General features: G+C 63.7%; 52 protein-coding genes, 1 tRNA gene, 1 pseudogene and 1 riboswitch. Of the genes and pseudogenes, 27 read left to right on the top strand and 27 right to left on the bottom strand.

The features are described from left to right. Positions 1 to 13: 13 nt before the first annotated feature. Positions 14 to 388: pseudogene (locus tag BFL28_RS09555) on the top strand (OmpA family protein); the annotation flags it as partial. Between the two features lie 300 nt (positions 389 to 688). Here the strand turns inward: BFL28_RS09555 and BFL28_RS09550 are convergent. After that, entirely contained in the window at positions 689 to 1,696 is a 1,008-nt protein-coding gene (locus BFL28_RS09550; RefSeq protein ID WP_069320335.1) for a fumarylacetoacetate hydrolase family protein, read from the bottom strand. Between the two features lie 102 nt (positions 1,697 to 1,798). On the opposite strand from BFL28_RS09550, the gene BFL28_RS09545 reads away from it, so the two are divergent. Continuing rightward, positions 1,799 to 5,176, top strand: coding sequence for a PAS domain-containing protein (locus BFL28_RS09545; protein ID WP_241527284.1), 3,378 nt, complete (start codon positions 1,799 to 1,801; stop codon positions 5,174 to 5,176). A 4-nt stretch (positions 5,177 to 5,180) separates the two neighbouring features. Here the strand turns inward: BFL28_RS09545 and BFL28_RS09540 are convergent, their stop codons facing one another. From BFL28_RS09540 to BFL28_RS09530, 3 genes are read right to left on the bottom strand one after another with little or no spacing between them, the layout of a single operon-like run. Beyond that, positions 5,181 to 7,229 carry an NAD(+) synthase gene (locus tag BFL28_RS09540; protein WP_069320324.1) on the bottom strand — a complete coding sequence of 683 codons (2,049 nt, stop codon included), beginning with the start codon at positions 7,227 to 7,229 and terminating at the stop codon, positions 5,181 to 5,183. Further along, complete coding sequence (locus tag BFL28_RS09535) at positions 7,229 to 7,759, bottom strand: CinA family protein (protein WP_069320323.1); 531 nt, start codon at positions 7,757 to 7,759, stop codon at positions 7,229 to 7,231. The genes BFL28_RS09540 and BFL28_RS09535 overlap by 1 nt, the downstream gene beginning before the upstream one ends. Before the next feature lie 57 nt (positions 7,760 to 7,816). Continuing rightward, positions 7,817 to 8,539, bottom strand: coding sequence for a murein L,D-transpeptidase catalytic domain family protein (locus tag BFL28_RS09530; RefSeq protein WP_069320322.1), 723 nt, complete (start codon positions 8,537 to 8,539; stop codon positions 7,817 to 7,819). A gap of 226 nt (positions 8,540 to 8,765) precedes the next feature. On the opposite strand from BFL28_RS09530, the gene BFL28_RS09525 reads away from it, so the two are divergent. From BFL28_RS09525 to BFL28_RS09505, 5 genes are all read left to right on the top strand, one after another. Beyond that, complete coding sequence (locus tag BFL28_RS09525) at positions 8,766 to 9,509, top strand: L,D-transpeptidase family protein (RefSeq protein ID WP_069320321.1); 744 nt, start codon at positions 8,766 to 8,768, stop codon at positions 9,507 to 9,509. A gap of 68 nt (positions 9,510 to 9,577) precedes the next feature. Next, a riboswitch (cobalamin riboswitch) is annotated at positions 9,578 to 9,797 on the top strand. Positions 9,798 to 9,973: 176 nt separating this feature from the next. Further along, positions 9,974 to 11,818: a TonB-dependent receptor plug domain-containing protein gene (locus BFL28_RS09520; protein WP_069320331.1), complete on the top strand. Its 1,845-nt coding sequence runs from the start codon at positions 9,974 to 9,976 to the stop codon at positions 11,816 to 11,818. 21 nt (positions 11,819 to 11,839) lie between these two features. Then, the gene (locus BFL28_RS09515; protein ID WP_241527283.1) at positions 11,840 to 12,685 is read left to right on the top strand and encodes an ABC transporter substrate-binding protein; all 846 of its coding nucleotides are present in this window, start codon (positions 11,840 to 11,842) and stop codon (positions 12,683 to 12,685) included. Further along, positions 12,682 to 13,668: a FecCD family ABC transporter permease gene (locus BFL28_RS09510; RefSeq protein ID WP_069320320.1), complete on the top strand. Its 987-nt coding sequence runs from the start codon at positions 12,682 to 12,684 to the stop codon at positions 13,666 to 13,668. The genes BFL28_RS09515 and BFL28_RS09510 overlap by 4 nt, the downstream gene beginning before the upstream one ends. Continuing rightward, on the top strand, positions 13,662 to 14,444 hold the full coding sequence (locus tag BFL28_RS09505; protein WP_069320319.1) for an ABC transporter ATP-binding protein: 783 nt from the start codon (positions 13,662 to 13,664) through the stop codon (positions 14,442 to 14,444). The genes BFL28_RS09510 and BFL28_RS09505 overlap by 7 nt, the downstream gene beginning before the upstream one ends. On the opposite strand, the gene BFL28_RS09500 is transcribed toward BFL28_RS09505, so the two are convergent. From BFL28_RS09500 to BFL28_RS09470, 7 genes are all read right to left on the bottom strand, one after another. Further along, on the bottom strand, positions 14,429 to 15,313 hold the full coding sequence (locus tag BFL28_RS09500; RefSeq protein ID WP_173655718.1) for a lysophospholipid acyltransferase family protein: 885 nt from the start codon (positions 15,311 to 15,313) through the stop codon (positions 14,429 to 14,431). The genes BFL28_RS09505 and BFL28_RS09500 overlap by 16 nt on opposite strands. Before the next feature lie 5 nt (positions 15,314 to 15,318). Then, positions 15,319 to 15,741: a Fur family transcriptional regulator gene (locus BFL28_RS09495; RefSeq protein WP_069320318.1), complete on the bottom strand. Its 423-nt coding sequence runs from the start codon at positions 15,739 to 15,741 to the stop codon at positions 15,319 to 15,321. 131 nt (positions 15,742 to 15,872) lie between these two features. Beyond that, the gene (locus BFL28_RS09490) at positions 15,873 to 16,289 is read right to left on the bottom strand and encodes a Ros/MucR family transcriptional regulator (RefSeq protein ID WP_069320317.1); all 417 of its coding nucleotides are present in this window, start codon (positions 16,287 to 16,289) and stop codon (positions 15,873 to 15,875) included. A 112-nt stretch (positions 16,290 to 16,401) separates the two neighbouring features. Next, a complete protein-coding gene (rimI, locus tag BFL28_RS09485; RefSeq protein ID WP_069320316.1) occupies positions 16,402 to 16,875 on the bottom strand; it encodes a ribosomal protein S18-alanine N-acetyltransferase in 474 nt (157 codons plus the stop codon). After that, positions 16,872 to 17,507 carry a tRNA (adenosine(37)-N6)-threonylcarbamoyltransferase complex dimerization subunit type 1 TsaB gene (gene tsaB / locus BFL28_RS09480; RefSeq protein ID WP_241527282.1) on the bottom strand — a complete coding sequence of 212 codons (636 nt, stop codon included), beginning with the start codon at positions 17,505 to 17,507 and terminating at the stop codon, positions 16,872 to 16,874. Before tsaB ends, rimI begins: the two co-directional genes overlap by 4 nt. Beyond that, positions 17,500 to 18,090: a malonic semialdehyde reductase gene (locus BFL28_RS09475; protein ID WP_069320315.1), complete on the bottom strand. Its 591-nt coding sequence runs from the start codon at positions 18,088 to 18,090 to the stop codon at positions 17,500 to 17,502. Before BFL28_RS09475 ends, tsaB begins: the two co-directional genes overlap by 8 nt. Continuing rightward, complete coding sequence (locus tag BFL28_RS09470; RefSeq protein WP_069320329.1) at positions 18,090 to 18,665, bottom strand: NifU family protein; 576 nt, start codon at positions 18,663 to 18,665, stop codon at positions 18,090 to 18,092. Before BFL28_RS09470 ends, BFL28_RS09475 begins: the two co-directional genes overlap by 1 nt. 175 nt (positions 18,666 to 18,840) lie before the next feature. Here BFL28_RS09470 and infA point away from each other — a divergent pair, with 175 nt between their 5' ends. The 6 genes from infA (at position 18,841) to BFL28_RS09440 (ending at position 21,811) form a co-directional block, all read left to right on the top strand. Next, on the top strand, positions 18,841 to 19,059 hold the full coding sequence (gene infA, locus BFL28_RS09465) for a translation initiation factor IF-1 (protein WP_066578926.1): 219 nt from the start codon (positions 18,841 to 18,843) through the stop codon (positions 19,057 to 19,059). Positions 19,060 to 19,069: 10 nt separating this feature from the next. Next, on the top strand, positions 19,070 to 19,672 hold the full coding sequence (locus BFL28_RS09460; RefSeq protein ID WP_069320314.1) for a Maf family protein: 603 nt from the start codon (positions 19,070 to 19,072) through the stop codon (positions 19,670 to 19,672). Continuing rightward, positions 19,665 to 20,603 (top strand): ribonuclease, encoded by a 939-nt coding sequence (locus BFL28_RS09455; protein ID WP_069320313.1) that lies wholly within the window; start codon positions 19,665 to 19,667, stop codon positions 20,601 to 20,603. The genes BFL28_RS09460 and BFL28_RS09455 overlap by 8 nt, the downstream gene beginning before the upstream one ends. Next, positions 20,600 to 20,794, top strand: coding sequence for a DNA gyrase inhibitor YacG (locus BFL28_RS09450; protein WP_069320312.1), 195 nt, complete (start codon positions 20,600 to 20,602; stop codon positions 20,792 to 20,794). The genes BFL28_RS09455 and BFL28_RS09450 overlap by 4 nt, the downstream gene beginning before the upstream one ends. A 56-nt stretch (positions 20,795 to 20,850) precedes the next feature. Further along, positions 20,851 to 20,926 (top strand) — tRNA-Phe (locus BFL28_RS09445). A gap of 297 nt (positions 20,927 to 21,223) precedes the next feature. Next, complete coding sequence (locus BFL28_RS09440) at positions 21,224 to 21,811, top strand: hypothetical protein (protein WP_069320311.1); 588 nt, start codon at positions 21,224 to 21,226, stop codon at positions 21,809 to 21,811. A 175-nt stretch (positions 21,812 to 21,986) separates the two neighbouring features. Here the strand turns inward: BFL28_RS09440 and BFL28_RS09435 are convergent, their stop codons facing one another. Next, positions 21,987 to 22,880, bottom strand: a complete 894-nt coding sequence (locus BFL28_RS09435) for a 3'-5' exonuclease (protein WP_069320310.1) — start codon at positions 22,878 to 22,880, stop codon at positions 21,987 to 21,989. Then, entirely contained in the window at positions 22,877 to 23,590 is a 714-nt protein-coding gene (locus tag BFL28_RS21245; RefSeq protein WP_069320309.1) for a hypothetical protein, read from the bottom strand. Before BFL28_RS21245 ends, BFL28_RS09435 begins: the two co-directional genes overlap by 4 nt. 182 nt (positions 23,591 to 23,772) lie before the next feature. On the opposite strand from BFL28_RS21245, the gene BFL28_RS09425 reads away from it, so the two are divergent. Both BFL28_RS09425 and BFL28_RS20920 read left to right on the top strand, forming a co-directional pair. Then, positions 23,773 to 24,048 (top strand): ArsR/SmtB family transcription factor, encoded by a 276-nt coding sequence (locus BFL28_RS09425; protein ID WP_131818625.1) that lies wholly within the window; start codon positions 23,773 to 23,775, stop codon positions 24,046 to 24,048. A 461-nt stretch (positions 24,049 to 24,509) separates the two neighbouring features. Next, entirely contained in the window at positions 24,510 to 24,680 is a 171-nt protein-coding gene (locus BFL28_RS20920) for a hypothetical protein (protein ID WP_158011641.1), read from the top strand. Positions 24,681 to 24,886: 206 nt separating this feature from the next. Here the strand turns inward: BFL28_RS20920 and BFL28_RS09420 are convergent, their stop codons facing one another. Together BFL28_RS09420 and BFL28_RS09415 are read right to left on the bottom strand one after the other, a co-directional pair. After that, positions 24,887 to 25,666 (bottom strand): hypothetical protein, encoded by a 780-nt coding sequence (locus BFL28_RS09420; protein ID WP_069320307.1) that lies wholly within the window; start codon positions 25,664 to 25,666, stop codon positions 24,887 to 24,889. Positions 25,667 to 25,891: 225 nt separating this feature from the next. Continuing rightward, positions 25,892 to 26,812 (bottom strand): DMT family transporter, encoded by a 921-nt coding sequence (locus BFL28_RS09415; protein ID WP_069320306.1) that lies wholly within the window; start codon positions 26,810 to 26,812, stop codon positions 25,892 to 25,894. Between the two features lie 144 nt (positions 26,813 to 26,956). On the opposite strand from BFL28_RS09415, the gene BFL28_RS09410 reads away from it, so the two are divergent. Next, positions 26,957 to 27,445 (top strand): Lrp/AsnC family transcriptional regulator, encoded by a 489-nt coding sequence (locus BFL28_RS09410; RefSeq protein WP_069320305.1) that lies wholly within the window; start codon positions 26,957 to 26,959, stop codon positions 27,443 to 27,445. A gap of 597 nt (positions 27,446 to 28,042) precedes the next feature. Here BFL28_RS09410 and BFL28_RS09405 read toward each other — a convergent pair. Continuing rightward, a complete protein-coding gene (locus tag BFL28_RS09405) occupies positions 28,043 to 30,127 on the bottom strand; it encodes a catalase (RefSeq protein WP_069320304.1) in 2,085 nt (694 codons plus the stop codon). Between the two features lie 228 nt (positions 30,128 to 30,355). On the opposite strand from BFL28_RS09405, the gene BFL28_RS09400 reads away from it, so the two are divergent. The 3 genes from BFL28_RS09400 to BFL28_RS09390 all read left to right on the top strand — a co-directional run bounded on the left by BFL28_RS09400 (position 30,356) and on the right by BFL28_RS09390 (position 34,078). Next, a complete protein-coding gene (locus BFL28_RS09400; RefSeq protein WP_131818624.1) occupies positions 30,356 to 31,000 on the top strand; it encodes a hypothetical protein in 645 nt (214 codons plus the stop codon). 460 nt (positions 31,001 to 31,460) lie between these two features. Then, complete coding sequence (locus BFL28_RS09395) at positions 31,461 to 33,059, top strand: FMN-binding glutamate synthase family protein (protein ID WP_069320328.1); 1,599 nt, start codon at positions 31,461 to 31,463, stop codon at positions 33,057 to 33,059. After that, entirely contained in the window at positions 33,017 to 34,078 is a 1,062-nt protein-coding gene (locus BFL28_RS09390; protein WP_338152249.1) for a DMT family transporter, read from the top strand. The genes BFL28_RS09395 and BFL28_RS09390 overlap by 43 nt, the downstream gene beginning before the upstream one ends. 17 nt (positions 34,079 to 34,095) lie before the next feature. On the opposite strand, the gene fixJ is transcribed toward BFL28_RS09390, so the two are convergent. Then, entirely contained in the window at positions 34,096 to 34,707 is a 612-nt protein-coding gene (fixJ, locus tag BFL28_RS09385) for a response regulator FixJ (RefSeq protein ID WP_069320302.1), read from the bottom strand. Then, positions 34,697 to 36,265 (bottom strand): PAS domain S-box protein, encoded by a 1,569-nt coding sequence (locus tag BFL28_RS09380; RefSeq protein WP_079247043.1) that lies wholly within the window; start codon positions 36,263 to 36,265, stop codon positions 34,697 to 34,699. Before BFL28_RS09380 ends, fixJ begins: the two co-directional genes overlap by 11 nt. Positions 36,266 to 36,340: 75 nt before the next feature. On the opposite strand from BFL28_RS09380, the gene BFL28_RS09375 reads away from it, so the two are divergent. From BFL28_RS09375 to hemN, 5 genes are all read left to right on the top strand, one after another. Continuing rightward, complete coding sequence (locus tag BFL28_RS09375) at positions 36,341 to 37,030, top strand: alternative oxidase (RefSeq protein WP_069320301.1); 690 nt, start codon at positions 36,341 to 36,343, stop codon at positions 37,028 to 37,030. Between the two features lie 86 nt (positions 37,031 to 37,116). Beyond that, complete coding sequence (locus tag BFL28_RS09370) at positions 37,117 to 37,488, top strand: group III truncated hemoglobin (RefSeq protein WP_119184577.1); 372 nt, start codon at positions 37,117 to 37,119, stop codon at positions 37,486 to 37,488. Further along, positions 37,488 to 37,784 (top strand): TehB family protein, encoded by a 297-nt coding sequence (locus BFL28_RS09365; protein WP_241527281.1) that lies wholly within the window; start codon positions 37,488 to 37,490, stop codon positions 37,782 to 37,784. Before BFL28_RS09370 ends, BFL28_RS09365 begins: the two co-directional genes overlap by 1 nt. Before the next feature lie 144 nt (positions 37,785 to 37,928). After that, a complete protein-coding gene (locus BFL28_RS09360; protein ID WP_069320298.1) occupies positions 37,929 to 38,627 on the top strand; it encodes a Crp/Fnr family transcriptional regulator in 699 nt (232 codons plus the stop codon). A gap of 16 nt (positions 38,628 to 38,643) precedes the next feature. Next, entirely contained in the window at positions 38,644 to 40,065 is a 1,422-nt protein-coding gene (hemN, locus tag BFL28_RS09355; protein WP_338152248.1) for an oxygen-independent coproporphyrinogen III oxidase, read from the top strand. A 320-nt stretch (positions 40,066 to 40,385) separates the two neighbouring features. Here the strand turns inward: hemN and ccoS are convergent, their stop codons facing one another. The 9 genes from ccoS to BFL28_RS09305 all read right to left on the bottom strand — a co-directional run bounded on the left by ccoS (position 40,386) and on the right by BFL28_RS09305 (position 48,589). Beyond that, positions 40,386 to 40,565, bottom strand: coding sequence for a cbb3-type cytochrome oxidase assembly protein CcoS (ccoS, locus tag BFL28_RS09345; protein WP_069320295.1), 180 nt, complete (start codon positions 40,563 to 40,565; stop codon positions 40,386 to 40,388). Continuing rightward, positions 40,562 to 42,667 (bottom strand): heavy metal translocating P-type ATPase, encoded by a 2,106-nt coding sequence (locus BFL28_RS09340; protein ID WP_069320294.1) that lies wholly within the window; start codon positions 42,665 to 42,667, stop codon positions 40,562 to 40,564. The genes ccoS and BFL28_RS09340 overlap by 4 nt, the downstream gene beginning before the upstream one ends. Then, positions 42,664 to 43,101 carry a FixH family protein gene (locus BFL28_RS09335; protein ID WP_069320293.1) on the bottom strand — a complete coding sequence of 146 codons (438 nt, stop codon included), beginning with the start codon at positions 43,099 to 43,101 and terminating at the stop codon, positions 42,664 to 42,666. The genes BFL28_RS09340 and BFL28_RS09335 overlap by 4 nt, the downstream gene beginning before the upstream one ends. Next, a complete protein-coding gene (locus BFL28_RS09330) occupies positions 43,098 to 44,642 on the bottom strand; it encodes a 4Fe-4S dicluster domain-containing protein (protein WP_069320292.1) in 1,545 nt (514 codons plus the stop codon). Before BFL28_RS09330 ends, BFL28_RS09335 begins: the two co-directional genes overlap by 4 nt. Continuing rightward, complete coding sequence (gene ccoP / locus BFL28_RS09325; RefSeq protein WP_069320291.1) at positions 44,629 to 45,591, bottom strand: cytochrome-c oxidase, cbb3-type subunit III; 963 nt, start codon at positions 45,589 to 45,591, stop codon at positions 44,629 to 44,631. The genes BFL28_RS09330 and ccoP overlap by 14 nt, the downstream gene beginning before the upstream one ends. Beyond that, positions 45,584 to 45,745, bottom strand: a complete 162-nt coding sequence (locus tag BFL28_RS09320) for a cbb3-type cytochrome c oxidase subunit 3 (RefSeq protein WP_069320290.1) — start codon at positions 45,743 to 45,745, stop codon at positions 45,584 to 45,586. The genes ccoP and BFL28_RS09320 overlap by 8 nt, the downstream gene beginning before the upstream one ends. Then, complete coding sequence (gene ccoO / locus BFL28_RS09315) at positions 45,742 to 46,476, bottom strand: cytochrome-c oxidase, cbb3-type subunit II (protein ID WP_069320289.1); 735 nt, start codon at positions 46,474 to 46,476, stop codon at positions 45,742 to 45,744. The genes BFL28_RS09320 and ccoO overlap by 4 nt, the downstream gene beginning before the upstream one ends. A gap of 11 nt (positions 46,477 to 46,487) precedes the next feature. Then, the gene (gene ccoN, locus BFL28_RS09310) at positions 46,488 to 48,146 is read right to left on the bottom strand and encodes a cytochrome-c oxidase, cbb3-type subunit I (RefSeq protein ID WP_069320288.1); all 1,659 of its coding nucleotides are present in this window, start codon (positions 48,144 to 48,146) and stop codon (positions 46,488 to 46,490) included. 98 nt (positions 48,147 to 48,244) lie between these two features. Then, positions 48,245 to 48,589, bottom strand: a complete 345-nt coding sequence (locus tag BFL28_RS09305; RefSeq protein WP_206599100.1) for a hypothetical protein — start codon at positions 48,587 to 48,589, stop codon at positions 48,245 to 48,247. Between the two features lie 74 nt (positions 48,590 to 48,663). Here BFL28_RS09305 and BFL28_RS09300 point away from each other — a divergent pair, with 74 nt between their 5' ends. The 3 genes from BFL28_RS09300 to BFL28_RS21845 all read left to right on the top strand — a co-directional run bounded on the left by BFL28_RS09300 (position 48,664) and on the right by BFL28_RS21845 (position 50,438). After that, complete coding sequence (locus tag BFL28_RS09300; RefSeq protein WP_069320286.1) at positions 48,664 to 49,320, top strand: Crp/Fnr family transcriptional regulator; 657 nt, start codon at positions 48,664 to 48,666, stop codon at positions 49,318 to 49,320. A 114-nt stretch (positions 49,321 to 49,434) separates the two neighbouring features. Next, positions 49,435 to 50,100 (top strand): NAD(P)H-dependent oxidoreductase, encoded by a 666-nt coding sequence (locus BFL28_RS09295; protein WP_079247042.1) that lies wholly within the window; start codon positions 49,435 to 49,437, stop codon positions 50,098 to 50,100. Next, complete coding sequence (locus BFL28_RS21845) at positions 50,097 to 50,438, top strand: GGDEF domain-containing protein (RefSeq protein WP_119184576.1); 342 nt, start codon at positions 50,097 to 50,099, stop codon at positions 50,436 to 50,438. The genes BFL28_RS09295 and BFL28_RS21845 overlap by 4 nt, the downstream gene beginning before the upstream one ends. Positions 50,439 to 51,087: the final 649 nt, after the last annotated feature.

The raw sequence follows: 51,087 nt of genomic DNA, 5'->3' as shown, positions 1-51,087 counted from the left end.
GGCGTAGGAGCTTCCGCCGCCGCCGCCGCCGGTCGTCTGCACGCCTGGCCCGTACATCGTGTTCTTCGAGTGGGACAAGTCGGACATCACGCCTGAGGCAGCCGGCATCCTCGACAACGCGATCTCGGCCTACCAGAACTGCGGTAACGCACAGGTCATGCTGGCCGGTCACGCTGACCGTTCGGGCTCGGCAACCTACAACGTCGGTCTGTCGCAGCGCCGTGCAGACTCGGTTCGTTCGTATCTCTCCGGTCGGGGTATCCCGGACGGCGTGATCAGCTCGGAAGCGTTCGGCGAAAGCCGCCCGCGCGTCGAGACGGCCGATGGCGTCCGCGAACTGCAGAACCGTCGCGTGGAAATCACTTACGGTCCGGGTTCGGGTCAGTAAGCCACGCGTTCCGCTTTGCGGATCGAAAATCGGGGAGGCTGGGCAACCAGTCTCCCCTTTTCGTATGTACTTCTAAATAGGTTTCCGGGGCGGGGACTGCTAACGCCGGCCAACGCAGGCTGCCCATGTCCGATCACGGGCGTCAGCTTATTTGCGTGAGCCGATCAAGCATCGACAGGTTGCGTGCGTTGAGCAGTCCAGCAGCAGCACGCATCATTCTGCCCAACCCAGCTAACCAAGCGCGACCCGACGGCGGCTGCCGGGAACCAGTTCCCTCGCCCCCGCCGGACCGTGCGACGATCAGCTTGCGGCGACAGTCTGTTCGATCACGCCGAAAATCGGATGATGTCGATCATCTTCAGCCCAAATTCGCACCGTGTCGCCCGCCTTCATGAACGGCGTCGTCGGCGCGCCATTCCGGATCGTCTCGACCGTTCGCACTTCCGCGATGCAGCTATAGCCCACCCCGCCCGATGCGATGGGCTGACCAGGTCCGCCGTCACCCCCACGATTGGAGACCGTGCCCGATCCGATGATGGTTCCTGCGCTCAGCGACCGCGTTTTCGCGGCATGTGCGATCAGTGTGCCGAAATCGAACGTCATGTCTTCACCCGCTTCGGCGCGTCCGAAGGGTTCGCCGTTTAGGTCGACCAGCAGCTTGCGGTGAAGCTTTCCGTCCTGCCACCAATCGCCCAGCGCGTCTGGCGTGACGAAGACGGGCGAGAACGCACTTGCCGGCTTGGCCTGGAAGAATCCAAATCCCTTGGCCAGTTCGCCCGGTATCAGGTTGCGCAGTGAAACGTCATTGGTCAGCCCTACGAGGCGGATTGCCGCCAGAGCCTGCTCGCGCGTAGCTCCGAGCGGGACGTCGCCTGTGATCACGACGACCTCGGCCTCGAAATCGCAGCCCCAGCTTTCATCTGCGAGCGGAATGGGATCGCGAGGTCCAAGGAACCCGTCCGATCCGCCCTGGTACATCAATGGATCGTGCCAGAAGCTCTCCGGCATCTCGGCGCCGCGCGCCTGGCGTACCAGCGCGACATGGTTCACATAGGCTGATCCGTCAGCCCACTGATAGGCTCGCGGGAGCGGGGAGGCTGCGTCGCGCTCGTGAAAGCGATCGCGGGGGATCACCTCATGCTCGAGATCAGTGGCAAGGTTGCGCAGATCACCTTCGACCCGTTGCCAGTCGTCCAACGCTGCTTGAAGCGTCGGCGCGATGTGTCCCGCGTCCGCGCACCAGGCCAGGTCCGCGGATACGACGACCAGCCGGCCATCGCGGCCAGCTTTGAGACTTGCGAGTTTCACGTGCTTCTCCTGCTCCAGTTTGCGCACCTTACGGGGCGGATTTCGCCTGTCGAGGGGCGTCGCTGCATTGACGGGAGCCTGTGGCTACCCCACGCTAATTCGATGGAAAACCATCTGCGCTTTCTCGATCATGATGGCCAGATGGCGCGCCGAATTCGGGATCACGATTGGGGGGCGCATCCGGTCGGGCCGATTGAAGGCTGGCCGCAGGCGCTTCGGTTCGCGCTCGGACTGGCGATCTCGTCGAGCTTTCCCATGGCGATCTACTGGGGCGAAGAGCTTCGGCTCTTTTACAACGATGCATGGGCGCCCATTCCCGCAGAGCGCCATCCCTGGTCACTCGGCCAACCCGGCCAGGATGTGTTCCCTGAGATCTGGGACGTGGTGGGGCCGCAATTTGCGCAGGTGATCGCGAGCGGCGAAGGCTTTGCTACCTATGATCAGCGGCTCGACATGGTTCGTGACGGCCGCGTTCACGAAACTTACTGGAACTACAGCTTCACGCCGATCCGCGACGAGCATGGCGACGTCGTCGGTGTGCTCAACCAAGGCAACGAGACAACTCGCTCGGTTCTGGCAGAACGCGCGCGCCTTGCTGAAGTTGGTCGGCTGCGCGACATCGTGGAGCAAGCGCCCGGAGCGATCGCGCTGCTCCACGGCCCTTCTCACCGGATCGAACTGGCAAATCGCGCCTACATCGAGCTGACCGGCGAGCGGGCGCTGCTCGGCCGAAGTATTGCCGAGGCACTGCCCGAAGTGGTCGAGCAGGGGTTCGTTCAATTGCTCGACGAGGTATTCACGACAGGCGAGACATTCCGGGCGAGCGGCACTCCCGTCGTCCTCACGCGAAAAGGCGTGCGCGAAACCCGTCTGCTCGATTTCGTCTATCAGCCGCTCAAGGATGCCAACGGCGTCACGACCGACATCTTCGTCGAGGCAAACGACGTCACTGAACGCGCGATGGCCGAGGCGAAGCTGCGCCAGAGCGAGGAACGCCTGCAACTGGCGCTGGAGGCGTCGCATGGCGTCGGCACTTGGGACTGGGATATCGCGGCGGACCGAGTGCGCGCCGACGCACGCTTCGCCCGCCTCTATGGCGTTGATCCAGCCGTCGCGGAGCGGGGCGGACCCCTTGCCCTGTTCTTCTCGCGAATTCATCCGGACGATGCCGAGCGGGTGCAAGCCGCGATCCAGACGGCGATTGCCAGTCGTCAGCGGTTCGAGACCGAGTATCGCCTGGTTCTGGCGAACGGCGACGTGCGCTGGGTGACGGCTCAGGGTCGTTGCAGCTATGACGAGAACGGCGCGCCCAAGCGGTTTCCGGGGGTCAGCTTCGATGTGACGGAGCGGCGCTCGGCCGAAATCGCGGCGCAGCAAGCGGCGCACGATCTGCAGGCGGCGATCGAGGCTCAGGCGTTCGTCTATGGCCTGGCGGACCGGATGCGGGGCCTCGATTCACCCGATGCGATCATGGAGTTGAGCGCAGCGGCGCTCGCACGGCGCATGAAACTCGATCGCGCGGGCTTCTATCGCGTGCGGCCGGATGGCGACGTTCAGTTCGGACCCAGCGTCACGACCGATCGCTTGCCCCCCTTCACCGGTACGATGCCCGCCGCCATGCTGGGGCCGGCGCTGACCAGCTATCGCACAGGCAAGACGGTCGCGTTTGCCGATTCCCTCAACGATCCGGATTTCGCGACGGCTGGGATCGCACGCTTGTCTCCTGCCGGCGTTGGCGTGCCGCTCAGCCGTGGCGGCGTGTGGGTTGCGACGCTCTACGTCAACAGCGCCCAACCTCGAGACTGGACCGAGGAGGAGGTGAACCTCATCGAGGCGGTTGCCGAAACTGCGTGGGACGCGGTCGAGCGCGCCGCTGCGGTCACCGCACTGCGCGAGAGCGAAGCCAAGTTCCGGGCGATCGCGAACTCGATCGACCCGATGGTCTGGTCGGCTCAAGCCGATGGCTTCCACGATTACTATAACGACCGCTGGTATGAGTTCACCGGCGTGCCTCATGGATCGACCGACGGGCAGGGGTGGAACGACATGTTCCATCCGGACGATCAGGACCGCGCATGGCAGGTCTGGCGGCACTGCCTGGAAACGGGCGAGCCCTATCACATCGAATACCGGCTTCGGCACCATAGCGGCACCTATCGCTGGGTGCTTGGCCGGGCACAGCCGGTTCGCGCGGACGATGGCCAGATCACGCGCTGGTTCGGCACTTGCACCGACATTCAGGACATCGTCGATGCGCGCGAAGTACTGGCGCGCTCCAGGGTCGAACTGGAGAATGCGGTTGCCGAACGCACCAGCCAGCTGATGGCTGCCGAAGCAAGATTGCGGCAGGCGCAGAAGATGGAGGCCGTGGGTCAGTTGACCGGCGGCATCGCGCATGATTTTAACAACATGCTGGCGGTGGTTATCGGCGCGCTCGACATGATGGAGCGGCGCCTTGCGCAGGGCAATCATGAGATCGATCGCTATATCGTCGCGGCCAAGGACGGTGCCAGCCGCGCCGCGGCGCTGACGCAGCGGCTGCTCGGTTTCGCGCGGCAACAGCCGCTTGCGCCCGTGCCGCTCGATGTAAACCGCCAGGTGCGCGACATGGTCGAGTTGCTGATGCGCACACTCGGCGAGGACATCATGATCGAGACCCGGCTGGCCGGCGAAGTCGATGCGGCGATGGCCGATCCCAACCAGCTTGAAAACGTCATCCTCAATCTGTGCGTCAACGCGCGCGACGCCATGCCCAATGGCGGCATGCTGACCATCGCTACGGCCAACCGCAGCCTGCACCGCGCCGCGGCCGAGGCGATGGGCGTGGCGCCCGGCGATTATGTCGAGCTGACGGTGATCGATACGGGCGGTGGCATGTCACCCGATACCGTGGCCCGCGCCTTCGACCCCTTCTTCACCACCAAGGGCGTTGGCAAGGGGACTGGGCTTGGGCTGAGCCAGGTCTTCGGCTTCGCGCGGCAGTCGGGTGGCCATGTCTCGATCGATTCGCGGCTGGGCGAAGGTACGCGGGTGCACTTGCTACTGCCGCGCCATGGCGGCCCGCTCGCCGACACTGCGCCTGTAAGCGATGAAGGCGTGCTCGCCACGGGCTCCGCCGACGAGGTCATCCTCGTGGTCGAGGATGAAGAACGGGTGCGCAACTATTCGGTCGAGGCGCTGCGTGAGCTTGGCTACACCGTCCTGCACGCGCCCGATGGGCGGGAGGCGCTGCGCCTGCTCGACACCGGTCAGCCGGTCACGCTGCTGTTTACCGATGTCGTCATGCCGGAACTGACCGGCGACGAACTTGCCCGCCGTGCAAGGCTGCAGCGCCCGTCGCTCAAGGTGCTCTTCACCAGTGGCTATACGCCCGACGAAGCGGCGATCGCCCAGCGCCTCTCCGATGGCGGCCGCGTGCTGACCAAGCCGTTCGGCATTGCCACGCTCGCCAACACGGTGCGCGCTGCGCTCGACGCCTGAGCAATCAGCCCGGCAGGTTCGCCTTCAATTCGTCAAGCCATGGCCGCGCCGTCCCATCGGATGGCGCGCGCCAGTCGCCACGCGGGCTCAGCGCACCGGCCGACGATACCTTCGGCCCGTTCGGAATCGCGCTGCGCTTGAACTGGCTGGTCTGGAAAAAGCGCACCAGGAATTTCTCCAGCCAATGTCGGATCGTCGCCAAGTCATATTCGGGCCGCGCCACTTCCGGAATGCCGATCGGCCACAAGCCGGCCCCGCGATCCCGCCAGGCATGCAGCGCGAGGAAGGCGATCTTCGACGGCGCGGTGCCGTGCCGCACCACCTCATGCGCGAAGAAGTCGTTGAGCGCGTAGGGCCCGATCTTGGCCTCGGTACTTTGCATCGCGCCATCGGCATCGGCAGGCACCAGTTCGGGCGAGATTTCCTGTGCGAGGATCGCTTCCAGCACGCGGTCGGTCTCGGCATCGAACTGGTCGGTACGCTCGCACCAGCGGATCAGATACTGGATCAGCGTCTTGGGCACACCCGCGTTGACGGCATAGTGCGACATGTGATCGCCGACGCCATAGGTGCACCAGCCCAGCGCCAGTTCCGAAAGATCGCCGGTGCCGATCACGAACCCGCCGCGCTGGTTGGCAAGGCGGAACAGATAATCGGTGCGCAACCCGGCCTGCACATTCTCGAACGTCACGTCATAGACGGGTTCGCCGCCCGCGAACGGATGGTCCATATCGCTCAGCATCTGCCGCGCGGCGGGACGGATATCGATCTCTTCGCCCGTGATGCCGAGCGCGTTCATCAGCGCCCAGGCATTCAACTTGGTGCCCTCGCTCGTCGCGAATCCTGGCATCGTAAAGCCCAGGATATCGGCGCGCGCCATGCCGATCCGGTCCGCCGCCTTTGCCGCCACGATCAGGGCATGCGTGGAATCGATCCCGCCCGATACGCCGATGACCAGCCGCTTGGCGCCAGTGGATTCGATCCGCTTGCGCAAACCTTCCACCTGGATGTTGAACGCCTCGAAACAATCCTCGTCCAGCCTGGCCGGATCGTTCGGCACAAAGGGATAACGGCGCACCGGGCGGCGCAGACCGATATCCCCAAAGCCTGGCTCGTGCGCGAATGTCACGCGCCGAAAGCGATTCTCCGGATGGCTGCTTGCGACGGCGCTGTCGTTGAACGTGCCGAAGCGCGTACGTTCCTGCCGCAGCTTTCCGACATCGGCATCGGCATAGGCGATCTCGGGTTCCAGCCCGAACCGCTCCGATGCGGCGAGCAGGTCACCCAGTTCATAGATCAGGCTTTGCCCGTCCCACGCCATGTCGGTCGTGCTCTCGCCCGGGCCAGCGGCGGAAAAGGCATAGGCGGCAGCGCAGCGAATGGACTGTGCCGCACACAGCGCAGCTCGTTCGCGCGCCTTGCCGACCGTGATGTTCGACGCCGACAGGTTGCACAGGATCAGCGCCCCGGCCATCGCGCCGAGCGTCGAAGGCGGCAGCGGACCCCAGAAATCCTCGCAAATCTCGACATGGAAGGTGAAGTCGGGAAGGTCGTGGGCGGCAAAGATCAGGTCGACGCCGAACGGCGCCTCCTGACCGGCGATGTCGATCGTACCGCTTAGGCCAACGCCGCTCGCGAACCAGCGCTTCTCGTAATATTCACGATAGTTGGGGAAATAGCTTTTGGGCACCACGCCGAGGACGCGCCCGCGCGCGATCACGACGGCGGTGTTGTAAAGCCGCCCGTTCCGCTCGATCGCTGCGCCGACGATCAGGACCGGCTTGAGCGTCGCGCTCGCCGCGATCAGTGCCGCCAGCCCCTCGCGCGTGGCGCGCTGCACCGCGTCCTGCAGGTGCAGGTCGTCAATGGCATAGCTGGTGAGCGAAAGCTCCGGAAACAGCAGCAGGTCGGCGCCCGCCGCATCGCCCTGTTGCGCCAGTTCGATGTGGGACTGGGTATTTGCGGTAATGTCCCCGGCCGAAGCGTGCGGCGTACAGCAACCGATGCGGACCAGCCCATGCGAATGGATCGAATAGAACCGGTGTTCCGCCATCAAGTCCCGCCTAACCCTACGTCCTGATCGAGCGCTTGCCCGATCATCTCCAACGCGACGCGCAGGCATGCGATCCGCGTCGGCCCACGGCCGATATCGCCGAAATGCGCTTCGCGGTGCGCCGTGTCACGCCCTTTCCTTGCACAGGCGAAATGAACCAGGCCCGGTTCGTCGTCCGGGCCGCCCGGTCCGGCAAAGCCGGTGATCGACAGCGCGATGTCGGCATGGCTGGCCGCGAGCGCGCCGTCGGCCATGGCCAGCGCCACCTCACGGCTGACTGCCCCGCACCGGTCCACCTTGTCGCGCGCCACGTGCAGCAGCTCGCACTTGGCGTCTTCGGAATAGACGACGAAGCCGCGCTCGAAGATCGAACTGACCCCCTGAACATCGGTGAGCAGGGAGGCCAGCAAACCTCCGGTGCAGCTCTCGGCGGTCGCGAGCATCAGCCCGGCATCGGAAGCGCGCGTCAGCACGGCGGCGGCAGCGTCCTCGATCTCGGTCGGCAGAACGGGCGATAGGGTCTCGGTCATCGCGACAGCCTAGCGGCACGCGGTGCCGACGCACCAACCCATGTCAATTACATGCGATCAGATCGACGCGTAGATCATCCGCCCTTCGCCGAGCAGCGAGAAGACTTTTTCCAGATCCTGCTGGCCGACCGCGAAACACCCTTGGCTGCGACCCAGCTTGCCATGTTTGGCGATCATATCGGGATTCGAATACCAGGCGGCATGAATGACGATCGCGCGGTCCAGTGCATTGTTGTTGGTCGCATCCAGCCCGATCAGCCGCTGCGACATGTGGTGCTGTCCGACATAATAGTTCGCGGCAAGGAAGGCGCCTTCGCACGTCGCTTCCGACCCGACCTCGTTCGAAAAGCGCTGCAGCGTGCCGGTATGCGACGGATCGGAACCGATGCCGTGCGCCACCAGCAGCGAGCGCGTCAGCCCGCTATGCAGGTCGATCAGGTGAAAGCGCAGCCGCGACGAAGCCATCGAAAAATCGGCGATCGCGATCCGGTCCTGCTGGCGGATCCGGCTGCCATGCTGCTCGAGCGCGGCGAGCGCGCGCTGGAACAGTTCCGGGCGCACGCCACGTGGTGCGACTCGCGCCGGCGTTGCCTGCTCGACTGCGACCGCGACCGGCGGCGGCACGGGTACCGGGGCAGCGGCCGGCAACGCCGCCGTTTTCACGCTGGTCGATGCGCAGCCATAGAGCAGGCCGGTGCCCGCCACCGCGGCGGCAGACTTCAGGAATGCGCGGCGCGACGATGCCGCCCCGGCCGAATGGGTGTCGATCAATTCGTTCATGCGTCCTCTGCGCCCCCACAAACTTCGCTCGTGCCCAATATAGTTGCAACTGGTTCGATTCGCTTGAACATGTTCCCGATTTCGGCGCCGTTCGCCGCACTTTGCGGTCCGTCCGCCGATACTGCTGGCGAAGTCGTCGCGGATTTTTCGTTTGGCGGGACTCGTTCCGGCATGGCACCCAATCGTAACCGCCGCGTTAACCGTGCACGCGGCTAGGGAGGTTGCGATGGGCCTGGCACTGGCGGGGGCATTGTGGGTGGGGGGGGTCGGCGTCGCGCTGCTGGCGGCGGCGCCCGCCGCTTCACAGCCCATAGCCGCCACGGCGGCGCAGGAACTGTTGCTGCGCACCGGCCAATGGACCTGGCTCGAGGATGCAGCCTATCAGCGCACCGGCAATGCCACCGATGTCTCGATCCTCATCAGCCTTCCCGGTCAGATTGCCTATGTCTATCGCGGCGGCGTGCTGATCGCCGCTTCGACGGTCTCGACGGGGAAGCCGGGCAAGAGGACGCCGGTCGGCGAGTTCACGATCTTGCAAAAGCGGGAGTTTCACCGCTCCAACCTCTACAGCAACGCACCGATGCCGTTCATGCAGCGGCTGACCTGGACCGGGATCGCGCTCCATGCCGGCGTGCTGCCCGGCTATCCCGCTTCGCATGGCTGTATCCGGTTCCCGCGCGAATTCGCCCGCCGGCTGTTCGAGGTGACGCAGCTTGGCGGCATCGTCAGCGTCGTCGATTACGAGATCGACGATCCCCGAGTCCGTCGCGGCGCGCCCCGCCTCGAGCCGCAGCAGGTGGCCGCTGCGCCCATGCTCGCCGCCCCCTTCCTGCGTGCCGATCCCGCGGCGTTCCAGACCGGCGCGTTCGATGTCGTGACCGCGAGCAACGATGTCGTCATTCCCGTGGCCGACATGCGCAATGTCGTATCCGACGCGGTAGTCCCGTACGCCCCGCTACGGCTGCGCTGAACGCAAACCCGCTTGACCTTCCGCCCGGGTGCGGCGAAAGGCGCCGCGCGGGGGTGGCATGCTGCACCCGCGAACTGACTCGCGCCGGTGCCCGAGAGGGCTCCACGGGAACACGGTGCGGACGGATGACCGTCCAATGCCGAGGCTGTCCCTGCAACTGTAAGCGGCGAGCACGATGCGCAGGTTCCTCTTGGCACAAGAGGGGCAGCCACTGGGGTCCGCCCTGGGAAGGCGCGCATCGGGCGATGACCCGCAAGCCAGGAGACCGGCCGGCGTGATGTCGCTCTTGCTGCGGTCCAGGGACTGACCATGGCACGGTGATCCGTCTGAGCGACGACCCATGCGGCCGGACCGCATCGGGACGCCGCGACGGGTGCCATGCGCCCATCCCGACCGGCAGCCCGGCTGAGCACATGCTCGGCAGATCCGGCCCGATGTTGCTCAAGGCGCCGGGGGATCACCCGATGAAGACCGTTGTTTCACTATTTGCGCTCGCTGCTGCGGCACCCGCACTCGCCCAGATCACTGCGCCTGACGACCGCGACGACATCGTCGTCACGGCCAACGGCATCGCTCAGCCGCAGGACCAGGTGGGTCAGGCAATCACCGTCATCGACGCGCAGACGATCGACACGCGGCAGGCAGTCGACGTCGTCGACCTGCTCGCCACCACGCCCGGCATTCGCTTCAACCGCAACGGGCCGGTCGGCGGCCCCACCGGCGTGTCGATCCGCGGCGCGGAAACCTCACAGACGCTGGTGCTGCTCGACGGGGTGAAGATCAACGATCCGGCCGGCATCGGCGAAGCGTATAATTTCGGTCCGCTGCTCACTGGCAATATCCGCCGGATCGAGGTGCTGCGCGGCTCCAACTCGGTCGTGCACGGCAGCCAGGCGATCGGCGGCGTCGTCAATGTCATGACCGCCGCGCCCGACGCTGGCTTCGGCGCCAACGCGTCGGGCGAATATGGCTCGTTCGAAACCATCGCTCTCAAGGGCGACGTGTCGGGCAGGACCGGCATCGCTGCGGGCGGCATCGGCGCGTCCTGGTTCCGCACCGACGGCATCTCGGCCAAATCCAGCAACACCGAGCGGGACGGGTACGAGAATTTCGCCGGCAATGTGCGCCTCGGCCTGGCCTTCAGCGATGCCGTCAGCCTGGATCTGCGCGGCTACTACATCAATTCCGATGTCGCATATGACGGCTTCTCCGCGGCGCTTGGCGAAGTGAGCAAGCTCGACCAATATGTCGGCTATGCCGGTCTCAACCTTGCCCTGTTCGACGGTGTATTCAGCAATCGCGCGGCCGTGACGTATCTGCGCACCGACCGTACCGATTTCGACACGCGTGATGGCGCGCCCAGCTTCGGCTATCGCGGCCGAACGCTGCGCTTCGAGTATCAAGGGGTCGTCCAGCCGCTCGACGAGGCGAAGCTGCTGCTGGGCTATGAGCATGAAAAGCCCGAATATACCTTTTTCGGCTTCGGCTCGCGCAGCGGCGCCGATGCCGATCTCGACAGCGTGTACGCGCTGGCGATCATCGAGCCGGTCACCGGGCTTTCCGTCACCGGCGGCGTGCGCCATGTCGATCACAGTCAGTTCGGTGGCGCGACGACTTTTGGCGCCAACGCCAACTGGTCGCCAAACGGCGGCGTGACGAACCTGCGCGCCAGCTATGGCGAAGGCTTCCGCGCGCCGGCGCTGTACGAACTCTACGACACGTTCAGCGGCAACCGGAACCTGCGGCCCGAACGCTCGCAAAGCTACGACATCGGCGTCGACCAAAGCTTCGGCGACGGCGCGGCGGTCATCGCGCTCACCGCGTTCCAGCGGGATACCAAGAGCCAGATCAACTTCGACAACGCGACCTTCACCTACGACAATATCGACCGCACCCGCGCCAGAGGCATGGAAGCGTCGCTGGCACTGCGCCCGGTCGAGCCGCTCAGCTTCAGCGCAGCATACAGCTATATCGACGCGCGCGATCGCTCCGGCCGCCCCGCCTTCGAGGGCAAGCGCCTTGCACGCCGCGCGGAACATGCCGTCAGCGTCTCGGTCGATTACGACTGGTCATTCGGCCTCGCCACCGGCGCGACGGTGTTGGTCGTCGGCGACAGCTTCGACAATGCCGCCAACACCGTGCGGCTCGATGGCTATGCCCTGGCTGGCGTACGCGCATCCCTGCCGATCGGCGATCGGCTGGAAGTCTATGGTCGGGTCGATAATCTGTTCGATGCCGATTACCAGACGGCGGGCGGTTATAATGTCTATGGTCGCACAGCCCATGGCGGTGTGCGTGTCCGTTTCTGACGCACGCAAGAGGGTGGCGGCGTGATCCGCGCCGCCGCCCTTGCGGGCATCCTGCTGCTTGCGAGCTGCGCCGCCCCGCCGGTGCCACAGCCGATCACCCCGTCGGCGCGCCCGCAGCGTGTCGTCTCGCTCAACCTGTGCGCCGACCAGCTACTGGTGCCGCTGGCCGATCGCGATCAGATCGCCGCCCTCAACATGAACGCGCGCGACCGCTGGATGTCGGCGGTGGCGGCGCAAGCGCGCGGCCATCGCCTCATCCGCGGCTCGGCCGAGGAAGTGCTGGCGCTCGCTCCCGACCTCATCGTCGGCGCGCCGGCCTTCCGGACGGATGCGCTTCGCCGCATGAGCGGCCGCGCCTATCCTGCGCTCGAACTGCCGCCGGCAAACAGCTATGCCGAAATCCGCGCCCAGATCGGTGAGCTTGCCTCGGCGCTCGGCCATCCCGACCGCGGTCATCGCCTCGTCGCGCGGATGGATGCCGCGCTCGCCGGCATGAAGGCGATGGGGCGGGGCCGGGTGGCGGCTTACTATCAGCGGCGCGGATACCTCACCGGCACCGGTACGCTGGTCGATGCGTTGATGACGCGGGCTGGCCTGGTGAACATCGCGGCAAAGCTGGGGAAGCCGGCACTGTCACGACTCAGCCTGGAGCAGATCATCGCCGCGCGACCGGACGTGTTGATCGTCGAGGAGGACAGCCAGGCGCTCGACGATCAGGGCGCGCAGATGCTTCAGCATACCGCGCTGCGCCACATCCCGCGTATCGTCCTGCCGCAGGCGTGGACTGTCTGCGGCGGTCCGGCCTTTGTCGATGCCGCCGCCAGCCTCAACGCGCAACTCGCGGCGCTGCCGGATCCGCGCACATGAGCCGCGCGTTGTTGATGGCGCTCCTCGCTGCCCTGGCGTCGATTGCCGGCGCCGCCTCGCTGCTCACCGGGAGCGCGGCGCTCGATGCCGGTCGGCTCGCGGCCGCGTTGCTGGGCGGTGGCGATCCGATCGCCCGCACGATCCTGTTCGAACTGCGCCTGCCCCGTGCGCTGCTCGGCCTTGCCGTCGGCGCCATGCTCGGCCTGTCGGGCGCGGCGTTGCAGGGCTATTTGCGCAATCCGCTCGCCGAGCCGGCAGTGCTAGGCGCGTCCAACGCCGCGGCACTGGGCGCCGTGATCGCGCTCTATTTCGGACTGGCCGCGATCCACCCTGCCGTGCTGCCGCTGCTCGCGATCCTGACCGGACTGGTCGCGCTGGGCCTGGTGTTCCTGCTCGCCGGTCGCGCCGAAAGCCCGCTCACCCTGATCCTTGCCGGGGTGGCCGTCGCGACGATGGCGGGGGCGGGGATCAGCCTGGCGCTCAACCTCGCGCCCAATCCGTTCGCAGCGATCGAGATCATGGCCTGGCTGATGGGCAGCCTTGAGGATCGCAGCTTCGCACATGTCGCGGTCGCACTGCCGTGCATCGCGATCGGCATCGCCTTGCTGCTGTGGGACGGCCGCGCGCTGGATGCGCTGGCGCTGGGTGCGGACGGCGCGCAGGCGCTCGGTGTCGATCTCGCCCGAACGCGGCTGCGCCTGCTGCTGGGCGTCGCGATCGGCGTTGGCGGCGCGGTCGCGGTGACCGGAGCGATCGGCTTTGTCGGCCTGATCGTCCCGCACCTCGTTCGACCGTTCACCGACCGCAGTCCGTCGGCCGTGCTGCTGCCGTCCGCCGTTGCCGGTGCTGCGCTGCTCACGCTGGCCGATGTCGGCGTCCGCCTGATCCCGGCGAGCAGCGAGCTGAAGCTCGGCGTCGTCACCGCGTTCTTGGGCGTGCCGATATTCCTGGCCCATCTGTTGCGGGAACGCCGGCTATGGTGATGCTCGTCACGCGCAACCTCTCGGTCATGCTGGGCCACCGCCGCATCCTCGACGGTATCGATCTGGACTTCGCGCCGGGCGCGCTGATCGGCGTGGTCGGCCCGAACGGCGCCGGCAAGTCGACGCTGGTGCGTGCGCTCACGGGCCTCATCGCCTATTCCGGCAGCATTGCCCTCGACGGCTGCGAAGCCTCGACAATTGCGCGCCGGGAGCGCGCGCGGGCGACGGCCTATTTGCCGCAGGGGCAGACGCTGCATTGGCCGCTGACGGTCGACCGGCTGGTTCAGCTCGGCCGATTGCCGCACCTTGGCCCGCTGTCGCGCATTGTCGATGTCGACCGCGCGGCGATCGAGCGCGCCATGGTGAGGGCCGACGTCCTTACCCTGCGCGATCGGATCGCGACCGAACTGTCGGGCGGCGAACGCGCCCGCGCCATGCTCGCGCGTGCGCTGGCGGTCGAAGCGCCCATATTGATCGCCGACGAGCCGCTTGCCGCGCTCGATCCGCTTCACCAGTTCGAAGTGATGGAACTGCTCGCCGCCGAGGCCGCCGCCGGCCGCACGGTTATCGCTGTCCTCCACGACCTTGCCATGGCGGCGCGCTATTGCTCGCGCATCGTCATGATCGAACATGGCCGCGTGGTCGCCGACGATCGGCCTGTCGCGGTACTCGGTTCGCAACGGCTTGCCGCGGTGTACGGCATCCGGGCGGAGATGGATTGGCGAGGCGATGTGCCACGACTTGCTCTTCTCGGCCGGCTTCAAGATCCCGGATAATCGACCGCCGCGACGCCATATTCGAAGGGCCGCAACGGCTCGCCCAGCGCTGCGACCAGCGCGACCTCGATGCGCCGCCGGCTTTCCGCGGCGATCGCCTTGCGCCCCGGAAAGTCGCGCGGGTCGAATGGCTCAAGGAAGCTGATCTTCAGCGGGAAACCTTGTTTGCGCGCGAGAACGCGCCGCGCATTGTTGAGGCCGCTCTCGTCCCCGACCCAGCCGATTTCCTCGCCCGCCGCACCGTAGTCCAGCAGCACGGGCTGAACCAGCACGCCGGGCGGCGGCGGCTCCAGGACGCGCAGCATCGGCGTCTTGAACGGGAGCAGTGACTTACCGTTGGTTGTCGTCCCCTCCGGGAACACCGTGATCGCCCAGTTTTCGGCCAGCGCGTCGCGCAGTTCGTTGATCTGCTGGGCAACGCCCATGCGGTTCTCGCGCTTCACATAGACGGTGCGGTTCAGGCCGGCGAGCCAACCCACGACCGGCGCCTCGCCGATCTCGGACTTGGCGACGAATGCCGTCCCGCTCGCGCCGCCCAGCGCAAGGATGTCGATCCATGACACATGGTTCGAAACATAGAAGACATCGCGCCGCAACGGCGTGCCGATGACTTGAACCCTTGCACCCGCAATCCGCGCCACGCGGCCCAGGAACCAGCGCGGCCAGGGCGAGGGCAGGCGCAACAGGCGCCACAGATAGTGCATCGGCACGTGGCTCAGCACAGCCACCAGCAACAATGCCGCTCGCCGCCACAGGCGGAACGTCTCTTCGCCGGTTAGCGCGGTCTTCTCACCCAGCGCGGCGGCACGGCGCCGAGCATCGAAGTCGCTCGACGATCCCGTCCCGTTTGGCGAAGCGGTTCCGGCCAAACGGCCTAGGCCTTTCGTTCCAGCGCGACGCCGTACAATTCCATGCGATGGTCGACCAGGCGAAAGCCCAGCCGCTCGGCGATCTGCTTTTGCAGTTGTTCGAGTTCGGGATCGACGAACTCGATCACCTTGCCGGTCTCGACATCGATCAGATGGTCGTGATGCGCCTCGGGTGCCGGTTCGTACCGTGCGCGGCCATCGCCGAAATCATGCCGGTCGAGGATGCCGGCTTCCTCGAACAACCGCACCGTTCGATAGACCGTGGCGATCGATATGCCCGGGTCGATTGCCGAGGCGCGCGCATAGACCTTTTCCACGTCGGGATGGTCATCTGCATCGGACAGCACGCGTGCGATCACCTTGCGCTGTTCGGTGATCCGCAGGCCCTTTTCATGGCAAAGCGCTTCGAGGTCGATCTTGTGCGGCATAGCGCCGATGTAGCGGCAATGGACGCGGCGGGGAAGGGGAGCCGGATGGATGCCCTGAAACCACAGCCCTGAAACGCAGCGGGCCGGCCCGGACATGATCCGGACCGGCCCATCATACTCCCGGATCTGCCTCAGCGCTTGCGGCGCTTGGTCCCCAGGCCGATCTTCTTGGCCAGGGTGCGGCGCTGCTCGGCATAGTTGGGCGCAACCATCGGATAGTCGGCCGGCAGGTTCCACTTCGCGCGATATTGTTCGGGCGTCATCTGATAATGGGTCATCAGGTGGCGCTTGAGCATCTTGAGCTTCTTGCCGTCCTCAAGGCAGACGATGTAGTCGGGCTTGATCGACGCGCGCACCGAAACGGCAGGTTCCTGCTTCTTCGCCTCGGGCTCCGGGGCCTTCTCGCCCAGGCCGGCCAGGGCGCCATGAACGTTCGAGATCAGCAGCGGCAGATCGGAAACTGCGACGCTATTGTTGCTCACATGCGCGGCGACGATGTCGGCGGTCAGGGTGACCAGCGTTTCCTGCATGTCGTTCGACGAGTCCATGACGGTCCTTTCAAGATTAAAGCAAGGGCGGCAAGATTACACACCGCCTTCGATGCGCTATCGACCCCGGCACCGCTAAATGCAAGGCATCAGCCATGCTGATCCGGCCTAATTAACCAATTGTTCGGAAAAAGGTGTGGGCGTCGAACAGCCTGCCGTCCTTGCCGCGATAATAATCGCGCCGTTCGCCGATCTTTTCGAAACCTTGCCGGCGATACAGCTGGACTGCATCGTTGTTGGCACGAACCTCTAGATGCACCGTGACGGCGCCGCGCTCCTGCGCATCGGCGATAACCGACCGCAACAATGCGGTGCCCACACCGTGGCGGCGCATGGCGGGCGCAATCCCGATCAACAGCAGTTCCGCTTCATCCGCTACGGTCCGGGCCAGCGCGAACCCCGCAGGCTTTGCGTCCAGCCAGGCGATGCTGAACCACACGCCCGGCAGTGCGATCATCCCCAGGCACTGGCTTGGCGTCCATGCTTCGCCAAAGCTCGGGTCGAACGCCTCACGCATCAGCGCGTTGACCGTGGCAAGGTCGGCGGGGCCGCCATGCACGATCTCGATCGGATAGTCGGCCGTCATTGCGCGATCGGCTTGGCATCGGGCGCGCGGCCATAGATCGGACGCGCTGCCAAGGTCCTGTCCGCCGGGGCGAGCAGGGCCGCATCTGCCGCGCGCGGCAGCGCCTCGCACACCTGCAGGGTCGGCTCCATTGCGACCAGGTGGCGCACCCCGTTGCCGATCGCAAGCCGCCCGTTCAGCGAAGCCAGCGCGGCATCGGGCTTGAGCGATGCAAAGGCGCCGACAGCCCCCGCCGCACGGTCGAAATGCTGCACGAATACTTCGCCATGTCCGCCTTCAAGCACCACGGCTAGTTGATGCAGATCGGCGTCGGCGGCAAAGCCGGCAGCGGCGACCAGCGGCAGCGCGGAAAAGCCGGCGACCGGCACGCCCCACCCCAGGCCAAGCCCGCGCGCGGCAGCGATGCCCACGCGTATCCCGGTGAAGCTACCGGGGCCACAATCGACCAGGATATGCTCGGCGCGCCCGCCTTCGGGCAGTTCGGTGATCATCGGGATCAGCCGTTCGGCATGACCGCGGCCGACCACCTCGTGCCGCTGCGCGAGCACGGTGCCTTGCTCGATCAACGCGACCGAGCAGGCGGACGCCGCAGTTTCGATGACAAGCGTGCGCGGAATGGTCGCCTCAGGCAATGGTGTTGAACTGCTCGAACGCAGGGCGCGGCAGGCGATCGAAGATCGTTGTGGGATCGCCGATCCCGATCGTGCTGATGAAGTTGGACTTCACATGCGGGGTGTCGCCGAAAAACGCAGCGTCCACCGCCGCATTGTCGAACCCCGACATCGGACCCGTGTCGAAGCCGAGTGCGCGCGCAGCGATGATGAAATAGGCGCCCTGCAGCGAGGCGTTGCGGAACGCCGATACTTCGCGCCCGGCAGCCTCCGCGAACCAGGGCCGCGCATCGGTGTGCGGCAACAATTGCGGCAGATGCTCGTGAAACTCGCTGTCCATGCCGATGATCACGGTCGCCGGGGCAGCGCGGATCTTGGGCGCATTGTTGCCGGAGGCAAGCGCCGCCAGCCGGTCCTTGGCATCCTGGCTAAGGCACCAGACGAACCGCGCGGGATGCTGGTTCGTCGCGGTCGGCCCCATTTTCAGCAGGTCATAGATGGCGCGGATATCGTCCTGCGTCACCGGGGCGTCGGTATAACCATTAAACGTGCGCGCGGTGCGGAAGATCGTGTCGAGCGCCGCGTCGTCCAGCTTCTTGCCCATCAGACGGCCCGCACTTCGGTGACTTCGGGCACGTAATATTTCAGCAGTTGCTCGATCCCGTTCTTGAGCGTCGCCGTGGAGGACGGGCAGCCCGAACACGCGCCCTGCATCTGCAGGTACACCTTGCCCTTGTCGAACCCGCGATAGACGATGTCGCCGCCGTCATTCGCCACGGCTGGGCGAACGCGAGTGTCGATCAGGTCCTTGATCTGCGCGACGATGTCGGCGTCGGCGGGGTCGTCGGTGAACCCGGCATCGGCTGGCGGCACCGAAAAGCCGGCGGCGCTGCCCTGCCGGAACAGCGGCATGTTGGCGCTGAAATGATCGAGCAGGATGCCGAGCACGTCGGGCTTGAGCCCGGGCCAGTCGACGCCGGGCGCCGCCGTTACCGAGATGAAGTCGCGTCCAAAGAAGACCCCGGTCACGTCACCCAGCGCGAACAGCGCCTCGGCAAGCGGCGAAGCTTCCGCTTCTTCGGGCGTGGCGAAATCGCGCGTGCCGGTATCCATGACGGTCCGGCCGGGCAGGAATTTGAGCGTCGCCGGGTTCGGCGTTGCTTCGGTCTCGATCAACATGGCCCCCATTTGGGCGCAAAGGGGCGCTGCATCAAGCGAACTGGCGGAAACCGATCGTTGCGTGATGCTGATCCTGAAATCGCCTGCGAAGACAGTGGCGCGACTCGCTTTCCTTTTGCGCCAACTACGCGTAAGGCGCGGCGTCGATTTTCCCGGTACATCGCAAGAGGTTTGTTTGGCCAAGGAAGAACTGCTTGAAATGCGTGGGCGCGTGGTGGAGCTTCTCCCCAACGCGATGTTCCGCGTCCGGCTCGAGAATGATCACGAGATTCTCGGCCACACCGCCGGCAAGATGCGCAAGAACCGCATCCGCGTGCTGGTGGGCGACGAGGTGCTCGTCGAACTGACGCCCTATGACCTGACCAAGGGCCGCATCACCTATCGCTTCAAATAAGGCTGGTCCCGTGCGGCTGGTGCTCGCTTCCACGTCACCGCGCCGGCTGGATCTGCTCGCGCGGATCGGCGTCGTGCCTGATTCGATCGCCGCACCCGACATCGACGAGAATCCGCTGCCCGGCGAGCTGCCGCGCGCCTATGTCCAGCGGATCGCGCTGAGCAAGGCGATGGCGGTCGAGCGTGCGTCGGATCAACTGGTGCTGGCCGGCGACACCACCATCGCCGTTGGCCGCCGCATCCTGGGCAAGCCGGCGGACGAGGCGGATCTCAGGCGCATGCTCGCCCTGTTGTCGGGCCGGCGCCACCATTGCCTTTCGGCGGTGGTGCTGATCGGACTGGACGGCAAGCCGCGCCAGCGGCTCAGCGACACGATCGTCGCGTTCAAACGGCTGACCGTTGCCGAGATCGACCGCTATGTCGCCAGCGGCGAGGGGATGGGCAAGGCGGGCGGCTATGCCATTCAGGGCCTCGCCGAAATGTATATCCGCTTCATCTCGGGCAGCCATTCGGGCGTCGTCGGCCTGCCCGTGTACGAAACGCGCGCCTTGCTGGAAGCGGCCGGGCACCCGGCGTTCCGAAGCGGGGTGCCCGGCGAGCGTTCGCTTGGCTGAGTGGCTTTACGAAGCGGGCATCGGTGAAAACCGCGCCGCGCTGGTCGTCCGCGGCACGATACGCAAGGCACGGATCGAACTGCCAGGCCTGCGCGCCGGCACGATCGCTCCCGCGCGGCTGATCGACCGGACGACGGGCAAGGTTCAACTGCCAAGTGGGGACGAGGCGCTGTGCGATCCGCTGCCGCCGGGCATTACCCAGGGCGCGCGCATTGCCGTGCGTATCGTGCGTGAGCCCATCCTCGAACGGGGCCGTGCCAAGCTGGCTAAAGCGGTCCCGGCGCTCGATGCGGCGGCTGGCCCCGGACCCGACTTGCTGGCGCGCATCGCCGAAGATGGCCTGCCCGTCCGCCACTGCCGCGCGCATGAGCCGGATCGGCTGGAAGAAGCTGGCTGGTCGGAAGTGATCGAGGAAGCGCGCACCGGTGACATTGCGTTCGCCAGCGGCGCGCTGCGGCTTGCATTGACGCCGGCGATGTTCCTGTTCGACGTCGACGGCCCGCCGCCGCTCGGCAGCCTGTCGATCGATGCGGCCCATGCCGTCGCGGCGGCGATGGAGCGGCTCGATATTGGCGGTTCGGTCGGTATCGATTTCCCGACGCTCGCCAACAAGGGCGAGCGCAATGCCGTGGCCGAGGCGATCGACGCTGCCTTGCCCCAGCCGTTCGAGCGCACCGCGATGAACGGCTTCGGTTTCCTTCAAGTCGTTCGGCGGCGCACCCGCATGTCGTTGCCCGAATTGATCGCTGCCGATCCGGCTGGCGCCGCGCTTCGCGCCGAATTGCGCCGGCTCGAACGCCTTACCCCGCCGGCGCCGGCCACCTATATGCTGCCCGCGCCGCTGCTGCGCCGGCTGGAGCGTGAGCCGCAATGGCTTGCCGAACTCCACCGCCGCACCGGTGGCCACACACGATTCGTGGAACAGATATGAAGCGCGACGATTTCCCGATCTGCGGCGAGCCGGCCGACCCGGCGTTCAAACCTTTCTGCAGCCGCGGCTGCAAGGATCGCGACCTGCTGCAATGGCTGGGTGAAGGCTATCGCCTTCCCGGTGCCGCGATCGACCCCGATGAAGCGGCCAGCGCGCAAAGCGGGCTGGACAGCGACGAAACCCGCGACTAAGAGCGCGCCTTCCGGCGGTTCGCCGGCAGACATAAGTCCCCGGCGATGCCGGTTGGGCCCGGGTAGCTCAGTTGGTAGAGCATGCGACTGAAAATCGCAGTGTCGGCGGTTCGACTCCGTCCCCGGGCACCACTAATCTTTCGGAATATTAATCGCGCACGGTAACGGGCGTTGCCACGCACGGTTACGATGCCACTGCACACATTAACGGGCTGCGGTCCCAGCGCTGCGAAGTTTTGAGCCTTACTAGGGTGGAAAATTAAGCGACGCGTCTGTCGATCCACTTCCGCTGCCGTTTGCATCGCGAAGCACGTTGAGGCAGCGAATCTCTAGTTAAGAGCGGAATCCAGCCGCTCGTTAGCGACCTGGCAAGATCAGTGCATCCATTGATGATGGTCGAAGCGAGGTGCAATCACTGGAGATGTGAAAATGAATCGTGAGTTTGAGATTTTCGGGAAACTTGAAGCTGCCCGGGCAAAGGTCCTGAACCTTGCCGAAACGGATGGGATGCGTGAGTATTTCTCGGACGGATGCGCATTCACCATCTCCGAGCTACAACTTAGCGGCGGAGCGGCGAGCTTCATTGCAACCTGCACCGTCTGCACCCGGGGCGGACTGCGTATCCCTGTCTATGGGGACTTCGTCGAGAGCGGGGATCGATCGGACCTGGACCCACACGCGTTCGCCCGGACCATCTACGCAGCGGCCAGACAGCTGATCAACGACAGCCTCGTTCATGAAAAGAGGAAGGCGGAGCTCAAATCGATGATCGAAACGAAGCTGGCAGGAGCGCGTCTCGAAGGCATCCAACTAGATCTGGTTTCTATTACCGAACTGCCTGTCTTGGCTTCGCACCCCAATCGGGACGGAGAGGTCTACTTCGATATCACCATTACCCAGCCCGGCGATGACGGCGAGATCGAAACGTTCCACCATGATGCGGCAGATGCCGAGGAATTCGGCCTCTATGTAGATAGCAAGATCATCGCTCCCTTGAAGCGGGCCCTTGCTGCCTGAGTTGGCCAGAATAGCTTCTGGGCAGCCGATGCGCCCCGCTCACCGGCTGCCCAGTGGGTCAAGGAGGACCGGAGGATAGTGGAAGAGTGACAGCCATTTCGTGCGAGAGTTTGAGGGCTGAGGGGTGAGGGGTGAGGGTGAGGGTGAGGACCACGGGGCAGCGCCCCCGGCCGCTTCAAGCACCGTATCTACTGGACCAAGTGACCTCCCGCACGCGGGGTGCTGCCAAGCCACCGTAAATCTCAAGGCCAATCCACTCGAGTTCCGCGTCGAGGACGTCGTCTGTCACCTCGCGGGACCAAAGCTTGGCCTCGGGATCCCAGCGATAGCCGCGCCCGCGCAACAGGTCCTTCGCCGAAAAAGGGGCACCGACAGCCTCGATCGCCCACGTGGCCTGGGACGCTCGCCTCACCGCCGATCGTAGCACCGTTCCGCCTTGATCGAGCGGATGATCGAGGAGGTGAAGGAGCGCCGTGACGTCCGACTGCGCACGATGTGCTTCGAAGAACCATCCCATTTGGGAGAGCAGGTGCGAGAGCACGCGGCCCTCAAACCCAAGTCCCCGCCAGTCGACGTCGTTGAGCGTGCACACCCAAGGCTTGCCGACGATGTCCGGCAGACGCTGCTCGAGAAACTTGCGGTCAAAGGCCGCATTGTGCGCCACGACAAAGTCAGCGTCCCGAATCAGCGACGTTGCAACCGGATCGAAGATCCGCTTGCCCGCGACATCCGCATCGGTGATGCCGGTCAGCCGCGTCACGCCTTCATCGATCGGCTCGCCAGGATCCTCGAACCAGGATTGGGGCTTACCAGTCGCGATGATTCGACCGAGATCGTCCGCCCAGAAGCGCTGCATCGCGAGCTCGATGATCTTGTGACGTTCAGGATGCAACCCAGTCGTCTCAACGTCGATCGCGCAACCCGAGAAGGCAAAGCCGCTCGTTCCGCCGCATCGATTGCGGTCCATCGGCGCCATCCGCTCGAGCACACGATAGCCGTCGTGGCGCGCGAGCGCCCGTGCAAGCACCGAAGCTCGCACGGGCACCCCGATCACGGCATCGGCATTCATGCCGCGAGCCGCTGCTCGATAATGACCACCAGCCCGTCTGCGAGCGGGCTGCCCGGGTCTGCAGCGACCTGCTCGAGCATCTGCGCCATTCCGGGGGAAACGAGGGCGTTCACCAACGGGAGCGCGGCATCAAAGCCCTCGATCAGATTCAGGCTGTGAACATCGTCGAAGGCAATGCGAGCAGCGAGCTGTCGGGACGCCGCGTGCTCGCTTTGCGCCATGACAGCGCTGAACCCGTGCTTGGTCCCCGAAGCCGTGCGCTCCACATAGGTAGCGGTGTAGAGCCGGCGGCGGGAAAGATCGCCGCCTTCGTCCGCGATGGTCCACGGGCCGACAACGTTGTCATCTGAAGTGTCGTCCGCCGCCAGAGCATCCAGATCCTCAGGGGCCGCGTCGAGCCCCAGCGACAGCCCGTGCAAGAGGATGGCACGCGTGCAATCCTCCAGGTCGAGGCAGGCGGTAATCGCCGGCCGCCCGTCGAACATCCGGCGAGGCGCAAGCATCCATGCCATGGGATCGTGCTCTACCCCGTCCCGCTGGAAACGCGCGCCGACCTCGCTGGCGACAAGGGCGAGCCGGACGAGGCTGCGCTCGGAAACCAGGTAGGTGGCGTCGCTCTCGACGTCCTCATCGAGCGGATCGCAAACGATCGCTGGCGCAACCGAAACGTTGATGCGGCTCTTCAAATTGGCCGTGGTAGTCTGGAACATTTTCGTTCTCCGGTCGCCCAACCCTTTTCGAAGCTCCCGCAGCGTGGCGACGTCCACCGCGGCAACTAACCATATGGTATGTCTCCTATAACACTACAATAGTTCTTGTAGTATTGTAGTGAATGGTTACGGTTCTGGTTGTGATTGGTCCGCGTGACCCTTAGATTCAGGAGGTGGACGACATGAACGCGATCGCAGCCATGAGCGCTTTGGCTCAGCCGACCAGGCTTGCCATGTTCAGGCTCCTGGCGGAGGCGGGTGATGCCGGCCTGTCCTCGGGCGAGATCGCACGACGGCTAGGTGTCCCCATCAACAATCTCACGTCACACCTGGCGATCTTGAGCCGTGCGGGCCTCGTCGAATCGGTGAAGACCGGGCGCGTCGTCACGTCGCGCGCGAGACGACAAGCGATCGACGAACTCGTGCGGTTCCTGAACGACGATTGCCGTCATTTCTAACTTTCCAGATGCTGATCTGGATCGCGCACAGTCGCGTTATGAGGTGACGCAGCGTTAAGGCCGATCGAACGGACAATTTTTGCGAATCTCATCAGCGACAGAAATTCGCGGAGCTGGCGAGATGATTGCTATCCATTCCCCCGTAGATGCTGAACGTCTGCTTTCGCATCCGTCTTCGAGGAAGCAGACGCTCAGCATTCGACCCCGTTGCGGACATTGCGAGGAAGTTATCGGCGCTCGAATGCATACCGCTCGCGACGTGTAATCGCTTCGAGGCACGCATAGCGTCTGGCGAAATAAGCTACTGACGAGAGGCAACTAGCGGCTTGACCAGTCGCGGTCGGGTGTTCCATTCAATCATCACACGCAGGGGGCCCTCTCGGGCGAAGCGCTTAATCAGGGGGAGCGATACGTTGTCGAGAGAACGACGCCCAGTTTTAGCCATCGTCGCAACGCTAGTCATGGCTGCATTCGTCTATGCGTGGTATCAAAATAACGGGCGCGAGGCCCGCATGGATCAGCATGTGCAGGATATGGAGAATTTCACCGCCTACCAGCAGTCTGGCAACACGTTGAACGACCGCTATGGCCGCAGCGGCACCGATGGCCAAAATCCAAAGGCCGAACAATAAGCCGCGTCCAGCCGGCGACGCATAAGTTAATAACGACCCATATTGCGCCCCCCGTGGGAGAGGGACTTAGCAGCTAACCACCCATCTTGCGCCATTCTGTCCCGGCAGCACGCGAACCCCTATTGCCGACACAGCGCTAGCCGGCTTGCGCTGTGGGAATACGATCTGAAGGCAAGCTTGGGCAGCAGTTTGAATCATAATTGTCGTTACTTGGAGCTCGTATCGAGGCTCGATTTCGCGAGGAGCGGCTTGCAGAAAGCGCGAGTGGCCTCTTTGAGCGACACGATCTGCTGAAGGGTGACTGGATACGGGCTTAAGCCCTTAGAATTGTTTTTCAGCGCCCAGTCTGACAAAAATACCGCGCGATCATTCAGCGCGTGCGCCCTTGCGAAGGCGGTGCGCAGGGCTGCCCAGTCTTCGGATTGGAGCAGGGCGGCATGATCGATCTGGCTCAATTCTACCCAGACCTCGTTCTCGGCCTTGTAAACCTCCGCTAGTTCGCCTCCGCCTTCGAAGGCGGCGCCCCACTTCTGTCGCTCCGCAAGCGGCATGTGGTCCAGTGTTTCGCTGTTGAGGGCGGTGGCCCATGCGCCGGTTGATGTCCGCGAGTAAGTTGGAGCGCCGAGCTTGCCGCGCAGGTCGAGCGGCGCACCCAGCCTGTTCCGCTCCAGCACAACACGCAGCTCCTGAAGTCTTCTGTCGAAGCAGGGGCGCTGTAGAAGGCGAACCGACGCTTCCGTGAGCGCCCCTCGCAACTCGTCGGAGAGCACTTCGCGCTGCTGACCGACAAGATGGCTCCAGCGAAGCGCCTGCACTGCCTGCTCGCCCGAGAGCGCCACGAGCACGCCGAGCACGATGATGCCCACTTCCGCCAGGAAGCCGCGCTGCCCATCGCTACCGCGCCCCAAGCCAGCGAAGCTGAACCGCCGCTTCGGCCTGAGGATATCTGTAGCCGATCCCTCGTCGCTCGACTCCGCTCCGCTCATCGTTGCTTCCTCCCCGCGGAGGGGATGCACGGGAGTGCCATGGGGAACAAGTGCCTCGTCACATGGGCCACACTCAGGGGATACCCGGGACCGGCTCACTCCGTGCTTGATGCTTACCAACCGCCAATCCCAGCGTCTGCTTTCCACCTCAGTCGATGTTTGGGCGCTGACAACGCGGACCAAGCAGCGGACGGGCGTCTAACGACGCCCAAAGCGGCCGTTCGATTAAGCGAGAGCGTGCCTCAAGGCTTGCCTGCTCCGATGAGCGGTAATGCAGCTAATCACGCTGGCGACGACGAGTGCGAAGGCAGCGACTTCAAGTGGCGAGGGCAAGCGGCGTTCCCACATAAAAGCGTAGAGCAGCGCGAACAACGTCTCGAATAGGATCATCTGCCCAACCATCGTCATCGGTAGCAGGCGGCTCATGCGGTTCCACAGCGCGTTGCCGAGAATTGAAGCAGCGACCGCGACAGCGATCGACACGGCGCCGAATTGCACCCAAGCACTCACTGCGTGCTGGATCGGATCGACCGCCGCACTAAGCGGAAGAAGCGCCACGGCCTGCGCGCCGGTGACAACGCCAGTCAGCAGGTTCCAATCGTGGACGGACACGCGATCGAGCCGTTTTAGGGCGCGGGCATTTCCTACCGCAAAGGCGGTCCAAGCGACAAGCGCTCCGATCGCGCAGATGAAGCCAACAAGCTCACGGTCGGAATTGGCGGACGCGGGACGACCGAGCGCCTGCCACCCAATGCAGATCGCGCCGGCTGCACAGAGCAGCAGGGAGGGCGCAAGGCGAGCGAGCGGCACAGCATCGCGATCGCGAGCACCAATGATCGTCACGGCGACCGGAAGGAAACCGATGACGAGCGAGGTCGTGGCAATGCCGACGTCCTGCACAGCGGTCGATAACAGGATGTAGTAGAGTGTATTGCCCGCAAGCGAGAGCCAAACGAGCGCCAGCCAGTCGCGCCGCCTCAGCGTGCCGACGAGCGCCCGCCAACGCGGTGCGATCAGCATAGCCGAGATGATGCCGTAGGCGAGATAGCGACCCACTGCGAGCTGAAGCGGCCTAAAGTCGCCTACTAGCTCCGGGGCGAGGAACACCAGGCCCCAAAGAGCGCCCGCCCCCATACCGCAGGCCATGCCAACTGAAACTCGACTGGTGCCGACTGGATCGGCGGAAGGTGGGATCACGGCGTAAACCTCGCTGATGATGCTGGATCATATCATCACCCTCGCGAGCGAAGTGCGCTTGATTGACGGGACAAATGCAACAATTACTCGCCCATGCCACGCACTCCGTCAGTCCGCCGTCCTTCCCTTGATACCTTCGATCGCGCAATCCTACGCATTGTCCAGCGCGACAACAAGACGCCACAGAGGGCGATTGCAGAAGCCGTCAACCTCTCCGCCGCAGCCGTCCAGCGTCGGATTGCGGCAATGGAGGATGCCGGCGTTATCATGCGCAATGTCGCCATCGTTGATACGGCGGCGGTAGCGATGGCAATTACGTCGATCGTCGAAGTCCATTTGATTGATGAGCGATTAACCACCGTGGACACCGCCAAAGCACTGTTCCGCGACGCGCCAGAAGTCCAGCAGTGCTACTATGTCACTGGCGGCATCAGCTTTGTGCTGGTTATCCTCTCGCCTGATATGACGGCCTATGAGGCGATCACCCGCAGGCTCTTTGCCCAAAATGAAGCCGTGGCCAGCTTCCGCAGCCTAATCGCGCTCGATCGCGTCAAGTTTGGAGCTGAAGTGATCGTCCAATAGGACATGGCTGGTGTGCATCCGCCGCATCCGGAGCGGCCGGCAGCTGACTACCCATTTTAAGCTGCCTGCGAGGTGATAGACACGCGCCAACCACAGGCGAGCAGGACACTATCCCATAGCCGACGTCATTCATCGATATTGATTTCTGAGCGACGGCGGCATCGATGCCTAGCCGTCGCCTTGGCACCTATTTCAGAAAATCATGCAAAGCGGTAGAATCCCCAGCCTGATCGATCACCATAAATGAACCGAGGGGCCAATACCGACAAATGTCCGGCTTGAACGTTTAGCGAAGTTAGCCTTGAAGAAGCTTCGGCGCGATCTTGATGCGCGACAACGGGGCTGCCCGATATGAAAAGCCCGCTGACCCGGTAGCGGCAGAAGCGAGCGTAGCCGGCATGACGCTGAACTTTCACAGGCACGCGAATCCGTCCAAGCACAGGTCACATGTCGGTCGCTGACGCTGGACGAGGCGCGGGAAGCCGCTTCATTGCTGGAATGACCGCTTACCCGCGCGATGCTTCCAGGCGCGCGCGGCATCGATCGACACGCCTGGCGCTGACTCGCTCCAGCAAGGTTAACGCGCGAGGACTCGCTTCAAGGCGTCGCCCGCACCTGAGCCTCACGGTCGAAAAAGCGTTGCTTTGCAGCGCTGATAAACCCAGTGTTCAAGCCCGTCACGCCTTCATCCGACTGGACGCCCGCCTTATCGAGCAGCGGCTGAGCATCCTTACTATAGCCGATCGCTTTCAAATGACCGAACGCATCCATCACGAATTGAACGGCCGATCCATGGCCAACGAGCTCCCGCGCACCGTCGTCACTGAGGATAATCGCGACTGCGTCGAACAGAACCGATGGCGATCCGGCGAGCTGGCCATCGGCTTTGCAGACATTACCGTCCGACAGCTTGGCGCCACCAATCTTGAGAGCGACGACGAAGCACCGCCCACCAGCTTCATTCACCGCCTGCCGGACTGCAGCGATCTCATCGGCATCGGAGCCATCGTGGATCAGAATGCCGACACAGCGCCCTTCCAGCGTCTCCTTCATGTTGCCGACGATCCGTAGAGCAGGCGAGGGTGGCAGGTCCTGCACCGGCTGAGCGGCCGGCGAAATTTGCGGCAAGTCCACGTTCATCGATTTCGCGACGCGCGCGGCGAGATCCTCGTCCACATTGCGCAGATTTGCGATCGTGCGCTGCTGCACATGCTCGAACTGGCACTTGGAGAGCTCGAAGGTGAATGCGGACACGATGTGCGACTGTTCGGCCGGGTGCATCGAGCGCCAGAATAGGCGCGCCTGACTATAGTGATCGGCAAAGCTCTCCGCCCGGATGCGGCTCTTCGGCCCTTCCTCCATCGGTTCGCGGAAGCTGGTGAAGCCGGTCTGCGGATCCTCGCGCGGACCACCTCCCTCGCCGGCGAGCGCTAGGCTGTTGGGCTCATAGTTCGCGCGGCCTTTCGGCACGTTCATCTGCATATGGCCGTCGCGCTGGAAGTTGCTGAACGGGCACCCGCCCTCGCGGCCCTTGGCGCGATTGGTCGGGAGTTGGTGGAAGTTGGTGCTGCCGAGCCGCTTCAGCTGCGTGTCGAGATAAGAGAACAGCCGACCCTGCAGCAGCGGATCGTTGCTGAAGTCCATGCCGGGCACGAGGTGGCTGGGGCAGAAGGCGACCTGCTCGGTCTCGGCGAAGAAATTGTTGGGATAGCGATCGAGCACCATGCGCCCGACGATGCGCACCGGGATGAGTTCCTCGGGAATGATCTTTGTCGCGTCGAGGTGATCGAACGGCAACTTGTCCGCCGCCTCCTGATCGAACAGCTGCACGCCAAGCTCCCATTCGGGAAAGTCGCCGCGATCGATCGCTTCGAACAGGTCGCGGCGCTGATAGTCGGGATCAGCGCCGGCGATCTTGACGGTCTCGTCCCACACCGTGGACTGGAGGCCAAGCTTGGGCTTCCAGTGATATTTGACGAAGGTCGAGCGCCCCTCGGCATCGATCAGCCGGAAGCTGTGGACGCCGAACCCCTCCATCGTGCGGAACGAGCGCGGGATGGTGCGATCCGACATCGCCCACATCAGCATGTGGACCGATTCCGGCATCAGCGAGGTGAAATCCCAGAATGTATCGTGCGCCGCTGTCGCCTGAGGGAAGCCGCGATCGGCCTCGGGCTTTACCGAGTGAACCAGATCGGGGAACTTCATCGCGTCCTGGATGAAGAAGACCGGCACATTGTTGCCGACCAAATCCCAGTTGCCGTCCTTAGTGTAGAATTTGGTCGCGAACCCCCGCACGTCGCGCGGCGTGTCGGTCGAGCCCTTGCTGCCGGCGACAGTCGAAAAGCGCACGAACACCTCGGTGCGCTCGCCGACTTCGGTCAGGATGCGGGCGGTCGTGAAGTCGGCCAGGCTGTCGGTGAGCTCGAAATAGCCATGCGCGCCGGTGCCGCGGGCATGCACGATCCGTTCGGGAATGCGCTCATGATCGAAATGCATCATCTTCTCTCGGAAGATCATGTCCTCGAGCAGCACTGGACCGCGTGCATGTGCCTTCAGCTGGTTCTGATTGTCGGCGATCGTAACGCCGTGATTGGTCGTCAATCGATCTATGCCGGGCCCAGCCCCCTGGTGCGTCTCACCGCCATTGCCGCGTGTCGTGCCCTCGGGTCGGCCTGCCATTCGTTCGCTCCTGATACCAAATCACATCAATGAACGACCCTCACACCCAATGGTTCAGCAGGTCGCGTCCGACATAACCCGGTCGATAGTGAGTTGCCGTCAGCAGCCGCCGAGGCAGACAGTGCCGCAGCGGCCTCATCATCAAAACATCTGTAGAAGGTCGGGTAAGTTTTTGATTGGCGATCGGCCTGCATGGTCAAAGTCCGACAACCATATCGCTTCATCCCGATGAAGCGCATGCCCATCCACGTGACGGTTTCACTCTTCGGGGAGCTTTCAATGCGCACTCAAATCGCCTTGCTGTCTATCGCTGCCGCAGCGCTATTCACGACCACAGCTACAGCAACCGCTTCAGCGGTCTTGGACGTGCTCGGAGTGCGCAATGGCGACGCAATGGCGACAGCGGAGAAGGCGCTGCAGGCCAACGGCTTCAAACGCAGCGATGGCTACACGGTCGACGATTGCAGCAAATCGTATGCGGATCTGGTGGCTTTGGCTTCGGCACATCCCAGGGGCATCGGAGATATGAACCTCGTGCGCTGCGAAACCACGTGGAAGGACGCCTCCGGTCAGCGTGTTCGGCTCGTGTCAGTTATCACTCCGGCCGGTTATCGCGTGAGCCGCCTGACCTACAATATCACGGCACCAGGTGGCGTCGCTGCTATCGCGCCGGCGCTGACGAAGAAGTTTGGAGCCGCGACGCAGGCCAAGTCGCGAATGGGCGGGGGGTTCCACACCTACTCTGGGACGCAGCCCGGAATCACGCTCACTCTTGCCGAGGAATTTGGCAACAAGAGTGCCGCCGTGATCATTCTGTCACCGCGTGACACCTACTCGGAAGACCAGCGTGCGATGAACTCGATCCAACAGTAAGCTGCGGCGCGGCGAACTGGCGGAAAGGTCAAATTGTAACAGCATAGCTCGCCAGCGGCCCGGCGTATCCCGCCGGGCCGCGGCAATTCTCCCATAGGCTCAACGTGGTAAACGGAGCCGGCACACCGGCGTCCGCCGCGCCGTTGCAATCGCGATCGACGCGCGCACGTGCCGTAAACGTCTATGATCACGAACCGGTGTAACTGGCGAAGCCGTATCCGCTGACTGAATATCAAATCTCAAGCCCCGTCTTGAAAGCCAGCTCGTCCAGGCTCATTGTAGGGCGATGGCGATCCCCCCAGATCCTCGCGCAGCCACGCTCCCAGCCGGCAGCAGCACGCCGCGCCTGCGCCCCTAGGCTAATTTGGCCTAGGCAAAGTCGGCGCAGCCACGCCGCGCACACCTTAACAGTATCGTTTTGCTCGAACGGCGCGCAGTCTCTGGTCGCCCGGAGGTCTACTTGTTTTTCACTCGCTTCACGGCCCTGGGCGTCTGTCTCATCAGCGCCATCGTGGCCGGCGTCTACCTGCCGCACGCCTGGGCCGTCCCGCTTTTCATCGCGAGCGCCGCCCTGTCGGCAATCGGTCTATATGATCTCGCTCAGCCTCTACATTCTGTTCGGCGTAACTATCCGATAATTGGCAGGCTGCGCTGGTTTTTCGAGGAAATCAGGCCTGAAATCAGACAATATTTGATCGAAGGCGATAACGATAAGGCGCCTTTTTCGCGTGCGCAGCGCTCGCTTGTTTACGCGCGTGCAAAGAACGAGAGCAGCGACCGCGCTTTCGGCACGCTCGTGGACGTCTATCAGAACGGTTACGAGTTCATCGCGCACTCGACGCGGCCCGCACCGGTCGCCGATCCGGCGACCTTCAGGATCCCGATCGGCGGACATGATGGCGCTCCGCCCTACATGGCGTCGATCTTCAACATTTCGGCAATGAGCTTTGGCTCGCTTAGCGCCAACGCTATCCGCGCGCTAAACAAGGGCGCTCGGCTCGGCGGCTTCGCACATGATACGGGGGAGGGGAGCATCAGCCCCTACCATCGAGAACATGGTGGCGACCTCATCTGGGAGATCGGCAGCGGCTATTTCGGCTGCCGGACGGCCGACGGACGCTTCGATCCAGTCCGCTTCGCCGAGCAGGCCGCTGATCCGCAGATCAAGATGATCGAACTGAAGCTGAGCCAAGGTGCCAAGCCCGGCCATGGCGGCATCCTGCCTGGCGAAAAGGTGACTCCTGAAATTGCCGCGACACGCGGCGTGCCGGTGGGCGAGGACTGTATCTCCCCGGCTCGCCATCGCGAATTTTCAACGCCGTTGGAGCTGGTCAAGTTTCTCGGAGAGCTTCGCCGACTTTCGAAGGGCAAACCCGTCGGGATGAAGCTGTGCGTCGGCCAGCCCTGGGAATTCATGGGCATGGTCAAGGCGATGCGCGAGACGGGGATCATGCCGGACTATATCGTGGTCGATGGCTCCGAGGGGGGAACGGGCGCCGCGCCAGTCGAGTTCGCCGATAATCTTGGCATGCCGATGCGCGAGAGCCTGTTGTTCGTCCACAACACGCTGGTCGGCGCCGGGCTTCGTAAGCGGATCAAGATCGGCGCTGCCGGCAAGATCGTAAGTGCCTTTGATATCGCTTCGGTGCTGGCCTTAGGCGCAGACTGGACCAACGCGGGCCGTGGCTTCATGTTCGCACTCGGCTGCATTCAATCGCTTTCTTGCCACACGAACCGCTGCCCCGTCGGTGTCGCCACTCAGGATCCGATGCGGCAGCGCGCGCTCGTGGTTCCGGACAAGGCCGAGCGCGTCTTCAACTTTCATCGCAACACCATGAAGGCTCTGGCGGAGATGATCGCTGCGGCAGGCCTAAATCATCCTTCGCAGCTTGGCCCTCACCACCTCGTCCGTCGCGTGTCCCTGACCGAAATCCGGCTTTTTTCTCAGCTGCACATTTTCCTCGAAGATGGCGAGTTGCTGACCGGCTCGCACGACCGCGACTTCTACAGCGCGGCATGGCGGCTGGCACGCTCCGACAGTTTCGAGCTGGCGCGATGACGGAGCGACACAATCCCACACGGCCGGTCGAGCCCACGGCGCCTGCCGGGACTGAGGCGGCGCGTGTTCCGTCCGGGGCCGCTGTGCAACCCGATCGCCGAAGCCTCTACGAACGCCGCATAGGCGTTTTCGTCCTAGCGACGCTGTGCTGCTTGCTGTGGGGAAGCGCATATCCCGCGATCAAAGGCGGCTATGCGATGCTCGGCATCGGCAAGACCGACATTGCGAGCCAGGTGCTCTTCGCGGGCTGGCGTTTTACCCTCGCCGGCGCCGGCTTGCTGATCTTCGCTGCTGCGGTGGGTCGTCCAGTGCTCGCCCAGGGCGCTCGCCATGCCGGGCAGCTGATGATGCTCGGTCTTACGCAGACGGCCATCCAATATGTGTTTTTCTACATCGGTCTGGCGCATGCAACCGGCGTCAAGTCCTCGATTATGAACGCTACGGGGGTCTTTTTCAGCGTTGCGCTGGCGCACTTCATCTACGCCGATGATCGCATGAGCGGACGCAAAGCCCTCGGCTGCCTGATCGGCTTTCTTGGCGTGATCGTTGTCAACATCGGAGGCGGCAACGATCTGGGCCTGGACTTCACCCTGCTGGGCGAAGGATTTGTGGTTATCGCCGCCTTCGTGCTGGCAGTCGCTTCCATCTACGGCAAGCAGCTATCGCGATCGCTCGATCCGATGGTTATGACCGGCTGGCAACTGCTGATCGGTGGCGTTCTGCTTACCATTGCCGGGACAGTCTTCGGCGGGCACATCGATTATCTGGACTTCCAATCCGGCGCGCTGCTCACTTATCTTGTTGTGCTGTCGTCTGTGGCGTTCGCGATCTGGAGCTTGCTGCTCAAGCATAACCCCGTGGGTCTGATCGCCGCGTTCAATTTCCTCGTTCCCGTGTTTGGTGTTGGCCTCTCGGCTGCATTCCTCGGCGAATCCATCTGGCATTGGAAAAACCTGGCAGCTCTGGTTCTGGTGTGCGGCGGTATTTGGCTCGTCACCCGTGCACCGAAGCCGGCCTGAGCCCCCAACTTTAGCGATTAGCCGAGCCGCGCGGTGGTTACCATGCGCACAAGGTCAGATAATGTTTTCGCCTGCATCTTGAGCATTACGTTTGCGCGATAGACTTCAACTGTGCGCGCGCTGATACCGAGGTCGAAAGCGATGGCCTTGTTCGCGTCGCCACGTGCGAGCCCCTCCATCACTTCGCGCTCCCGTCCGCTCAAGCTAGCGATTCTGTCGAGGATCGCGCGGCGTTCGGATTGCTGGGCAGCCTCATCCGCCTGAGATGCCATGACGCGTCGGATCGCGGTCAGCATGACCTCATCGTCAAAAGGCTTTTCGATGAAATCGGCCACCCCGGCATGCATTGCCTGGATCGCCAGCGGCACATCGGCATGACCGGTAATTACGATCACAGGAACATCTGCGCCATGTCGCTTCATTTCCTCGACCAGTTCGATCCCGCTGCGCCCCGGCATACGCACATCGGTGACGATACACGCTCCCGCCAATGGTGGCGAAGCGGCGAGGAAGGCATCGGCGGAGGGAAATGCACGGACGCGGATTTCCGCGCAATCAAGCAGGAATTCGAGCGAATGCCTGGCCGCCTCGTCGTCGTCGATCACGTAGACGATCCCGTCACTCGCCATCATAAAGCTCCTCTTGCCCCACACGCCGCAGCGTCAGCCCGAACACCGCGCCGCCGCCCTCGCGCGCGCTAGCCCAGATCCGGCCGCCATGCGCCTCGACGATCGTCCGTGAGATGGACAGACCGACGCCCATACCGGTCCGTTTGGTCGTGACGAACGGCTGGAACAAGCGTTCGGCGATTTCCGGATCAATCCCGGGTCCTGTGTCAGCCACCGTCACCTGCGCCATATTGTCCTCGGCCGCCAAAATGGTGATGGTCAGCTCGCGCACAGCGCCCTTCGCAGCGGTCATGGCATCGACCCCGTTACGCACGAGGTTGAGCAGCACCTGCTGGATCTGCACCTTGTCCGCCAGCACCAGGTCGACGTCCGGACTGAAGTCATAGTGCACGCGGATGCCATGTTCCTTGACCCCGACCAGCGCCAGCGCGCTCGCCTCCTCGACCAGCTTTGGCAGACTTTCGACTGACCGCTCGGTCTCCCCGCGGGCGACGAACTCGCGCAACCGGCGGATGATATCGCCCGCGCGCAACGCCTGCTCGCTGGCGCGCTCGATCGCGTCGCTCACGCGCTCGATAGGCACGTCGCTACGCGCCAGCAACATGCGGCTGCCCTTGAGATAATTGGCGATCGCCGATAGCGGTTGGTTAAGCTCATGTGCCAGCGCCGACGCCATTTCGCCCAGCGCGGTCAGGCGGGAAACATGGACCAACTCGCTCTGCAATTCCTGAAGCCGCGCTTCGGCCTGTTGCCGCTCGGTCAGGTCGCGGATGAAGCCGGTGAAGTGGCGCTGGCCACCGACTCGCATCTCACCCACCGCCAGCTCCAGCGGGAAGGTCGATCCGTCCTTGCGCGCGCCGACCACCACGCGCCCCTTGCCGATAATGCGCTTTTCACCAGTGTCGTAATAACGCGCGAGATAGCCATCATGCGCGCTTCGGTAGGGGTCGGGCATCAGTAAGCTGACGTTGCGTTCACGCACCTCTTCTGCGTCCCAGCCGAACATGCGTTCAGCGGCCGGGCTAAAGTCGCGGATCAGCCCCGCCTCGTCGATCACCACGATCGCGTCCGGCACGGTATCAAGCAAGGAGCGCAGATGTGCCTCTCGCCGCGCCAGCCCCTCGGTCACCCGCTCCGCTTCGGCGCGGGCGCGCTGGAACCACTCGCCGCCCAATGCGATGGCGCAGCCGATCGCGACGAACGCACCGGCGGCGATCCAGCTGCCCGCCGCGACCGGCCCGATCATGCGGTCGCACCATAGGCCGACAGCGGCGCCGGCGATGCTCGCCGCCACGCCCGCGCGCAGGCCGCTAAGAGCACTGGCCAGCACCACCGCCGGCACGAAAAAGATATAGGTTGCGCGCTGCCCCAACTCGGCCGCGAAGGCGATGCGCACGCCCGCCCCCAGCGCGACGGCCAGCGCCGCCAGCGCCAGCGTCACTAGCAGCGGCGGCGATGGAATGATCGTATGGCGCAGGGGCAGGCGCGGCGGGTTCACACGATAGTCATGCCGCGCCAGGGCCGCGAACGCCACCTCCGTGAAACTACGTAGGGACATGATCCGAATTTCGGCGCGTCTGCCATCGGGTTAGTTCGGCGTCACACGAAACGCAGACCCGACCGGAGACCGACCATGACCCCGCCATTCATCGACCTTGGCGTCCATCATCAGCCCAAGGGGCTGTCCGACCGCATCGCCTATGGCTTCACCAAGCTGCTGCGCTGGACCGCCGACACCTTCTTCGCCGAGCGCTACGGCCACCGCGCCGTCGTGCTGGAAACCGTTGCCGCCGTGCCGGGCATGGTCGGTGCGACCATCACGCACCTGTCGTGCCTGCGTCGCATCTGCGACGACAAGGGCTGGATCAGGACTTTGATGGACGAAGCCGAAAACGAGCGCATGCACCTGATGACGTTCATCGAAATCTCGAAACCCACCTGGTTCGAGCGTGCGGTGATCATCGGCGTGCAATGGGTGTTCTACCTGTTCTTCTTTGGTCTCTACCTCGCCAGCTCGAAGACCGCGCACCGCGTCGTCGGCTATTTCGAGGAAGAGGCGGTGATCAGCTACACGCACTATCTGGCAGAGATCGACGAGGGCCGCAGCGCCAATGTGCCAGCGCCGCAGATCGCGAAGGATTACTGGAACCTGCCCGAGGATGCGACGCTGCGCGATGTCGTGCTGGTTGTCCGCGCCGACGAGGCCCACCACCGCGACGTCAACCACGGCTTCGCCAACGAACTCGCCGGCCTGCCGAGCGGTCCCGTCGCCGATTGCCCGCCGCACGTCGCACTCGAGCCGATCTGGAAGAAGGCGGCCTGACCCTGCGGGGCGCGGCCATCCGCGCCCCTCACTCGCGCTTAGCAGCGGCGTTTGGCGTTTCGACTTGAATGTGGCCGGAGAGCAGTATGATCACGGAGGACGATATCGATCGCCTGGTGCCGACATTCTACGACCGGGTGCGGACAGATCCAATCTTGGGTCCCATCTTTGAAAGCGCCATCGCGGACTGGCCGCATCATCTTGAGCGGCTGAAAGCGTTTTGGTCTTCGGTGATGCTGGCGAGCGGCCGCTACAAGGGGCAACCGATGATCGCACACCTTCGACATGCACACGCGATGACCCCGGAGAATTTCGCGCGCTGGCTGGAGCTGTGGAAAGCTACCAGCGCGGAGCTGCTCGAAGCCGATAGAGCCGCTTCGGTGCAGGCTAAAGCAGAGATGATCGCAGAAAGCCTGCAGTTGGGTGTGCACTATGCGCGAGAACGGAGCGTGCGATGATGGCGCAACTGCCTTTCGACGCTGCCCCCTACAAGCGCACGCCGACGTTCTGCGAGAGCGACGTGCCGGCTGGATTACTAGGCGACCATAGCACGAAGGCGGGGACCTGGGGCGTCATCGTGGTCGAGGAAGGGCAACTAAACTACATCATCGACGACGCAAGGCGAGAGCGATCGGAACGGATCCTCACCCCTGCAACTGCCCCCGGCATCGTAGAACCTACCATCAAGCATCGCGTGGCGCCGGTGGGTCCCGTCCGGTTTCATGTGCAATTCTTTCGGCACTCGGCTGAGTGACCAACCTAGGTCTCTGAAACGTTCTGGCCCCGTGGATCCGTTCCTGCAGGTGCCAGGGCGGCAAGGAAGCCATCTCGCTGCTGAGCATCCTTGCGCAATGCCTGCGGCCGCAGCGCCCCCCTATCACTGTAAAAGGCCATTTGCATGATTTCGTCTGCGCCGATCGCCTGCCAAGCCTGCCCCGTCGCTGATCGAGCGGTCTGCGCAGCGCTGTCCCAGGACGACCGAGACAGTCTTGTCCGCATGGGTCGCCAAAGGCGCTATGCTCGCGGCGAGACGATCGTAGCGGCAGGGGACGCCACAACCGTATGTGCCACTCTGACCCGTGGCGCGGCCAAGATATCGACGATCGATCAAGACGGGACTGAACGTATCGTAGCGCTCATCCATCCCGCAGGCCTGCTCGGCCAACCGCTCGCGTCGTCCGAGACGCTGCACGTAACAGCACTGACTGATAGCGAGGCCTGTCTTTTCCCGCGTGGCCAGTTCGAGGCTTTGATCGAAGCGCGTGCTGCCCTCGCTAAGCGCCTTCTAGCTGAAGTCAGCCGTGAGCTCGTTGAAAGCCGCAACCTCATCGATCTCATCTCGAAACGTCATGCAAAGGGTCGGGTCGCAGCACTGATCCTGTCGTTCTTCCGGGCAGCTGGTCACGCGTCTTATCCAGGTGAAATAGCTTTCGATCTTCCGCTTAAACGGGGAGAGATGGCGCAGTTGCTCGGCCTGTCTATCGAGACGGTAAGCCGCACACTGACCTCGCTCGAAAACGAGCAGGCAATTTGCCGGGAAGGAAGTCACGGAATCCTGATCCGTAGTTTAGATACCTTGGCAGCGCATGCCGCTTGAGCGCACAGCAAGCGACTTGCCGCTGCCCCACCCTGAACGGTCGCGTTTTGACAAAGCGCAAAGCGCAAGCGATCGGAGCCTGTCACGGCAGGCCATGCATCTTTACATCCCTGAGTTCGCGAAGCTAAACGCGCCGCGCTACACCAGCTATCCCACTGCAGCAGAATTCGGCAGCTCGGTGGGCGCCGAGCAGCAGTTCGAGGCATTGAGCCAGATCAGTGTTGCCGAGCCCATCTCGATCTACGTTCACGTCCCGTATTGCCGCCAGATCTGCTGGTATTGCGGGTGCAACACCGGTGCCGTCGGCCGCGTTGAGCGTCTGACGCAATATATCGATGCCCTCGAGGCGGAAATAGCGTTGGTCGCTCCCCTCGTGCAAGGCCAGGCGATATCAGTGCATTTCGGCGGAGGCAGTCCGAATGCATTAGGTCCCGCGCTGTTCGCTCGAGTGGTGCATAGCCTGAGGGCGGCCTTCGATATCTCAAACTCGGCAGAATGGGCCGTCGAGCTCGATCCACGCGACCTAGACGCCGCAATGGCCGACATCATCGGCACTGCAGGTTTCCATCGTGCGAGCCTCGGCGCTCAGACATTCTCTCATCACATTCAGGCAAAGATCAACCGCGTCCAGCCATTCCACCTAGTCGCAAATGGCGCCGCCATGCTCAAGCGGGCGGGGGTCAAGCATCTGAACCTGGACCTCATGTATGGCCTTCCCGGCCAGACGCTGGACGATATCGCGGCGACCATCTCGTCCGCCCTCACGCTCCAGCCCGACAGGGTCGCGATGTTCGGCTACGCCCATGTTCCTCACATGCTGCCGCGGCAGCGGATGATCGAAGCCGACGCGCTCCCCAGCGCGGAGCAGCGCTTTTGGCAGAGCGCACTTGCTCATGACCTCCTCATTGACGCGGGCTATGAGGCGATCGGCTTCGATCATTTCGCACGGCCTGAGGACAGCCTTACACGCGCTGCCCGGAGCGGCGGCCTCCAGCGCAACTTTCAAGGATTCACAGACGATCCGGCTCACGTGCTTATCGGACTGGGATCGTCGGCAATCAGCCAGTTCGGCAACGTGCTAGTGCAAAACGAGAAACATGTGGGGCAATACCGCATGCGGGTGACTAATGGACGGCTTGCCGGCGCAAGAGGCGTCCTGGTCACGCCGACCGACCGGCTTCGCGGGGAGCTGATCGAGAGGCTATTGTGTGACGGTAGCGTAGACCTCGCCGAGGTCTCGCGCCAGCATGACCGCCCTGCAACGGCAGTGCTGCCATGTCTGGAGCAGCTACGGGCGATGGAGCAGCATCGCCTCGTCAAGCTCGACCAATGTCGTGTGACCTTGCTGCCCGAGGGACGGCCATACGCGCGCATCGCGGCAGCCGCGTTCGACAGCTATCGTGGCGGCGGGCAGCACCGCTTCAGTCGCGCGGTCTAGGCTTATCGTCGCGGTCGTCATCGAGGCGCTTGCGCTCGCTCCCCAGGTGACAGGCGGAAGGGCATTTGCTCGAAGGCTCGTCCCTGTCGGGACCGATGGGCAGCCGAACACTTCCGCCCCCACACATCGCCACCTGCATCGTGGAAGCAGGAAGATCCATCCCAGCCAAGCCAAGGCCGAATGCACCGCCAGTTGCGAGCAATCGGCCCGCGAAGCCTCCCATCATCCCCATATCGCGGCATCCAACCTCAGGCGGCGCGCATCGCAAGACGCCAGTGTATTCCCTCGCGGAGCGGCCAGCGTCTGGCGAAGGAGGAGCATCATTTCGGTCCGTTACCCGATGAGCGCGTTATTGTAGGTTCGTCATCATCGATGAGAACTCGCATCGCGGCGCCGTCCATGTCCTCGTATTGCCCGCTCCTGACGGACCAGAAGAATGCGGCCAGCCCGAGCAGCCCCAGTAGGAGAGCGAGGGGAATGAGGAGCGCGAGCCCGTTCAACGCGCCGCAGTCCGCAGCCGCATGGCGTTGCCCACCACAAGGATCGAAGAACCGGACATCGCCAATGCCGCGATCAACGGCGTGACCTGCCCGGCAAGCGCGAGTGGCACTGCAATCACATTGTAGCCGATGGCCATGACGAGGTTCTGGCGCACCACCCGCATCGTGCGCCGCGCAGCCGCGATCGCGATCGGTATAGGAAGCAGCCGATCGCCGAGGAACAGCAGGTCGGCGGCGGTCTGCCCGACATCGCTTGCCGAGGACGGCGCGATCGAGACGTGTGCCGCCTTGAGCGCCGGACCATCGTTCAACCCATCGCCTACCATCAGGACGCGGCGGCCCCGCGCCGTCAGGGCCTCTATCGCTTCGAACTTGTCACGCGGCGACAGCTCGGCGTTGGAAGTGAGCGCAAGATCCCGGCCGATGTCAGCAACCGCATTGGACTGATCCCCCGACACGATCGCCGCTTCCAGGCTCTGTGCGCGCAGCCGCTCCACCGCTTCTCTTGCATCAGGCCGGAGCGCGTCGCGAAATTGGAGCAGTCTCGGTGGCCGGCCCTCGACTTGGAAAGCCGTCGTCAAGGTGGCGTCGTCCACCTTCATGCCGAATGTTCTGGGATTGCCCAGTTTGACCGATAATCCCTGCCAGACGCCCTCGACTCCGCGTCCGGCTTGCTCTGCCAGATCGGTAAGTTCAGCCGCAGTGACGCCCGCGCGATTCAGTGCCGATGCGAGCGCTTTTGACAGGGGATGCCGGCTGGCTCTCGCCAGCGCCAGCGCCAACGGACGCTCATCCGGCGTCAGCGGCAGTTCACCGGCAGGCTCCGGACGGCCGAGAGTGAGTGTGCCTGTCTTGTCGAAAAGCACCACGTCGATCTCGGCCAGCCGCTCCAGCGCTGAGCCGTCCTTGATGAGCACGCCGGCTCGCATCAGTGCGCCCGCTGCCACCACTTGGGAGACTGGGACGGCCAAGCCCAATGCGCATGGGCAGGTGATGATGAGCACGGCCACGGCGATGGTTACAGCCTGGTGAAAGTCGGCCCCCGCGATCATCCAACCCACCAAACTGAGCGCAGCCAACGTGTGGACAGCCGGAGCGTAGATGCGCGCTGCCCTGTCGGCGAGCCGCACGTAGCGCGACTTGCTGCCGCCCGCCGCGTTCATCAAGCGCGCGATATCGGCGATCGCTGTCGATTCGCCTGCCGCGGTGACCCGGACGGTGATTGGGGCATCCAGGTTGATCGTGCCCGCCAGGACCGAGCTGCCCGGTGCGACCGCCTCCGGCCTGCTCTCGCCAGTGACGAGCGCGCGATCGATGCTGCTCACCCCGTCCTGGACCTCACCGTCCGCAGCTAGCCGCTCGCCCGCAGCGACGAGAATGCGCATCCCTGGCGCAAGCTCCTCAGCCGAGCGCCATTGGCTCGTGCCGTCAGCTTGCACGACCAGCGCTCCCGGCGCCGTCTGACGCAACAACGCAGCCGCCCCGTCCTGCGCTCGAGCGCGCATCACCGAATCCAAGGTGCGGCCGGCCAACAGGAAGAACAGCAAGGTGACCGCGCCATCGAAATAGGCGTGCTTCCCCCAGATGGAGGTTTCATAGATACTGATGCCGCACGCAACGATCACACCGATCGAGATCGGAACGTCCATGTTGGCGCGGCCGTGCCGCAACGCTCGCCAGGCGCTCTTGAAGAAAGGCCGGCCGGCATAGGCTACCGCCGGTATGGCGATCAGCGCGGAAAGCCAGTGGAAAAGCTGCCGCGTCGCACCATCGGCCCCGGACCACACGGAAACCGAGAGCAGCATTACATTCATCGCTGCGAAGCCCGCGACAGCAAGGCACTTCACCAACTCACGAGTTTCGCGACTTGCCCCGGTATCAGCCTCGCCCAAGAAGGGATGCGCCTCAAAACCGACCCGCCCGATGGCATCCTTCAACGTTTCCAAGCCGACCGCTTCGTCATGCTCGATACGAAGTCGCTTCGTGGTAAAATTCACCCGAGCGTCTGCGATGCCGCCATGGCCCGACAACCCGCGCTCCAGCTTCGCTATGCAACTGGCGCAGTGAATGCCCTCGACGGCGAACGTGGTCACAGCGTTCATGCGCGAATCTCGCGCACGTATCTGGCTACGTGGATGCCGTGCTTCACCTCCAGCTTGATGAGCCATCGACCCGGGGGCGCTCCGGCGCTGAACAAGCCATTGTTGCCGGTGAAACGGAGCGCTCGGCTCTCTTCACGTCCTAATGGGTGCTCGGCGATACCCGTGACGACCGCGCCAGCTGGGGCATTGGTTCGCAGTTCGAGCCGCCCCCCTTTCGAGCGCGACAACTCGATTGTCCAGCCGAGCGCATCCTGTGCCCGCGCCTGCGCTAGCCAGCCGTTAAAGCGCTGGCTCGCAACATAACTGTTGTCGACCACGCGACCACCGAATGTCGACACCGCGACGCTCGCCATCACGACGTTGACGGTAATGATCGTGCCGAACATCAGCAGCATCGCGGCGAGCATGTGCCATCCGGTAAATCGGTGCGTCATTGCCCTGCCTCAGGTCGTTCGAAGAAGCTGGTCTGGCTGGCCTGTCCTCCCTCTGCGTCGAGTGCTCGGACGGAGAAGGTCAGCTCGCTTCGCGCCGGCCCCGCCTCCGGAGCTGCCAGGAACAGTCTGGTCTTGGCGACCTGGTCGGCCGGCAGGTTCATACGCAATGTGCTTGCGCCGTTCGCCCTGCTGCCATTCGCAGACCAGATCACCGCACCAGGCACCCCACTGACCGAAACTTCGACCTCGCGTGGCCGGCTCTGCATGTTGCGGACCTTCAGCTCGAACGCGTTGCGAACGCTCCCATCGGACAGTCGCACATAGACGGGGTTCCGATTCTGACTGACGGAGAGGTCGAGCCGCTGACGTGTGCCCAGCGCGAACAGCATGGCGAGGCCGATCGAACCCCAAATGAGAAAGTAGACGATCGTTCGAGGGCGGAAGAGCCGACGCGCGACGCTCTCGGTCGGGCGTCCCTCGGCGGCTGCAAATTCATCCGCAACCGTCGAATAACCGATCAGCCGCGGCGGCCTCCCAATCTTATCCATGATCTCGTCGCAGGCATCGATGCACAGGCCACAGGTGATGCACCCGATTTGCGATCCCTCGCGAATATCGATCCCTGTTGGACATACCGACACGCAGGCATTGCAGTCGATGCAGTCGCCGATCCGTGCGGTCATCTGCGCAGCAACGTCGATCGGTTCGAGCGATGGCACGCCCGGCTGTGGATCGCCGCCATGGTCGGTTTCCGGGCGGCGGGCAGCTTCACCCGCCCGTTTCGTCCCGTGCGTCCGTGGCTCGCCGCGCCAATATTTGTAGGTCACGATCAGCGACTTCTCGTCGAGCATCGCGCCTTGAATACGTGGCCAGGGGCAGGCGTAGATGCAAAACTGTTCGCGCATTAGGCCGCCGAGCACATAGGTGGTCGCCGTGAGAATGGCGACCGTGGCATAGGCTACGAACGGCGCGTCGCCGGCAAACAGCTGGCGCGCGAGGGTGGGCGCGTCGGCAAAGTAGAAGATCCAGGCGCCGCCGGTTGCGACTGCGATCAAGAGCCATATGCCATGTTTGGTGACACGCTTGGCGACCTTGCCGGCGGTCCATGGCGCCCGCTGAAGACGTATCTGCGCATTGCGATCACCATCGATCAGCCGCTCAACGTGCAGAAACAGGTCGGTCCAGACTGTCTGCGGACAGGCATAGCCACACCAGGCACGGCCTACGGAGGACGTCACGAGGAACAGGCCGATGCCGGCCATGATGAGCAGGCCTGCCACATAGTAGAATTCGTGCGGCCAGATCTCGATGGCGAACATGAAGAACCGACGGTTCGCTATGTCGACCAGCACCGCCTGGTCAGGTGCATAGGGGCCGCGATCCCAGCGCAACCACGGCGTCACGTAATAGATGGCGAGGGTGATCGCCATGATCGCCCACTTCAGCCGCCGATAGTTCCCGCTGATGGCCTTCGGGAAGATCTTCTCCCGGGCCTCAAAGAGCTTGATCTTGGGACCGGTCAGGTCGTCAGGGCTTGCCATTCTTGGTTCGCGCGGCCGTGGCCGCCGCCTCCGCGCTTGGCGCTGCCGTGCTCGGCTTCGGCGCTGGTGGAACGAAATCTTCTCCACCGCCTAGCGAATGCACATAGGCGGACAGCATCTTGATTGTGACCGGATCTAATCGAGAACCCCAGGCCGGCATGACGCCGTTGCGCGAGTTGTGGATCGTCTGGCGGATCGACTCCCGATCGCCACCATAGAGCCAGATCGCATCCGTGAGCTTGGGCGCACCAAGCGTCCGGTTCCCTTCTCCTCCAGCGCCGTGGCAAGCGGCGCAATTGGTTGCGAACTGCGCGGCGCCGCGACGAGAGGCAGCGCTGGGCTTCTCGCGTCCGGACAAGGTCAGCACGTGGCTGACCACCTCCTCGATCTGCGCCGGCGTGAGGATCTGGTCGCGCCCGAACGCAGGCATCATCGATGTGCGGGTCTCTTCGTTGCCCGGCTGCCTGATGCCGTTCCGCAGCGTCTGCTCAATCGCCTTCAGGTCGCCACCCCACAGCCAGTCGTCATCATTCAGGTTGGGGTAGCCCTTGAACCCCTGGGCGCCCGATCCATGGCATTGGACGCAATGCACCTTGAACGCCGAGGCCCCGCCCGCGACCGCGGTGTCGAGCAGCTTTGAGTCTTCGGGAAGGCGTTCAATCGGTATGCGCGCGAGCGCCGCGATGGTGGGTGCACGGCGCGCGCCCTCGGTTCGCATCTCCTCGGCATGGGCAGAGCGACTGGTCCAGTTCAGAACCCCGTGCGTTGCGCGATCGACCAGCGGCCAGGCCGGATACGCCACACAGTAGGCGATCGCGAAGACGATCGTCGCATAGAGCGTGTAGAGCCACCAGCGCGGCATGGGCGTATCGAGTTCCTCGATCCCGTCCCACTCGTGACCGACCGTGCTGGTGCCGGTTGCCTCATCGATCCGCTTGCCATCAGCCATCCTGGCGATCCTCATCGAAAATCATCGTGGCGGCCCGATCGAGATCTCGTCGAGCGCCGCGCCGGAACGTCCAACCGACCAAGCAGAGGAACACGATGCCCATGAACACGAGCCCGTAGCTGTCCGCGAAGTGTCGAAGCTGGTCGTAGTTCATCGCGCCTGCTCCTGCGGCTTGGCGGACTCGAAATCGACGAGGGTGCCGAGCATCTGCAGGTAGGCGACGATCGCGTCCATCTCGGTGACCCGCGTCGGATCGCCGTCGAAGTCCCGCGCCTGCGCCTTGGGATATCGCTTCATGAGATCGGTGGTGTCGGAGAACGGGGTCGCCTGTAGGATCATGTCGGCGGCCGCCTTCTCGATGTCTTCCTTCGAGTAGGGAACGCCGACCCGCGATAGAGCCGTCAGCGACCCCTTTGCATCGTATCCTGCAAGGTCTCGCTGTGCGAGGAACGCGTAGCGCGGCATGATCGATTCCGGAACCACGGATTGAGGGTTCTTGAGATGCTGCACATGCCACTCATCCGAATAGCGGCCGCCGACGCGAGCAAGGTCGGGCCCGGTCCGCTTCGAACCCCATTGGAACGGGTGGTCATACATACTTTCGGCAGCGAGGCTGTAAGGGCCATACCGCTCCACTTCATCGCGGAACGGTCGAACCATCTGGCTGTGGCAATTGTAGCAGCCCTCGCGGACGTATATGTCACGCCCAGCCTGCTCGAGCGGGGTGTAGGGACGCACGCCTTCGACCTTCTCGACCGTCGAGTCGATCCAGAAAAGCGGCGCGATCTCGACGATGCCCCCGATCGCTACGACGACCAGAGAGAGCACGCCGAGCAAGGTGACGTTGCGTTCGATCTTCTTGTGATCGAGGAGCTTTGTGGACATGGCGCGCTCCTTCAGGCGGCTACGGCCGAACGCGGGCCAGCGGGCACGAGCGGTCGGTCCTTCTCGGGGTCGTAGAAAGCAGTGCTGAGGGGCGCCTCGTCGCGCAGCCGACCTGCGATGGTCATCCACACGTTCCAGACCATCACCAGCGCGCCGGCGAGATAGAGGAGGCCGCCGGCGATGCGGATCACATAATAGGGCTTCATCGCCGCGACCACCTCTGCGAAGGCGTAAACGAGGTAACCGTCCTCGCCATATTCGCGCCACATCAACCCTTGGGTGATGCCCGCCACCCACATTGAGGAGGCGTAGAGAACGATCCCCAGTGTCGCGAGCCAGAAGTGCCAGTTGATCATCCGTAGGGAATAGAGCCGGCTACGGCCCCACAGGCGCGGGACCATGTAGTAGATGGCGCCGAACGTGATCATGCCGTTCCAGCCGAGCGCGCCGCTGTGAACATGGCCTACCGTCCACTCGGTATAGTGGCTCAACGAGTTGACGCTCTTGATCGACATGAGCGGACCTTCGAACGTCGCCATGCCGTAGAAGGCCAGCGCGAATACCATCATGCGAATGATCGGGTCGGTGCGGATCTTGTCCCATGCGCCGTTCAGCGTCATGAGGCCGTTGATCATGCCGCCCCAGCTCGGCATCCAAAGCATGACCGAGAACACCATTCCCAACGTCTGCGCCCAGTCGGGCAGCGCAGTGTAGTGGAGGTGGTGTGGGCCAGCCCAGATGTAGAGGAAGATCAGCGACCAGAAGTGGATGATCGAAAGCCGGTAGCTGTAGATCGGCCGTTCGGCCTGCTTGGGCACGAAGTAATACATCATGGCGAGGAAGCCGGCGGTCAGGAAGAACCCCACCGCGTTGTGGCCATACCACCACTGGGTCAGCGCATCCTGCACCCCGGCAAACGCCGAGTAGCTCTTGGCACCGAGCAGCGAGACCGGCACCGCCAAGTTGTTGACGATGTGCAGCATCGCGATCGTCAGGATGAACGCGAGGTAGAACCAGTTCGCCACGTAGATGTGCGGTTCGGCACGGCGGATGACCGTGCCCACGAACACTACGAGATAGGCGACCCAGACGATCGTGAGCCACAGGTCGATATACCACTCGGGCTCAGCGTATTCTTTCGACTGCGTGATGCCGAGCACATAGCCGGTCGCCGCCAGGACGATGAACAGCTGGTATCCCCAGAACACGAAGCGAGATAGCGCAGGGAATGCCAGAGGCGCGCGGCACGTGCGCTGAACCACGTAGAAGCTGGTCGCGATCAGCGCATTGCCGCCAAACGCGAAAATGACCGCGGAGGTGTGCAGAGGTCGTAAGCGACCGAAATTTGTATGTTCACTCAGGTTCAAGTCGGGGAAGGCGAGCTGCGACGCGATAACGACGCCTACCAGGAAGCCGACCACTCCCCAGAAGACCGTCGCGATCACGCCCCAGCGAATGACCTCGTCATAGTAGCGCCCAACGGGAACAGTCGGGGTCGTGCGCTCGGACCAATCGCCCCGGGACATCGTTAGGAAGGCGACCCCGAGCGCCACCGCCGCCATGATTGCCATGTGGAAACTGAAGCCGGAGTCGGCGGCTGCGGCGGCCGCAAATATAGCCAGGATGCCGAGGATCAGCCAGGCGAAGGCGTTCGAAACCGTGTTATCCATGATGCCTCGGCAGAGTGGAGAATGTTGGGTGTGTGCAGGCGCGCGCCGGAGAGATCGGTCGCCCACGCTCCGTTGATGATATGCAAAGCTTCATCGCTTCACGGCCGCTGCACTGTAGGATCGTTGCGCGTCCAACCGGGATCGATGGTTCCGGTGATGTAGAGCAGAAGAAAGGTTGCCAGCGCGATGTTCGAAAGGACGAACCACGTCAGCGCGATGCGGCCGGCTCGCCGCGATACACGCTGGCCGGGCGGGCGGGTCTTGCCTGGCGTGATGTCGCGCTCTGGCGTTTCCAGGTCGCGTGCGATGGCATTGGCGCGAAACAACGCGAGATAGCCTGATGCAAGTGTCGACAGCACTAGCAGCGCAAAGAGCGCAGCAAACCCACCAATCGGCATACGATCGCCTCTTTTGCAGGAGCATCGGCCCTGCTTCGGCGTCACGTTTGCAACGAATATAGCGCGCTGAATTTGATATCCGTCAAAGAAGGGCGACGATTCACTGGCGACAAGGGCGCATGTCCCAGCCGAGTGGCCCTTTTTTCGAGAACATGCCTGCAGACCTCCTGCAGGAGCTTCACCGCACCGGGTCGCTGCGGACATTCGCGCCGGGCGAAACGCTATTCTACGAGGAAGACCGCGCCGATCAGCTGCTAGCAATTATCGAGGGGCGTGTCCGAGTATGGCGAACCTCGCCCCGCGGCGCGGCAATGACCGTTCATTTGCTCGGCCCCGGCGCCCTGCCGGGCGCTGCTGCCGTCTTCGGGGGGATGGTTTACCCAGCGCCCCCCACCGCCATTACGGACGTCAGGACGCTAGGCTGGCCGATCGAGCGAGCCGAGAACATGCTTCAGGAGAACGCGTGGCTCGCCAGCAGCGTTCTCAAGATCATCGCGCACCGCAATGAGGAGATGCTGCAACGTTTGCATGAGGTCTCGACGCAGCCCGTGGAACAACGGGTTGCGCGGACGTTGCTCAGAGTGGCTCCCGAACCAGCCAACTTTACACCCGCTACTCGCCAGGAGCTGGCCGAGCTCTCGGCAACCACGCTTCACACAGTGAGCAGGATCATCAGCCGTTGGGAGGCAGATGGACTCGTCGATGCCGGGCGCCGGCGGATCCGCATAGCCGACCGGTCGGGCCTAGCTCAGCGCGCCGATCCAGTCTGCGGTTGAGAGGAGCCATGCCGGGCAACCCGTATCGGCCTGTCACCAAGCTGCGGCCCCAAAGACGGGGGCGGCCGAAGCGTAATGCCCGACCGCCGACACGCATCTTTTTAGGAGAATGCAATGACTGAGGACAAATCCAGCCGCGAGATCCGACATCTGGTAGTGCTAGGGCATCCTCGCGCGGACAGCTTTAATCATGCCATTGCAAAGACCTGGTGCGAGGAAGCAGAAGAGTTCGGTCAGGTTGCCGTCGTCGACGACCTTTATCAACGGGGTTTCGATCCAGCGCTGAAGGCGAAGGAGATGCCCGGCCCCGACTACCTTGTGCCATGGGACGTGTCCCATTCGCTTACTCAGATCGCCTCATCCGATATGCTGGTTCTCGTCTACCCGATCTGGTTCGGGATGCCGCCGGCGATCGTGAAGGGGTATGTTGATCGCGTGCTCGGCGCCAACTTCTCGGCCGAGGAGGTGAAGGCAAACCTGCCCAATCCCGAACTCAGCGGGAAACGACTGACGATCATTTCAACGTCGGCGGCTACCCGTCCGTGGCTTGAGGAGCGCGGCCAGTGGCTTGCCTTGAAGCAGGCCTTCGACACCTATCTTACTCGCGCGTTGGGCTTCGCCGACTGCCATCACATCCATTTCGACGCGATCGTTCCAGGACTAAAACAGCGCTTCGTCGATGAACATCTCGAAGTAGTCCGTCAGACGGCGCGAGAGCGCGGTGCCGTCCTTAAATACGGTAATCTCCCACCGCGCCTGATGAGGCCACCCGACTTCTGAAGAAGGGCACAGCAAAGTGGCATGCTGCGCCCAAAGTCGTCCGCCGCAGGCATATCGAACACCGCAATGAAAGGGTCGGGGAGAGTTCCGGCAAGCCGTCTCGCATTCATCATCAGAGCGATGCCTACGATGTCAGGACGATTTGCGATCGCGTGCGAGCGAGATTTGCACGGCATGTCACCGTCGCTCACAACGGGCGCTTCGTGCGAGGCACGGTCAGTGGCGGCATTGCAACCCTCCAGCCCGGCTTCTCATCGGGGGATTGGCTCCTTGCAGCCAACCAAGCGCTCTATGCTGCAAAGGCGTCCGGGAGAAACCGTATGTCTCTTGCCGCGTGAGCGTCGGCCGCGTTCGAACGCCCCAGGTTGGGAGCCGGCTCCTGGGTCTTGAGCGAGGCGTTGTGAGGGGCTCGACTTCGGACTTCAGCGCCTCGCAAAGTTCCACATCTCGCATGAATTGGGACCAGCGACGGCGCCCCCTCCACCTTGAACGAACCCCTGCTAGCTAGGGACCCTGATAAACGCTAGCTTGCGTCAGCAATGGAGGGACCGATGAATCTCAACAAGCCGGCAAGTTCGCTCACGGCCGCGGAGAGGGAGATCGCGGCCAACAACCTGGCACGTGCTATCTGGTATGAAAGTCCAGGGAAAGTCGATGCCCATTGCACGGGCCGCCGCTACCTCCACCCTCGCACGTTCAACGGATGCGAGCATCCGTAGCGGCGAACCGTCGGCTTCCACGCCATTGAGCAGATAACGACCGCCCCCGCAGAAGCCGTCCACAATCGTTAGATTGAGTGCCCGCACCCGGTGACTCTTGGTTAGGGTCCTGATGTAAGCGACGATGTAGTCGTCGAAGATCTGACGTGACCCCCGCCTTTCATCCAGCGGCAACCAGAGACCGACCGGTGTTGTCGCGCATGAGCGCAGGTGAAGCAACGGGCGGGGTTAACCCCGCCCGTTGCTGTTCAAGTTCGGCGGCGAACGC

Source organism: Sphingomonas turrisvirgatae (assembly GCF_001721295.1).
Lineage (GTDB): Bacteria > Pseudomonadota > Alphaproteobacteria > Sphingomonadales > Sphingomonadaceae > Sphingomonas > Sphingomonas turrisvirgatae.
The sequence above is the reverse complement of the archived record's forward strand: the minus strand, read 5'-3'. Positions and strand labels throughout refer to the sequence as shown.

Bases quoted from the DNA above. Each gene is read 5' to 3' on its own strand.
- BFL28_RS09545 (WP_241527284.1), top strand. From the start codon at position 1,799: ATGGAAAACCATCTGCGCTTTCTCGATCATGATGGCCAGATGGCGCGC.
- BFL28_RS09540 (WP_069320324.1), bottom strand. From the start codon at position 7,229: ATGGCGGAACACCGGTTCTATTCGATCCATTCGCATGGGCTGGTCCGC.
- BFL28_RS09535 (WP_069320323.1), bottom strand. From the start codon at position 7,759: ATGACCGAGACCCTATCGCCCGTTCTGCCGACCGAGATCGAGGACGCT.
- BFL28_RS09530 (WP_069320322.1), bottom strand. From the start codon at position 8,539: ATGAACGAATTGATCGACACCCATTCGGCCGGGGCGGCATCGTCGCGC.
- BFL28_RS09525 (WP_069320321.1), top strand. From the start codon at position 8,766: ATGGGCCTGGCACTGGCGGGGGCATTGTGGGTGGGGGGGGTCGGCGTC.
- BFL28_RS09520 (WP_069320331.1), top strand. From the start codon at position 9,974: ATGAAGACCGTTGTTTCACTATTTGCGCTCGCTGCTGCGGCACCCGCA.
- BFL28_RS09510 (WP_069320320.1), top strand. From the start codon at position 12,682: ATGAGCCGCGCGTTGTTGATGGCGCTCCTCGCTGCCCTGGCGTCGATT.
- BFL28_RS09505 (WP_069320319.1), top strand. From the start codon at position 13,662: ATGGTGATGCTCGTCACGCGCAACCTCTCGGTCATGCTGGGCCACCGC.
- BFL28_RS09495 (WP_069320318.1), bottom strand. From the start codon at position 15,741: ATGCCGCACAAGATCGACCTCGAAGCGCTTTGCCATGAAAAGGGCCTG.
- BFL28_RS09490 (WP_069320317.1), bottom strand. From the start codon at position 16,289: ATGGACTCGTCGAACGACATGCAGGAAACGCTGGTCACCCTGACCGCC.
- rimI (WP_069320316.1), bottom strand. From the start codon at position 16,875: ATGACGGCCGACTATCCGATCGAGATCGTGCATGGCGGCCCCGCCGAC.
- BFL28_RS09475 (WP_069320315.1), bottom strand. From the start codon at position 18,090: ATGGGCAAGAAGCTGGACGACGCGGCGCTCGACACGATCTTCCGCACC.
- BFL28_RS09470 (WP_069320329.1), bottom strand. From the start codon at position 18,665: ATGTTGATCGAGACCGAAGCAACGCCGAACCCGGCGACGCTCAAATTC.
- BFL28_RS09450 (WP_069320312.1), top strand. From the start codon at position 20,600: ATGAAGCGCGACGATTTCCCGATCTGCGGCGAGCCGGCCGACCCGGCG.
- BFL28_RS09440 (WP_069320311.1), top strand. From the start codon at position 21,224: ATGAATCGTGAGTTTGAGATTTTCGGGAAACTTGAAGCTGCCCGGGCA.
- BFL28_RS09435 (WP_069320310.1), bottom strand. From the start codon at position 22,880: ATGAATGCCGATGCCGTGATCGGGGTGCCCGTGCGAGCTTCGGTGCTT.
- BFL28_RS21245 (WP_069320309.1), bottom strand. From the start codon at position 23,590: ATGTTCCAGACTACCACGGCCAATTTGAAGAGCCGCATCAACGTTTCG.
- BFL28_RS09425 (WP_131818625.1), top strand. From the start codon at position 23,773: ATGAACGCGATCGCAGCCATGAGCGCTTTGGCTCAGCCGACCAGGCTT.
- BFL28_RS20920 (WP_158011641.1), top strand. From the start codon at position 24,510: ATGGCTGCATTCGTCTATGCGTGGTATCAAAATAACGGGCGCGAGGCC.
- BFL28_RS09420 (WP_069320307.1), bottom strand. From the start codon at position 25,666: ATGAGCGGAGCGGAGTCGAGCGACGAGGGATCGGCTACAGATATCCTC.
- BFL28_RS09415 (WP_069320306.1), bottom strand. From the start codon at position 26,812: ATGGCCTGCGGTATGGGGGCGGGCGCTCTTTGGGGCCTGGTGTTCCTC.
- BFL28_RS09410 (WP_069320305.1), top strand. From the start codon at position 26,957: ATGCCACGCACTCCGTCAGTCCGCCGTCCTTCCCTTGATACCTTCGAT.
- BFL28_RS09405 (WP_069320304.1), bottom strand. From the start codon at position 30,127: ATGGCAGGCCGACCCGAGGGCACGACACGCGGCAATGGCGGTGAGACG.
- BFL28_RS09400 (WP_131818624.1), top strand. From the start codon at position 30,356: ATGAAGCGCATGCCCATCCACGTGACGGTTTCACTCTTCGGGGAGCTT.
- BFL28_RS09390 (WP_338152249.1), top strand. From the start codon at position 33,017: ATGGCGGCTGGCACGCTCCGACAGTTTCGAGCTGGCGCGATGACGGAG.
- fixJ (WP_069320302.1), bottom strand. From the start codon at position 34,707: ATGGCGAGTGACGGGATCGTCTACGTGATCGACGACGACGAGGCGGCC.
- BFL28_RS09380 (WP_079247043.1), bottom strand. From the start codon at position 36,265: ATGTCCCTACGTAGTTTCACGGAGGTGGCGTTCGCGGCCCTGGCGCGG.
- BFL28_RS09375 (WP_069320301.1), top strand. From the start codon at position 36,341: ATGACCCCGCCATTCATCGACCTTGGCGTCCATCATCAGCCCAAGGGG.
- BFL28_RS09370 (WP_119184577.1), top strand. From the start codon at position 37,117: ATGATCACGGAGGACGATATCGATCGCCTGGTGCCGACATTCTACGAC.
- BFL28_RS09365 (WP_241527281.1), top strand. From the start codon at position 37,488: ATGGCGCAACTGCCTTTCGACGCTGCCCCCTACAAGCGCACGCCGACG.
- BFL28_RS09360 (WP_069320298.1), top strand. From the start codon at position 37,929: ATGATTTCGTCTGCGCCGATCGCCTGCCAAGCCTGCCCCGTCGCTGAT.
- BFL28_RS09340 (WP_069320294.1), bottom strand. From the start codon at position 42,667: ATGAACGCTGTGACCACGTTCGCCGTCGAGGGCATTCACTGCGCCAGT.
- BFL28_RS09335 (WP_069320293.1), bottom strand. From the start codon at position 43,101: ATGACGCACCGATTTACCGGATGGCACATGCTCGCCGCGATGCTGCTG.
- BFL28_RS09330 (WP_069320292.1), bottom strand. From the start codon at position 44,642: ATGGCAAGCCCTGACGACCTGACCGGTCCCAAGATCAAGCTCTTTGAG.
- ccoP (WP_069320291.1), bottom strand. From the start codon at position 45,591: ATGGCTGATGGCAAGCGGATCGATGAGGCAACCGGCACCAGCACGGTC.
- BFL28_RS09320 (WP_069320290.1), bottom strand. From the start codon at position 45,745: ATGAACTACGACCAGCTTCGACACTTCGCGGACAGCTACGGGCTCGTG.
- ccoO (WP_069320289.1), bottom strand. From the start codon at position 46,476: ATGTCCACAAAGCTCCTCGATCACAAGAAGATCGAACGCAACGTCACC.
- ccoN (WP_069320288.1), bottom strand. From the start codon at position 48,146: ATGGATAACACGGTTTCGAACGCCTTCGCCTGGCTGATCCTCGGCATC.
- BFL28_RS09300 (WP_069320286.1), top strand. From the start codon at position 48,664: ATGTCCCAGCCGAGTGGCCCTTTTTTCGAGAACATGCCTGCAGACCTC.
- BFL28_RS09295 (WP_079247042.1), top strand. From the start codon at position 49,435: ATGACTGAGGACAAATCCAGCCGCGAGATCCGACATCTGGTAGTGCTA.